Genomic DNA, 56,597 nt, shown 5'->3' with positions numbered 1-56,597 from the left:
ATCGTCGTCAACCGTGACGTCGCCGGCTTCGTGACCACCCGGCTGATCTCGGCGCTCGTCGTCGAGGCCACCAAGCTCTACGAGTCGGGCGTCGCCAGCGCCGAGGACATCGACCTCGCCTGCAAGCTGGGCTTCGGCCACGCCATGGGTCCGCTGGCCACCGCCGACCTCACCGGCGTCGACATCCTGCTGCACGCCACCGGCAACATCTACACCGAGACCCAGGACGAGAAGTTCGCTCCGCCGGAGCTGATGCGCCGGATGGTTGACGCCGGTGACATCGGCCGCAAGAGCGGGCAGGGCTTCTACAAGCACTGAGACACCGGGCGACCGAAACCGCACACCACTCAGGGGTGTCACGCCTCGGGGTGAATTCGGTATCGGTTCGCTTACGGACTGCAACCTCTGGCAGCGCGACGCCGTCAGAGGTTGCAACCGTGGCACGCAGAACGCGGCACCACACCCATCGCATCGCGGAGCACCAGACGCACGCACAGGAGCGCATATGCACATCAGGGGCGACCACGCCGAGGTGGTCGTCGGGGGCCGCCTCGACGTCCGCACCGCGGCGGACGCCCGTACGGTCCTGCACTCGGCCGTCGACGACGGAGCCGGCGATCTGATCCTGAACCTGTCCGAACTGGACTCGTGGGACGCCACCGGACTCGGCGTGATCATGGGCGCCCACCGACGGGCCGGCCGCTGCGGTCGCCGCCTGGTGCTGCGCGGCGTACCGCCGCAGATGCAGCGCCTGCTCGTGGCCACCCGGCTGCACCGGATCCTCGCCATCGAGGGCGGACTCGGCGTGGAGTCGCTGCCCCGCGTGTGAGCGCGCGTACGGCCGGTGACCAGGACCCGGACGTCAGGCGTCGAAACACCCGACGGGCCCAATCCTCACAAGACCGTGATGTCTCGGACGGACCGGCACCCCGGACTGTCGCGGATACCGAGCGAAGGTTTACGGTTCGCTTGCCCGCCGCCAGAAACCCACGAGCGGGTACCGGACCAGAAGCGACAGCGCAGTGTGCAGCAAGGCCGGGAGGGGCTCACGCCACACGACGCTTTTGGGGGCTAGACACCGATGGACCCGAACACCCGGGGCTCCGGGGCGGGCGGCCACGACAGCGCCGGCCAGCCGCCGCGCCAGCGCCCGCCCAGAGACCCCCTGACCAACGACCTCGGCCAGCACGGGCCCGGCCAGGCCCGGATGGTGCAGCTCGTCTCCGGCGAGTACCTGCTGACCGTCAACCCCGTCGACGGCAGCGAGATCGAGCTGTGCCCGCCTGACCGGCGGCCCGCCGCGCCCGAGAAGCGCACCGCCGCCGAACGCGCGGAGGCCGCCCGGGCCGCCGCCCCGCCGGTCCCGCCCGGACCGGCGCGCGCCGAACTGCCGCTGCTGGGCCGTGAGGACGAGCACGAACGGCTCGTCCGCCTCCTCGCCCGCGGCCGCTCCGTCCGCCTCACCGGGCCCGCCGGCTCCGGCCGCACCCGCCTCCTCGACGTCGTCGCCGCCGACTGCGCCGACCTCGCCCCCGACGGGGTCGTCCGGCTCAGCGGCTTCCGCCGCACCGCCGACGACCTGCTGCACGACCTCTTCCACGCCGTCCACCGCGCCCCCCTGCACCGGCTGGAACGCGCCGAACTGCTCGACCACGTCCGTGAGATCGGTGCCGTCGTCGTCCTGGACGACATCGAGTTCGGCGGCGCCGCCCTCGACGCGCTCCTCGACGCCACCCCCGAGTGCGCGTTCCTGATCGCCGCCACGCCGGACGTGCCCGCCCCGTCCGCCGACTCCGCGATCGAGGAGGTCTTCCTCGACGGCCTCGACCGCGCCGGCGGACTCCAGCTCCTCGAGCACGCCGTCGGCCGCACCCTCACCGAGGACGAGGCCAACTGGGCGGGCGACCTGTGGTTCGAGTCCGAGGGCCTGCCCCTGCGCTTCGTCCAGGCGGGCGCCCTGCTGCGGCAGCGCGACCGGCTGCGGGCGGGCGTCGACGCCCTCGACGAGTACGGCGTCTTCGAGCCCGAGGTCCCGCTGGAGGACGCCGTCCCCGGTGAGCCGCCGGCCGGCGAGGACATACCCCTGCCCTCCCTCGCCGAGGGCGCCGCGCCAGCCGCGCTGCTCGCCTCCCGGCTCAGCACCTCCGCCCGCGCCACCCTGCGCTTCGCCGTCGCCCTCGGCGGCGAGATCCCGCACCAGGCCCACCTGCCCGCCCTCATCGGCGACACCCACGCCGACGCGGCCCTCGGTGAACTCCTCGGCTGCGCCCTGGTCTCCCCGGTCGGCGGCCACTACCGCCTCGCCGCGGGCGTGCTGACCCAGCTGGAGGCCGCCGGCTACACCGACGACATCGACTCCTACGCCCTGACGGCCGCACAGCACTACACCTGGTGGGCGGGACACCCCTCGGTCACGCCGGAGCGGGTCTGCGCCGAGGCCGACGCCGTGCTCGCCGCACTGAGCGCGCTGGTGCCGCAGACCACCGTGCCCGCCGAGGACGAGGAGAGCCCGGCCGTCCAACTGGCCCGCACGGCCGCGCCCGCCTTCGCCGCCGGCCTGGGCTGGAGCGCCTGGGAACGCGCCCTGCGCTCCGGCGCGGAGGCCGCCCGGCTCGCCGGTGCCGTCTCCGAGCAGGCCTACTTCCACCACGAACTCGGCATCCTCGCCCTGTGCGGCGGACAGCTCGACCGCGCCCGCGCCGAACTGGAGGCGTCCATCGGCCTGCGCGGCGCCCTCGCCGACAAGCGCGGCACCGTCGCCGGCCGCCGCGCGCTGGCCCTGGTCGACGACCGCTCCGGTACGACACCGGGCCTCCTGGCGCCGGGCGGAGCGGGCACGGCCCCCGAGGAGGGGCCGGGCGCGGGGCTGTCCAAGAGCCGCCCGGGTCCGCTCGCCCCCGGCGCGTCCCCGGGGGGCCAGCCCGGCGGTCCTACCTCGACACCGGGCCGCGGCCTGCCCTACGGCGCCCTCGGCGGAGCCTCCGGCACACCGGCCGGCGGGCGTGGGGCCGACTCCGGCCCCGGCGCGGGAGAGCCGTCGTCCGGCGGCGTCCCGGCGGGCCTCGCGGCCTTCCCGCCGCTGCACCGGCCCGACGACGCCCCGGACCTGGTGACCGACCGGGCCACCGCCTCCGGGCCGCGCCGCGCCCTGCGCGGCGGGCTGCGCGGGCTGGCCCGGCGCAACCTCGCCGCCGCGGGTGCGGGCGCGCTGCTCGTCGCCGTGCTGGGCACGGTGGTGACCCTCGGCGCCACCTCCGACAACAACGACGTGGACGACCCCTCGAACCGGGTGGGCGTCAACCCGACCTCCCTCGACGGCGGGGGCGACGACGCCCCGGGCGCCGAGGAGACCGGCGAAGCCCCGGGCGGCGACACCGGGTCGGCCACCAGCCGGCCCACCGACACCGGCACCGGGGCCACCTCCGACGGCCAGGCGCCCCCCGAGACCACCGCCCCGCCGGAGCCGTCGGACACCCCGAGCGGCTCGCCCGAGCCGACGCCCGAGCCGTCGGTGAGCTCCACGTCGAAGAAGCCGCCGTCCGGGTCTCCGACGGGCCGTCCCACCATGACCCCGACGCCGACCGAGACGGGAAGCGGCAGCCCGTCGCCGACGCCCACGCCGACGGAGACGCAGACGCCCACCGAGACGCCGCCGCAGCCCCCCACCGACACCGCCGGCGGCACCGCCACCGCCTCCGCGAGCGCCTCGGAGTCCGGTGCCGCGAGCAGCCCGAGCAGCTCGGCCGACGTCATCTGACCGGCCCCGCGCACGCGTCAGGGCCGGGCTCCCGCGAGGAGACCCGGCCCTGGATGCCGTACGGCGAGGAGAAGCAGGTGGCGGTGTGGCTCAGAACAGCCGCAGCTTGTCGTCCTCGATGCCGCGCAGGGCGTCGTAGTCGAGGACCTGGCAGCCGATGCCGCGGTCCGTGGCGAGGACACGGGCCTGCGGCTTGATCTCCTGGGCCGCGAAGATGCCGCGCACCGGCGCGAGGTGCGGGTCGCGGTTCAACAGCTCCAGATAGCGGGTGAGTTGCTCGACACCGTCGATCTCGCCGCGCCGCTTGATCTCCACCGCGACGGTCTGCCCCTCGGCGTCCCGGCAGAGGATGTCGACCGGGCCGATGGCCGTCATGTACTCGCGGCGGATCAGGGTGTAACCCTCGCCGAGCGTCTCGATGCGGTCGGCGAGCAGTTCCTGCAGGTGCGCTTCCACGCCGTCCTTGATCAGACCGGGGTCCACGCCCAGTTCGTGCGAGGAGTCGTGGAGGACCTCCTCCATCGTGATGATCAGTTTCTCGCCCGCCTTGTTGACGACGGTCCACACACCGGCCTCGTCGCCCGCGCCCTCCTTCAGGGTGCAGGGCGGCGACATCCAGTTCAGGGGCTTGTAGGCCCGGTCGTCGGCGTGGATGGAGACGCTGCCGTCCGCCTTGACCAGGATCAGGCGGGGAGCCGAGGGCAGGTGGGCGGTGAGCCGGCCGGCGTAGTCGACGGAGCACCGGGCGATGACGAGACGCATGGTCCGCAACGCTACTCGACGGACGCGGGTGCACGCGATTCGCCCGCCCGCCGCCCGCGGCCACCCTGCCGGAAGCCCTGGAGACCGCCCCTTTTGATCCAGATAGCTCCTGTTCATCGATGGCCGATTGTGCGCACAACTGCCGTGTCCTATGTGCGCATTCTCCTGGTGCCGTCACCGTCGGTTGCCTACCGTATTAAACGGGAGGTTGCGATGTGTGTACGCAGCGTATCGATCGTCGCGGACTCCCTTATCTGTCCGGCAACCCCTGCTGGTGCGGGGGTGCGAGAGGAGAACCCATGTCGCTCGACGTCTCACCGGCCCTACTCGAACAGGCCGAGCGAGGCGAGGTCGACGAAGCAGCTTTCGTCGACTGCGTCCGGACCTCCCTGCCCTACGCATGGGAGATGATCAGCTCCCTGGTGGCCCAGCTGAAGGTGGACGGCGGACAGTTCGCCGACAACCAGACGCCTCCGCCGGACGAGCAGGCACGGGGTCAGCTGCTGCGTGCGCTCGCGAGTGACGCCATACGCGGGGCGCTGCAGCGGCACTTCGGGGTGCGGCTGGCCTTCCAGAACTGCCACCGGGTGGCGGTGTTCCCGCTGGACGCCTCCGCCGACGAGAGGCTCGCCCGCTTCACCTCGATCCGCGGTCAGCTGCTGAACCAGTCTCCGGAGCTTCGGGACTGCTGAGGCGGTTGAACAGCCCGCTTGCCGCTCCGTACACGGGAGGTGCAGCCTGTGTTGGGGCGGCAAGCATCCAGGGGGCACGGCGGTTCAGCGCAGCTGCGGGAGCACTTCGGCGCCCAGCCGCCGTACGTTCTCCTCCGTGGCCGTCAGATCGCCCGAGCCCTCGACGAGCAGCGCGAAGCGGGAGACACCGGTGCGCTCGGCGGTCGCGGCCAGCCGGTCCGCGCACAGCCGCGGGGTGCCCACGGGGTGCAGCCCGCAGAGCAGTTCGGTGTACGCCAGCGGATCGCGCATACGGCGTTCGCGGCCGTCCACCGTCATATGCGCGTCCAGGCCCTGCTTCAGCCAGCCCGGCATGGCCTTCAGCAGGGTCTCGGCCGCGTCCGTGCGCCGGTCCGCGATCTGGCAGACACCCGCCGACACATGGGGTGCCTCCCGGATCTCCTCCGGGGTGCGGCCGGCCGCCCGCGCGCACTGCCGCCACAGGGAGACCATCTCGGCCTTTTCCTCGTCCCCGACGTGCATGCCGAGCAGCATCGGCAACCCGCGCTCTGCGGCCAGCCGTACGCTCGCCGGGGAGGTGCAGGCGACCAGCACCTCGGGGCCCGCGGTGTCCGTCAGCGACTCCGACGGGCGCGGCACGACGGGGACTTCGCGGAAGGCGAAGCGCTCGCCGGAGGCCGCGACCGAGGGTTCGCGCAGCCAGCGCACCAGCAGATCGAGTGATTCCTGGAAGCCGTTCTCGTACGCGTCGAGACCCGCGCCGAACACCTCCAGGTCCACCCACGGCCCGCCGCGCCCGACGCCCAGCGAGAAGCGGCCGCCGCTCGTCAGGTGCAGCAGCGCGGCCTGCTCGCCGAGGGTCACGGGATGGGTGGTGGGCAGCACGCTCACCGCGGTGCCGACCCGGATCCGGCGGGTCCGCCCGAGCAGCAGCGCGGCCAGGGTGACCGCGGACGGGCAGGTGCCGTACGGCACGAAGTGGTGCTCGGCCAGCCAGACCGCGTCCAGCCCGGCCTCCTCCGCCACCTCGGCCGAGCGGACCGCCCGGTGCAGCGCCTCCCCCTGGCCCTGCCCCGGGAACTGGGCGGCCAGCACGAAACTTCCTACGCGCATCGCATTTCCTGCTTCCTTGGCTCCGACACGGAGCTCCCCCACCCGGCATAACCCCCCGACACGTGCCGAGGACACGGCCTGACGGAGTAATTTGCGGATTGTCTGCGGAATGGGCCGCCCGGCGGGGGACTCGACGGGCGCCCCGGCCCGCCGCGGCCCTCCGGGTGCCCCTGTGCGCGCCGCGTACGCTGGACGCGGACCGTCCTTCCTGTATAGCTCCGTGAGGTGTTCTGTGTCCCCGCGTCGCAACCGACCCAAGGGTGGCGATCTCGCGTCCGGCCGTGCCGCCGACGCCGACCGGCCGGGCCGCTACGGCGGCTGGGAGTCCTCGGTGGACTGGCACGGCGAGGACTGGACCGTGCGCCATGTGGCGGGCGCGAGCGCACAGGGGAAGACCTACCGCTGCCCCGGCTGCGACCAGATGATCCCCTCCGGTGTGCCGCATGTCGTGGCGTGGCCCGCGCACGCCGGCGTCGACGACCGGAGGCACTGGCACAAGGCGTGCTGGAACGCACGGGACCGCCGCACCACGCGGGTGCAGCGGTCCCGTAACGCGCCGAAGTTCTGAGGGAGTTGCCCCAGGGGCCTACACGTCCCGCTTCTCCAGCAGGGCGTAGGCGCCGGCGAAGGCCGCGGCGACCGCGACCAGCATGATCCACAGCGGGTCCCAGCCGGAAGGGCCGCTCTCGCTGAGGGAGTTGGAGTAGAACACGCTGAGCTGGTTCGGGATGGAGTACTCGAACAGCGCCTGGCGCAGGTCCTCCAGCGACGCCGAGAACATGAACAGCGCGATCACCAGCGGCGCCAGCACGGCGGCGATCATGATGGTGATGGCGCCCGCCGAGTGCCGGATGACCGAGCCGATCAGCAGCGACAGCAGCCCCAGCAGGGCGAGGTAGAGCGACACGCCGACCGTGCCCTTGAACCACTCCGCGCCGGTGGGCTCGCGGGCGTCGCTGAGCATGCCGATCTGGGCGACGGCGACCAGGCCGGAGGACAGCAGGGTCACCACGAACGCCAGCACGAAGAACACGATCGACTTCGCGGCGAGCACCCGGCCCCGGCTCGGGCACGCGGTCATGGTCGTGCGGATCATGCCGGTGCCGTACTCGGAGGCCGTGGTCAGCACGCCGAGCGTGATCACGCACATGGTGCCGAGCAGCAGCCCGAAGAAGCCGAGGCCCAGCGGGTTCTCGTCGCCGAGTCCGGCCTCCTCGGAGTTGGCCGCGACCACGCCGCCGGTCAGCAGGCCGATGCCGACGACCAGCAGCACGAACACGCCGAGCGTCCACATGGTCGACCGGATCGACTTGATCTTCGTCCACTCGGAGGCGAGCGCGTGCCCGAGGTGCGTGCGCACCACGGGGATGGGCGAGGTGTAACCGGCGTACGGCGAACCGGCCGCCGCCTGCGGCATCGGGGGCTGGGGCGTGCTCATCGGACGTCCTCGGACTTGGTCGTGTCTACGGAGGGGGTGGTGGGGGCGGCGGCAGGTGCCTGCGGCGCGGCCGCCGGGGGCTGGGGCGCGGGCGCGGCCGGCGGGGCGGGGGCCTGCGGCGGCTGGGCCGGGGCCCCCTGCGGAGTCTGCCGCAGGTACGGGTTCTCCGCCTGCGCCGTCCCGAACGGCTGCCCGCCCTGCTGGGGCGGCGGCGGGGCGTACCAGCCGGGCTGACCCTGGCCGGGGACCGGCATCGGCGGCTGGACACCGGGCGGCAGCGGCTGCTGGAGGCCCGCCTTCTGGTCGATGGTGGAGCGGTAGTCGACGGCGCCCTGGGTCATCCGCATGTACGCCTCCTCCAGGGATGCCTGGTGCGGCGACAGCTCCCACAGGCGTACGTCGGTGTCGTGGGCGATGTCGCTGATGCGGGGGAGCGGCAGCCCGGTCACCCGCAGGGCGCCGTCCTGCTCGGGCAGCACATGCGCGCCCGCCTCGGTCAGGGCGGAGCTCAGCTTCTCGCGCAGCTGCGGCTCGGTGTCGGGAGTGCGCACCCGGGCGAAGCCCGCCGAGTTCGCGGCGATGAAGTCCTGCACGCTCATGTCCGCGAGCAGCTGGCCCCGCCCGATCACGATGAGGTGGTCGGCGGTCAGCGCCATCTCGCTCATCAGGTGCGAGGAGACGAAGACGGTACGGCCCTCCGCCGCGAGCGCCTTCATCAGGTTGCGCACCCACAGGATGCCCTCGGGGTCGAGGCCGTTGACCGGCTCGTCGAAGAGCAGCACCTGCGGGTCGCCGAGCAGCGCGCCCGCGATGCCGAGGCGCTGGCCCATGCCGAGCGAGAAGCCCTTGGACCGCTTGCGGGCCACGTCCTGCAGACCGACCACGCCGAGCACCTCGTCGACCCGGCGGGCCGGGATGCCGGACAGCTGGGCCAGGCTGAGCAGGTGGTTGCGGGCCGAGCGGCCGCCGTGCACGGCCTTCGCGTCGAGCAGCGCGCCGACCTGGCGGGGCGCGTTCGGCAGCTTGCGGTACGGGTAGCCGCCGATCGTCACCTGCCCCGAGGTGGGGTTGTCCAGGCCGAGGATCATCCTCATCGTGGTCGACTTGCCCGAGCCGTTCGGCCCGAGAAAGCCGGTGACGGCGCCCGGCCGCACCTGGAAGGAAAGGTTGTGTACAGCGGTCTTGTCGCCGTAGCGCTTCGTCAGGCCGACTGCCTCGATCATGCTCCGCACCCATCGAAAGGTTCAGGACAGCGGGGCACACGCCCCCGTAAGGGTTAGGAGGATATCGGGGCGCTGACGGTTCCCTCCAAGAGCGGGTAAAGAACAGCCGCGAACACGCCACCGACTCAGGGCCTGTCGTTCGGATCAGCCCGGCGTCCGAACGACAGGCCCTAGGCGTCCCGGCGCTTCAGCAGCACGTAACCGCCGGCCAGCGCGGCGGCCACCCACAGCGCCATGATGCCGAGCCCGCCCCAGGGGCCGTACGGGGTGTCGTCGTCGACCGGGCGGACCACCTGCATGATCCTGCTGCCGGCCTGGTCGGGCAGATAACGGCCGATCTTCTTGGTCGCGCCGACGTTGCCGAGGATGTTGGAGATCAGGAAGAAGAACGGCATCAGGATGCCGAGGGAGAGCATCGGCGAGCGCAGCATCGCGGCGACGCCCATGGAGAACATCGCGATCAGCGCCATGTAGAGGCCGCCGCCGAGGACCGCGCGCAGCACGCCGGGGTCGCCGACGGACGCCTTCAGCGAGCCCAGCATCGACTGCCCGAGGAAGAACGCGGCGAAGCTGGTCGCCAAGCCCACCAGCAGCGCCAGCCCCGTCGCCACGGCGACCTTGCTGAAGAGGAACGTCGCCCGCTGCGGTACGGCGGACAGCGAGACGCGGATCATGCCGGTGCTGTACTCGTTGGACACCACCAGCACCCCGAAGACGATCATCGCGAGCTGGCCGAGACTCATCCCCGCGAAGCTGATGAAGGTGGGGTCGAAGGACAGTTGCTCGCGGGCGTCCAGGCGGGCGAACTCGTTCTTCGACAGCGCGGCGATCAGCATGCCCAGCGCGATGGTGACCACCACCGCCAGCGAGAGCGTCCACACCGTGGACGCCACCGACCGGATCTTGGTCCATTCGGAACGGATGACCTGGGTGGCCGCCATGCTCAGTCCCTCTTCCAGCCGTCGCCCCACGCCTGCTGCGGCGCAGGCGTTCCGGTGTGCGCGTGATACTCGACGGACTCGGCCGTCAGCTGCATGAACGCCTCCTCCAGGGAGGCCTGCTGCGGGCTCAGCTCGTGCAGCACGATCTGGTGCCGCGCGGCCAGCTCACCGATCAGCTCGGGCTTGCCGCCGTCCACCTCCAGCGCCCCGCTGCCGCTCTCCACCACCGTGATCCCGGCCTGGTGCAGCACATCGAGCAGCCGCTCGCGCTGCGGCGTACGGATCCGGACGTACGTCCGTGAATTGCGGGCGATGAAGTCGGCCATGGAGGTGTCGGCGAGCAGCCGCCCCTGGCCGATCACCACCAGATGGTCCGCGGTCAGCGCCATCTCGCTCATCAGGTGCGAGGAGACGAACACGGTCCGGCCCTGGGCGGCGAGCGATTTCATCAGGGTGCGGATCCAGTGGATGCCCTCGGGGTCGAGGCCGTTGACCGGCTCGTCGAACATCAGGATCCGCGGGTCGCCGAGCAGCGCGGCCGCGATCCCCAGCCGCTGCCCCATGCCGAGCGAGAACCCCTTGGCCTTCTTCCGGGCGACCGCCGTCAGGCCGACCGTGTCCAGCACCTCCTGCACCCGGGCCCTCGGGATGCCGTTGCTCTGCGCCAGGCACAGCAGATGGTTGAAGGCGCTGCGCCCGCCGTGCACCGCCTTGGCGTCCAGCAGCGCCCCGATGTACGTCAGCGGGTCCTTCAGCTGGTCGTAGCGCTTGCCGTCGATGCGGACGTCCCCGGCGGTGGGCCGGTCGAGGCCCAGCATCATCCGCATGGTGGTGGACTTGCCGGCGCCGTTCGGGCCGAGGAAGCCCGTGACGATGCCCGGTCTGACGGTGAAGGTCAGATGGTTGACCGCCACCTTCTCGCCGTACCGCTTGGTCAGCCCCTCGAGCTCGATCATGCGGCCACGCTAGAACGGGACAAAGCCCCCTGCCACTTCAGTGGCAGAGGGCTCGTCAGCCGTTCGGCGGAGCGTCGTCCGACGGTTACCGGGACTGCTGCGCCGGGACCCCGCGGGAGATCGGCTCGTCGTCGGCCGGGGTGCCGGCCGCGGCCACCGCGGCGCCGGTGAGCGTCGCGAGCATCTCGCGGACGTTCGTCAGCTGGGCGTTGATGGAGTCGCGGCGGTTGGTGAGGGCGGCCAGCTCACGCTCGGATTCCGAACGGATGCGGTCGGCCTTGGCGTTGGCGTCGGCCACGATGTCCTCGGCCTGGCGCTGCGCGGTCTCCACCGTCTGGCGGGCACGGCGCTCGGCGTCGGTGCGCAGCTTCTCCGCCTCCAGGCGCAGCTGCTCCGCGCGGTGCTCGATCTCCGCGAGGCGCTTCTCCGCCTTCTGCTGCCGGGACGCCAGGTCGCGCTCGGACTGCTCGCGGCGCTTGGCCAGGTTGGTCTCGAAGTCCGCGGCGGCCTGCGCGGCCTTGGCGCGGGTCTCCTCGAAGAGCGCGTCGGCCTCCTCGCGCTTGGACTGCGCGTCCTTCTGCGCCTCCGAGCGCAGCTGAGCGGCGTCGCTCTTGGCCTTCTCGACGATCCGGACGCCCTCGTCCTCGGCCTTGGCCTTGCGCTCGGCGGCGAACGACTCGGCGTCGTTGCGCACCTGCTGGGCGGCCGACTCGGCGAGCTCGCGGTGCTGCTCGGCCGCGCGGCGGGCCTCCTCGCGCAGGTCCTTGGCCTCTTCCTCGGCGAGGCGCAGGATCTTCTCGACGCGCGCACCGAGGCCGGCGTACGACGGCTCGGCGTCGCTCACCTGCGCCTGGGCGTTCTGCGTCTCGAGGTGGAGTTCCTCGATGCGCTTCTCCAGAGCGGTGATGCGGGCGAGAGCACTGTCACGGTCGGAGACGAGCTTGGAGATACGTTCGTCCACCTGAGCGCGGTCGTATCCACGCCGCACAAGCTCGAAGCCGTAGGGGGAAGTGTCGCTCATGGGGTTCCTGTCGAATGAGACCGGTGAGGTGATAGGTGGAATCCTAGGGGTCGGAACGGTGTGTCATCGAGCGGATGCGTGTTTGATCTGGAGAATGACACCTCTTTTGAGTGGCTGACCGGCGGATCGCTTGCCAAGTCCTGGGCAAAGCTCCCGGAACGTCTTGGGCAAAGGACCCAGAACACACCGGAACGCCCTGCCCTGACTAGCCGTCCGACGGCTTGCCACCCGAACGGGGGGCTCCCACCGTGGCGCCCGCCTTGACGCCCCCGTCCTTGGCCGGGGCCGGGGCCTCGAAGGACTCCAGCGCCTCCAGGACGTCCTGGACCCGGGAGATCTCGGCGTTGATGTCCTCGCGCCGGCGCACCAGGACCTCCAGCTCCCGCTTGCCCTCCTCGACCGTGCGCCGGGCCTCGCGGATCGCCTCGGCCTTGAGCTCCTCGGCCTCCTTGACCAGCTTGGCCTTCTTCTGCTCGGCCTCCTTCAGCAGGCCCTCGGCCTTCTTCACCGCGGCGATCCGCACCTTGCCGGCCTCGGAACTCGCCTCCGACACCAGCTCCTTGGCCTTCGCCTCGGCCTTGGCCAGCTGCTCCTCGGCGGCCTTGATCAGCGCGTCGCAGCGGTCGCCGGTCGACTTCATCGTCTCGGCGGCCTCCCGGCGGGCCCGCTCGTGCAGCTCCTCGATCTCGCTGGTGATGCGGTCGCGCAGCTCCTCCGCGCGCTCCCTTATCGCGGTCGCGTCCCGGCGCGCCCCGACCAGCAGCTCGTCGGCGTCCGTACGGGCCTTCTCCACCCGGGAGTTGCCCTCGATCGTCGCCTCGGCGACGATCCGCTCGGCCTCCTTGCGGGCCGCGCCCACCATGGTGTCGGCCTGCGTCTCGGCGTCCGCGGTGGTCTTCAGCGCCTGCTCCTGCGCCTCGCTGAGCAGCTTGTCGACCTCGGCCGTGGTCTCCGTGATGAGCGTGTCGACCTGCTCGGCAGCCTCCGAGCGCCGCTTGTTGGCGTCCTTGCGGGCCTCGTCGAGGGTGCGCTCGGCCTCCTCGCGGGCGGCCGCGGTGACCCGCTCGGCCTCCTCGGCCGCCTCCGCGCGCAGCCGCTCGGCCTCCGCCCGCAGCCGCTCGGCGTGCTGCTGCGCGGAGCCGACCGTCTCGGCGGCCTCGGCCCGCAGCCGCTCGGCGTCGCCGCTCGCGTCCGCGAGCATCTGCTCGGCGGCCGCCTTGGCCTCCGCGCGCACCCGCTCGCTCTCCGCCGCGGCATCGGTGGCGAGCAGCTCCGCCTCGGCCAGCGCCTCGGTCCGTACGCGGTCGGCCTCGGCCACCGTCTCGGACGTGAGCCGCTCGGCCTCCTCGCGCGCCTCGGTGCGCACCCGCTCCGCCTCGGCGGCCGTCTCGGTGGTCAGCTGCTCGGCGAAGGCCAGCGCCTCCGTGCGGACCCGCTCGGCTTCGGCGGCAGTCTGCGACGTCAGCTGCTCGGCGGCTGCCAGCGCCTCGGTGCGGACCCGCTCCGCCTCGGCGTTGGTCTCGTTCGTCAGGCGTTCGGCCTCGCTGCGGGCCTCGGAGATGAGGGTGTCCGCCTGCGTCGCCGCGTCCGAACGGATGCGGTTGGCGTCCTCGCGGGCGTCCGCCCGGGTCCGCGCCGCGTCCTGGTCGGCCTGAGCGATGGTGTCCGACGCCTCCGTACGCACCCGCTGGGCGTGCTCGGCGGCGTCCGAGCGCACCCGCTCGGACTCGGCCATCGCCTCGGCCATCGTGCGCTCGGCGAGCGCCTTGGCGGCCTCCGCCTCCTCGGACGCCTCCCGGCGCACCCGGGACGCGTCCTCACTGGCCCGCTCCCGCTCGGCGTAGGCGTCGGCGCGGACCCGGTCCGCCTCCTCCTCGGCCTCGCGGCGGGTGCGGTCCGCAGCGTGCTCGGCGGCCGAGCGCAGTCCGGCGATCTCCTCCTGCGCCTGCTCGTGCAGGCCCGCCACCGACTCGCGCACCTGCTGCGCGTGCTGCTCGGCGGCCGACACCATCTCGGTCGCGCGCCGGTCGGCCTCCTCGACCAGCCGGACCGCCTCGGCCTGCGCCTCCTCCACGCGCTTGCGCGCGCTCGCCAGCAGCTCCTCGCTCTGCTCGCGGGCCCGCTCGCGCTCCTGGTCGGCCTCCTGCCGGGCCGAGCCCAGCAGCTCCTCGGCCTCGCGGCGGCGCCGGGCGGCCTCCTCCTGTGCGGCGGCCAGCGTCTCCGACGCCTCCGTGCCCAGGCGCTCGGCGGCGGCCTGGGCCTCCGCGCGCACCCGGTCGGCGCTCTCCTGCGCCTCGGTCCGCAGCCGCTCCGCCTCGGTCGCGGCCTCGGTGCGCAGCCGTACGGCGACGGCCTCGCCCTCGGCGCGGGACGCCGACGCGTCGGCGGCGGCCTCGGTGCGCAGCCGCTCCGCCTCGGCCTCGGCCTGCTGCTGGAGCGTACGGATGCGCTCGGCGGCCTCGGCGCGCAGCCGCTCGGTCTCCTCGGCGGCCTCTCGGCGGATCCGCTCGGCCTCCTCGCGGGCCTCGGTCAGCGCCTGCTCGGCGGCGGCGAGGCGCTGCTCGGCCTCGCCGTGCAGCCGGGTCAGCTCCTCGGCGGCCTCCGCCTGCCGGGCCGCGACCGCGCGCTCGGTCTCCTCGCGCAGCTCCTGCGCGGCCCGCTCGGCGTCCGCGCGGATGCCGTCGGCCTGCTCCACGACCTCCTCGCGGTGGCGCTCGGCCTCCGCGCGGGTGCGCTCCAGGGTCTCCTCGGCCTGCCGGCGCAAGCTGGTCGCGCGCTCGATCGCCTCGGTGCGGACCTTCTCGCTGTCCGCGGTCGCGGTGCGGCGCAGCTCGTCGGCGTCGGCCTTCGCCTTCGCCAGCAGCTCCTCGGCCGACCTGGCGGCCTCCTCGATCTGCGCCACGGCCTCGCGCCGGGCCTCGGCGCGGATCTTCTCGCCCTCGTCGACCGCGTCGGCGCGGAGCTGCTCGGCCTCGCCGCGCAGCCGGCGTGCCTCCTCCTGCAGCTCGACCGTCTTGGCGCGGTATTCCTCGGTGTCGTCCTTCGCCGCGCCCTTGAGCTGCTCGGCGATGTCGTGCGCCTCGGCGCGCAGCCGGTCCGCCTCGGCCTCGGCCTCCCGGCGGATGCGCTCGGCCTCCTCGGCGGCGGCCCTGGTGGTCTGCTTGGCCTCCTCGGCCGCCTTGTTCAGGACGTCCTCGGCGGTCTTGGCCGCCTTCGACAGCTGGGTCGCGGACTCCTCGGCGGTGAGCGTCCGGGCCTTCTCGACGGCCTCGGCGATCAGCTTCTCGGCCTCCGCGCGGGCGTCGGCGAGCTGCTGCTCGGCCTCCGCCCTCGTGGTCTCGGCCTCCTTGGTGGCCTCGCCGACCAGCCGGGCGACCTGCTCCTTCGCGGTGCGGGTGCGGGTCTCGTTGGCGGCCTCGGCGCCGGCCAGCGCCTTGGCGGCGGCCTCCTTGGCCTCCGTGACGAGCTTCTCGGCCTCGGTCTGCGCCTTGCGCAGCGCCTCCTCGGCCTCGGCCATGCGCTGCTCGGCGGCGCGGGAGAGCTCGGCGGCCTGGCGGCGGGCCGCGTCGGACTCGCCGGCCGCGGACGAGCGCAGCTGCTCGGCGTGGTCGGTGGCCTCCTGGGCCTGGGTGGACGCCGCGTTCAGCAGCCGCTCGGCGTCCGCGCGGGCGCGGCGCAGCAGCTGCTCGGCCTCGGTGCGGGCGGTCTCGGCCTCGGACTGAAGCCGCTGGCGGGCCTCGGCGGTCAGCCGTTCGGCCTCCGCGCGGGCGGCGGCCATGGCCTGCTCGGCCTCGGCGCGGGACTCCTCGAGCAGCCGGCGGGCCTGGGCCTCGGTGCGGGCGCGCAGCTGCTCCGCCCAGGCCACGTTCTCGTTGACGTGCGACTCGACGGTCTGCCGGCGCTCGGCCAGCTCCTGGTCGAGCTGCTGGCGGCGCGTCACCGCCTCCTGGTGCAGCTCGGCCTGGAGCCGGGCCGCCTGTTCGGCGTGCTCCTGCAGGATGCGCTGGGTCTGCGCCCGGGCCTGGCTCAGCTCGCGCTCGGCGTCGGCGCGGATCTGGTCGGCCTGCATCTGCGCGTTGCGCAGCAACTGCTCGGCCTGGTAGCCGATGTCGGCGCTGTCGTAGGCGGGCCTGGTCATCAGGGTGCGGCGCGCCTCGTGCAGCTTGGCGCGCAGCACCTCGACCTGGTAGCCGAGGTCCTCGGCGTGCTGGATCGCCTTTTCCCGCTCGGTCCTCAGCCGCTTCATCTCGGCCTCGAACCGAGAGAGGTGGTCGACGTCAGCCGCCGGCTCTCGCTCCTGGCTCTCGTAGCCCCGCACTGCGCGGTCCCATCCGTCCCCTGGTCGCAAGTCTTTCCGAACGAGCTCCGTCCATCCGCCGAACGGGGCCCCCGGGGAATGGTGTCAGATCAACGGCGGAGCTTGGGCTGCTGCCCGGTGCTCGTCCCCCAAAACCGGACCCCGGCGTGCGGACGCCCGCGGAACAGGCGGGCGACCGCACCCAACCCTACCGGCCCTTATGTACGGGGGTCAGTGCTCAGGTGACTCAACGGCCGCCGAAGTCACCAGTTCCGTGAGGACGCCGTGGCAGTCCTTGGGGTGCAGGAAGGTGATCCGGGACCCCATGGAGCCGCGCCGGGGCTCGTCGTAGAGCACCCGGACGCCCTTGCCGCGGATGGCCTCGGCGTCCCCGTCGACGTCCGCCGTACCGAAGGCGATGTGGTGCACTCCCTCGCCGTTCTTGGCGAGCCACTTGCCGACCGCGGAGTCCTCGCGGGTCGGTTCGAGCAGCTGGAGGTAGGAAGCGCCTCCGTCGGACGTATCGTTGATCTTGAGCATGGCCTCGCGCACGCCCTGCTCCTCGTTGACCTCGGAGTGGAAGACTTCGAAGCCGTAGGTGGCCCGGTAGAACTCGACGGTCTTGTCGAGGTCGAAACAGGCGATCCCGATGTGGTCGATTCGCGTCAGCATGGAACTCAGTGGAGCGCTCCGGAGGTGGTTACGCAACGTGCGCGCGATCACACCGACCGCCCGATGACGGGCGGAGTACCGCTCAGTACATTCGAGTAAACCCTCGTTCACTCCTCGGCTGTGCAGCCGGTAAGGGGATCGCAGCTCATGTCTTCTGCAACGAACGGCACGACGTCCGTCATCGTCGCGGGCGCCCGCACCCCGATGGGGCGGCTGCTCGGCTCGCTGAAGTCCTTCTCCGGAGCCGACCTCGGCGGCTTCGCGATCAAGGCCGCCCTCGACCGTGCGGGGATCGGCGGCGACCAGGTGCAGTACGTCATCATGGGCCAGGTGCTCCAGGCCGGCGCGGGCCAGATCCCGGCGCGCCAGGCCGCCGTGAAGGCCGGCATCCCCATGAGCGTCCCGGCCCTCACCATCAACAAGGTGTGCCTCTCCGGCCTCGACGCCATCGCCCTCGCGGACCAGCTCATCCGCGCCGGTGAGTTCGACATCGTGGTCGCGGGCGGCCAGGAGTCGATGACCAACGCCCCGCACCTGCTGCCGAAGTCCCGCGAGGGCTTCAAGTACGGGGCGATCGAGATGCTCGACGCCATGGCGTACGACGGTCTGACCGACGCCTTCGAGGGCATCGCCATGGGCGAGTCCACCGAGAAGCACAACACCCGCCTGGGTATCCGGCGCCCCGAGCAGGACGAGATCGCCGCGCTGTCCCACCAGCGGGCCGCCGCCGCGCAGAAGAACGGGATCTTCGAGGCCGAGATCACCCCGGTCGAGATCCCGCAGCGCAAGGGGGAGCCGGTCGTCTTCAGCAAGGACGAGGGCATCCGCGCCGAGACCACCGTGGAGTCGCTCGGCAAGCTGCGCCCGGCGTTCGCCAAGGACGGCACCATCACCGCCGGCTCCTCCTCGCAGATCTCCGACGGCGCCGCCGCGGTGGTCGTGATGAGCAAGGCCAAGGCGCAGGAGCTGGGCCTGGAGTGGATCGCCGAGATCGGCGCCCACGGCAACGTGGCCGGCCCGGACAACTCTTTGCAGTCGCAGCCGTCGAACGCGATCCTGCACGCCCTCAAGAAGGAGGGCCTGGAGGTCTCCGACCTCGACCTGATCGAGATCAACGAGGCGTTCGCCGCCGTCGCCGTGCAGTCGATGAAGGACCTCGGCGTGTCCACGGAAAAGGTGAACGTCAACGGCGGCGCCATCGCGCTCGGCCACCCCATCGGCATGTCCGGCGCCCGTCTGGTGCTGCACCTGGCGCTGGAGCTCAAGCGGCGCGGCGGCGGTGTCGGCGCGGCCGCGCTGTGCGGCGGCGGCGGCCAGGGTGACGCGCTGATCGTCCGGGTACCCAAGGCCTGAGTTCGTTTCCCGTACGACCCCGAAGTCAAGAACGGAGCTGTGATGCAGGACGTCTCCTCGCTGGTGGCCCAGGCCAGGGAAGGCCGGCCGCGTGCCGTGGCCCGGCTGATCTCCCTGGTGGAGGGGGCGTCCCCGCAGCTCAGGGAGGTCATGGCGGCGCTCGCTCCGCTCACCGGCAACGCCTATGTGGTGGGCCTGACGGGCTCGCCGGGTGTCGGCAAGTCGACTTCCACCTCGGCGCTCGTCACCGCCTACCGCAAGCAGGGCAAGCGGGTCGGCGTCCTGGCCGTCGACCCCTCCTCCCCGTTCTCCGGGGGCGCCCTGCTCGGTGACCGGATCCGGATGTCGGACCACGCCTCCGACCCGGGCGTCTACATCCGCTCCATGGCGACGCGCGGCCACCTGGGCGGCCTCGCGTGGGCCGCGCCGCAGGCCATCCGCGTCCTGGACGCGGCCGGCTGCGACGTGGTCCTGGTGGAGACGGTCGGCGTGGGCCAGTCGGAGGTGGAGATCGCCTCCCAGGCCGACACCTCCGTGGTGCTGCTGGCCCCGGGCATGGGCGACGGCATCCAGGCCGCCAAGGCGGGCATCCTGGAGATCGGCGACGTCTACGTCGTCAACAAGGCCGACCGGGACGGCGCCGACGCCACCGCGCGCGAGCTGAACCACATGCTCGGCCTCGGCGAGTCCCGGGCCCCGGGCGACTGGCGGCCGCCGATCGTGAAGACGGTCGCCGCGCGCGGCGAGGGCGTCGACGAGGTCGTCGAGGCGCTGGAGAAGCACCGGGCGTGGATGGAGGAGCACGGCGTCCTCCAGCAGCGCCGGCTGGCCCGCGCCGCCCACGAGGTGGAGACCATCGCGGTCACGACCCTTCGCGAACGCATCGGTGATCTGCACGGCGACCGCCGGCTCAGCGCGCTGGCCGAGCGGATCGTCGCCGGCGAGCTGGACCCGTACCGGGCGGCGGACGATCTGGTGGCGGGTCTGACGCAGGCGTAGGGGGCGTCTCAGGAGACACGCGGCGGGCGGGGTTCCCCAGGGGAACCCCGCCCGCCGCGTGTTCACGGGCGGCCGCGCTGGCCGCGCAGGTGCTCCGCGATCGGCTTCAGGGACTTGTCGAGCTCGGTGAGCGCCTCGGGGGAGAGCAGGTCGATGAAGTGCCGGCGCACGGAGGCGACATGGTGGGGCGCGACCCGCTGCATGGTCTCCATGCCGAGCTCGGTGAGGACCGCGTACAGCCCGCGGCGGTCGGACTCGCAGTTCTCCCGTCGCACCAGGTCGGCGTTCTCCATACGGGTGATCTGGTGCGAGAGGCGGCTCTTGGACTGGAGGGTGGCGGAGGCGAGGTCGCTCATCCGCATCCGCCGGTCCTCCGACTCGGAGAGGTTCACCAGGATTTCGTAGTCGTTCATCGTCAGTCCGAACGGCTGCAGATCCTTTTCGAGCTGGTACGTCAACAGCCTGTTGACCTCCAGGTGGGTGCGCCAGGCGCACTGCTCCGCATCGGTCAGCCAGCGGGTGGCCGTTTCGGTCTCCATGAATGAAGTCTACCTAAAAAGTTGAAAGGCGTACTAATGGGGGGTGGCCGTGACGGCGCGCATGACTACGTGCACGCGTTCGATGTCACTCTCCGAAGACTACCGCTCACAGCCCGAAGCGACGCTGGAGGTCTCCCAGCTGTCCGGGAAGGCGCGGTACTCCCGCGGAGGCCGCGCCGCCCTGAGGCCCGCCGCCGGGCACCCCGGCCTGCTGCGGAACCGCCCCCGCGGCCTGCTCGGCCATCAGGGTCTCGGTCGACTGCAGCAGCACCGTCCCCGCCCCGACGAACTCGAACTGATGCTCCTCCCCGGAGGCCCCGCCGAGGCCCGTCAGCGCACGTAGACCGCCCATCACACCGGTCATGTAGCCATGGTCGTAGTGATGGCACGGAGACGGGCAGTCGGCCCATCCGACGAGCGCCTGCGGGTCCACCCGGATCGGGGGTTCCATGAACACCACCGGACCGTTGGACGCGGCCACGAACGTGCCGGTTCCGATGAGGGTCAGAAAACCCGGCACGATCGATTGCTTCAGCGACAGAGTTGGCTGAAAAGCAAGCAGGTTGCCCGAGCGAATGGTCAGGTTGCCGTCCTCGAGGTCATAGGAATTGACGTCGAAGGCCCGGTCGGCGAGCAGCATCTTGCCCGAGCCCTCCGCCACGACCCAGTCCGAGGCGTGCAGAGGCGAATGGAACGACGTACGGACAAGCCGGTCCAAACCGCCGTGCCCGATGCCGTTGAACTCGATCGAGCCGTAGTAGGCGACCATCTTCCCCTTCTGCAGGAACCACCGGCTCCCCTTGAGCTCCACGCAGAAGGTGTACGCGTTGACGTTGTCGTCGGCGGGCAGCGTCAGCGGGTCGTGCACGACGGGACCCGCGCCGGGGTGGGCGGTCACAGCTTCTCCTCCGAGGCCTGGACGTACACCGAGCCGCTGCCGCTGAGCTCCAGCTGGAACGCCTCACCGGACCCGCGCCCCACCATGTCGCGCCAGCCGAGCGCGGTCGACAGCTTGTTGCGGACGTCGCCGTGGTGGGCGACGTAGGCCTGGGGGTCGACGTGCACGGGCCGCTGCGGGGTGACGGGCACCTCGAACACACCCCCGTGGGCCATCACGGCCACGGCCCCGTGCCCGGTCAGCGATGTGGTGAACAGCCCCTGCCCGCTGACCTGGCCGCGCACCATGCCCATCACGCCGCCCTGTGCGCCGAGGAACACGGTCCGCTGCTCCAGCGTGCCCTCGAAGGCGAGCAGCCGGTCGGCCTCGACGTACAGGGTGTCACCGGTCAGCCGGATGACCTGCACATGGTGGCCGCCGTGCCCGAAGAACACGGTGCCGCTGCCCTCGACGGTCATCAGCGGGGTGTCCTCGTTCGCCACCCGGCGCCCGATCATCGACATGACGCCGCCCTGCCCGCCGCCGACGTTCGGGGTGAACGTCACCTCCCCCTTGTAGGCGAGCATCGCGCCGCGCTGGCTGAACAGCCGCTGCCCCGGCGCGACGGTGGCCTCGACCATCTTGGAGTTGATCTCCCGCAAGGTCATGTCACACGTCCCCCGCGATCGTGTTCCGCTCGCTCGGCTGTACGTACACGAGCCCGTCCCCCTCGAAGCGGATCTGGAAGGCCTCGCCGCCGCCCTCGCCGAGCAGCGTGCGGAAGGTCACACCCGACTGGAACGTCTGCCGGAGGTCGCCCTGGTGCGCGACGTAGGCGCCCGGGTCGACGTTCAGCGGGTACTGCGGAGTGACCCGCAGGACGACGGCGGGCCCGTCGGAGGTGATGGCGGCCTGTCCGTGCCCCTCGACGGTCGTCGTGAACAGCCCGTTGCCCTGCGAGGCGCCCCGCACCCCGGTGAAGCTGGTCCCCGTCCGCAGCCCCGCGTCCGTGGCCAGCAGGTTGCTGCTCTCCACGAACAGCTTGTCCCCCTGCAGGCCGACCAGGTTGATCTCGGACGCCCGGTCCGCGAACCAGCAGGTCCCCTGCCCCTTCACCTCCATCATCGTCATCTGCTCGCCGGTGAGCCGCCGGGTCACCATGCCCCGGATCCCCTCGCCGCCGCCGCTCAGCTTCTTGAAGGCCATCTGCCCGTCGTACGCGACCATCGAGCCGTTCTTCGCCCTCACGGCATCCCCGGTCATGTCGACGGCGAGCACCTTGCTTCCCTGAAGTCGGAACATCGCCACGCTGCGAAGGTAGCCGGGAGGGCCTGCCACCGACAGGGCACCCCGGCGGACCCGGCCGTCCCCCGGGGGCCCGGTCGCCGGGACCCCCGGCCGGTTTGCCACAATGGCGGGGACGTTTGTGCACCCGTTCACAAACTGCCGACGACTCTTCCACCGAAGGTGACCCGTGGACATCAAGACCGCCTCCGCCCTGCGCCGGCTCCGCCTGGTCTCGACCCCCGAGGCCGTGTCCTTCCTGCTGCTTCTCGTCTGCTCGGTGCTCAAGCGCACCACGGACTTCAACGCGGTGCCCGTGATGGGCGCGGTCCACGGCGTCCTCTTCGTCCTGTACGTGATCTTCTGGGCCGACGCCTGGAACCGCGCCAAGTGGTCCTTCGGGACCGCCGCCCTCTACTTCGTCCTCTCCGTCCTGCCGACCGGCGGCTTCTTCGCCGACCGCAGGCTGCGCCGTGAGTCCGAGGCCGCGGTGACCGCCTCCCGCGCCCGCAAGGAAGGAGTCGTCAGCGCATGATCGTCGCCTTCTCCGTGACGCCGCTCGGGGTCGGCGAGGACGTGGGGGAGTACGTCGCCGACGCCGTGCGGGTGGTCCGCGCATCCGGCCTGCCGAACCGTACGGACGCCATGTTCACGTCCATCGAGGGCGAGTGGGACGAGGTCATGGACGTGGTCAAGCGCGCGGTGGCCGCCGTGGAGGCGCGTGCGCCCCGGGTGTCCCTGGTCCTCAAGGCGGACGTCCGCCCCGGTGTGACGGACGGTCTGACGTCCAAGGTGGACACGGTCGAGCGATACCTGGATCAGTCGTAGCGCCCGAAAAGCGAGACGGAGCTGACCGCATAATGACCGGCCGGTAAGGTCTGGTGCCGTGCCGAAGCCGCTCAGTCTCCCGTTCGATCCCATCGCCCGCGCCGACGAGCTCTGGAAGCAGCGCTGGGGCGGAGTGCCGTCCATGGCCGCGATCACCTCGATCATGCGGGCCCACCAGATCCTGCTCGCCGAGGTGGACGCGGTGGTCAAGCCGTACGGGCTGACGTTCGCACGCTACGAGGCGCTCGTGCTCCTCACCTTCTCCAGGGCCGGCGAGCTGCCGATGTCCAAGATCGGCGAGCGCCTCATGGTGCACCCCACCTCCGTGACCAACACGGTCGACCGCCTGGTGCGCTCCGGCCTCGTCGCCAAGCGCCCCAACCCCAACGACGGCCGCGGCACCCTCGCCTCCATCACCGACAAGGGCCGCGAGGTCGTCGACGCCGCCACCCGCGACCTGATGTCCATGGACTTCGGCCTCGCGGCGTACGACGACGAGGAGTGCCGCGAGATCTTCGCGATGCTCAGACCGCTGCGGATCGCGGCGGGGGACTTCTCGGAGGAGTGAGGGGGCGGCCCGGGACCCCGGCCAAGATCTACCGGAACGGGCGGTTACGCTCGACGGCATGAAGAAATCCGTGCTGACCCGCTACCGCGTCATGGCCTACGTCACCGGTGTGCTGCTGGTCCTGCTGACCCTCGGCTGCATCGCGAAGTACGGGACCGACATGAGCGGGGCCGACAGCTTCGTCAAGGTCGTCGGCATCGCGCACGGCTGGCTGTACGTCCTGTACCTGGTGTTCGCCTTCGACCTGGGCTCCAAGGCCAAGTGGCCGGTCGGCAAGCAGCTGTGGGTGCTGATCGCGGGCACGATCCCGACGGCCGCCTTCTTCGTGGAGCGCAAGATCTCCCGCGAGGTGGAGCCGCTGGTCGCGGACGGTACCCCCACGGTCGCCAAGGCGTAAACCCCGAACCGCCGTGAGCATGCTCGCGGCGGTCTCCCATCGACATTTACTAGGACGTCCTAGTAAATTCGAAGCATGGACGCTGACGCCATCGAGGAGGGCCGCCGTCGCTGGCAGGCCCGGTACGACGCCGCGCGCACGCGCGACGCTGACTTCACCACGCTCTCCGGGGACCCCGTGGAGCCGGTGTACGGGCCGCGGCCGGGAGACACGTACGACGGGTTCGAACGGATCGGGTGGCCGGGGGAGTACCCCTTCACCCGGGGGCTGTACCCGACCGGCTACCGGGGGCGTACGTGGACCATCCGGCAGTTCGCCGGGTTCGGCAACGCCGAGCAGACCAATGAGCGCTACAAGATGATCCTCGGCAACGGCGGCGGCGGGCTCTCCGTCGCGTTCGACATGCCGACGCTCATGGGCCGCGACTCCGACGACCCGCGCTCGCTGGGCGAGGTCGGGCACTGCGGGGTCGCCATCGACTCCGCGGCCGACATGGAGGTGCTGTTCAAGGACATCCCGCTCGGGGACGTCACCACCTCCATGACCATCAGCGGGCCGGCCGTGCCGGTCTTCTGCATGTACCTCGTCGCCGCCGAGCGGCAGGGTGTCGACCCGGCGGTGCTCAACGGCACCCTGCAGACCGACATCTTCAAGGAGTACATCGCCCAGAAGGAGTGGCTCTTCCAGCCCGAGCCCCATCTGCGCCTCATCGGCGACCTGATGGAGTACACGAGCGCGAGGATCCCGGCGTACAAGCCGCTCTCCGTCTCCGGCTACCACATCCGCGAGGCGGGCGCGACGGCCGCGCAGGAGCTGGCGTACACGCTCGCCGACGGCTTCGGCTACGTCGAGCTGGGCCTCAGCCGCGGCCTCGACGTGGACGCGTTCGCGCCCGGGCTGTCCTTCTTCTTCGACGCGCACGTCGACTTCTTCGAGGAGATCGCCAAGTTCCGTGCCGCGCGCCGCATCTGGGCGCGCTGGATGCGCGACGTCTACGGCGCCCGGTCCGCCAAGTCCCAGTGGCTGCGCTTCCACACCCAGACCGCGGGCGTGTCGCTGACCGCGCAGCAGCCGTACAACAACGTCGTCCGTACGGCGGTGGAGGCCCTGGCCGCCGTCCTCGGCGGGACCAACTCGCTGCACACCAACGCCCTCGACGAGACCCTCGCCCTGCCGAGCGAGCAGGCCGCGGAGATCGCGCTGCGCACGCAGCAGGTGCTGATGGAGGAGACCGGCGTCGCCAACGTGGCCGACCCGCTGGGCGGTTCCTGGTACGTCGAGCAGCTCACCGACCGCATCGAGGCCGACGCCGAGAAGATCTTCGACCAGATCAAGGAGCGCGGCCTGCGGGCGCACCCCGACGGGCAGCACCCCATCGGGCCCGTCACCTCCGGCATCCTGCGCGGCATCGAGGACGGCTGGTTCACCGGCGAGATCGCCGAGTCCGCCTTCCGGTACCAGCAGGCGCTGGAGAAGGGTGACAAGAGGGTGGTGGGCGTCAACGTCCACACCGGCTCCGTCACCGGCGACCTGGAGATCCTGCGCGTCAGCCACGAGGTCGAGCGCGAGCAGGTGCGCGTGCTGGCCTCCCGCAGGGCCGACCGCGACGAGGCGGCCGTGCGCTCCGCCCTGGACGCCATGCTGGCCTCCGCCCGCGACGGCTCCAACATGATCGAGCCCATGCTGGACGCGGTCCGCGCGGAGGCGACCCTGGGCGAGATCTGCGGGGTGCTGCGGGACGAGTGGGGCGTCTACACGGAGCCGCCCGGCTTCTGACAGGGCGTCGCCGCCGGGGCACCCCGGTGCCATGGGGTGCCTCCCCCGAGGGGCACCCGGCCCGTCCGCGCCGCCCCGGACGGCACGCATGCTGCCCGCGGCGTGAGGCCGGCGGTGCGGATCAGCCCGCCCCCTCCGGCCCCGCCGCAAGCCCCAGCACCAGCACTCTCGTGAAGGCCCGCACCCACTCCTCGTCCGCCGGCTCGGCGCTCACCAGGGTGCGGTGCACCACCGCCCCGGCCACCATGTCGAAGATGAGGTCGGCCATGCGGGCGGCCTCGGCGGTGTCGTGCTCCCGGGGCAGCTCCCCGCGCGCCTGGGCCCGTTCGCGTCCCTCGGTCACCAGGACCTTCTGCCGCTCCACGATCGAGCAGCGGATGCGCTCCCGCAGGGCGTCGTCCCGCGTGGACTCGGCCACCACCGCCATCAGCCCGCTCCTGGCCTCGGGTCTGGCGAGGATCGCCGCGAACTGCAGGACCACGCCCTCGATGTCCGCCGCCAGGGAGCCGCGGTCCGGCAGACGCAGCTCGTCGAAGAGTTCCGCCACCGCGTCCACGACGAGTTCGTTCTTGCCCGCCCACCGGCGGTAGAGGGTCGTCTTGGCGACCCCCGCCCGCGTCGCCACGTCTCCCAGCGTGAGTTTCGACCAGCCCAGCTCCACCAGCGCGGCACGCGTCGCGGCGAGGATCGCCGTGTCGGCGGCGGCGCTGCGCGGACGGCCTCGGACGGCGGGGGTGCGGTGCTGCATGCCATGACCATAAACCGCCGTTCCCGGCCCGACACCGGACGCGGCAGTGAGGCAGATCACCGGATACGGGCTCCCCGGCGGGCCCCTTCCCTATTACGCTACGACTCGTATCGAAAGCTCGTGAGGGACGTACACGGGTGACGACGGCCGCACGGCGCGGGTGGGGACCCGGTGCCGCCGGACGGCTCTTTTTCATTACCGCGCGGGTACGGGGGAGGATAGACGCATGCAGCCACGGAACATGTCCATGAGCGGCGTCGTCGACCTCGCAGCGGTCAAGGCGGCCCAGGAGGCCAAGGCGAAGGCGGAGCAGGCGCGCGCCGAAGCGGCGCGGCGCGGCGGGAGCGGGGCCGTGTCCCCGGCCGACCTCGTCATCGACGTCGATGAGGCGGGGTTCGAGCAGGATGTCCTGCAGCGCTCCGCCGAGGTACCGGTCGTCATCGACTTCTGGGCCGAGTGGTGCGAGCCCTGCAAGCAGCTGAGCCCGGTCCTCGAGCGGCTCGCCGTCGAGTACGACGGGCGCTTCCTGCTCGCCAAGATCGACGTCGACGCCAACCAGATGCTGATGCAGCAGTTCGGGATCCAGGGGATCCCGGCCGTCTTCGCGGTCGTCGCGGGACAGGCGCTGCCGCTCTTCCAGGGCGCCGCGGGCGAAGCCCAGATCCGCCAGACCCTCGATCAGCTGGTGCAGGTCGCCGAGCAGCGCTTCGGCCTGACCGGCCTCACCGTCGACCCGGACGCCGAGCCCGGCGCCGCCCAGCCCGCCGCGCCCGCGGCCGGCCCCTACGACTCCCTGCTCAACGCCGCCGCCCGGGCCCTGGACGCCGGTGACCTGGCCGGCGCCGTCCAGGCGTACAAGAACGTACTGGCCGACGACCCGGTGCACCCCGAGGCCAAGCTCGGTCTGGCGCAGGCCGAGCTGCTCCAGCGGGTGCAGGACCTCGACCCGCAGCAGGTGCGCCGGGACGCCGCCGACCGGCCGGCCGATGTGCGGGCGCAGATCGCCGCCGCCGACCTCGACCTGGTGGGCGGTCATGTGGAGGACGCCTTCGGGCGGCTGATCGACACGGTGCAGCGCACGGTGGGTGACGACCGGGACACCGTACGGCTGCGGCTCCTCGAACTGTTCGAGGTGGTCGGCGCGGACGACCCGCGGGTGGCCGCGGCGCGCCGGGCCCTGGCCCGCGCCCTGTTCTGAGCCTCCGAACCCCTGCAGCGGCCGCGCTTTACCAAATCTTGGTAATCGCGGCCGCTGTTACTGCAAGTAAGTCCAGGGCATCGATCTGTCGGACTCTGTCCAGCGATCAATAGTTTTGTCCCGCACCTCTCTGCCACCGAGCGTCAACGACCGAGATCAGTGGGTCGTTGTTCGGTTATCCGGCCGTTACTAGCGAGTAACGAACCCCTTGTGCGGGCGGCGAAGATGCACCACGATCGGCCACGCTCGGTCCATTGACGTACCCCGGCAGCCGGTCGGGTCGCGACAGCTCCTGGGTCCCCACCGAGCAGAGACGGCAGCAGTGGAGCCGGCTCTAGGGCAGGGGGGTCTTCGCCGCTCGGCGAAGCCTGTCCAGCAAGGTTGTGCGTGATGTGTGTCAGGCGCGACCAGTGGTTGTCGCTCGGGGGTGATCGCCGGTGATTCGGGCGCGGTACGCGCCACCGAGCGCGGGCGCTCTCCTTACCGAGGACGTAGCACTTCTCCCATCCCTGCCCGGCTGAGCCGCCGTCAAGTGGCAGTCAGGGCCGGAGATGTACGTCCGAGAAGGAGGAAATCATGGGTTCCAAGCCTCGTGGCGGGACCAGATGGAAGCGGTTCGCTGTGGTCATGGTGCCCAGCGTCGCCGCGGCCGCAGCGGTCGGCGTGGGTCTGGCGCAGGGTGCGCTCGCCGCGTCGTTCGCCGTCTCCGGCCAGCAGTTCAAGGTGCGCGCCGGTCACCTCGAAGGTGACGGCTTCGCCCAGTACGGCGGTGTCGACGAGGGTTACACCGACATCAGTGGTTCCAAGACCACCAAGCGCCCCGTCGCGATCTCGACGTTCAAGCACGCCGAGATCAACAACATGTGCCAGTCGCTGAAGACGGACATCCCGCTCCTGGGCACCGTCTACATGCGCCTGGAGGCCGGTCACAAGGACCCGGTCGTCGCGGACAACCTGTACCTCGACATCGCCCAGCTCGACGCCGACGCCACCTTCAAGGGCATCGACATCGGCGTGGCCGTCAAGGACCAGAACAAGGGTCCGGCCGTCACCGACAAGGGTGTGCTGCCGGGCGGCTTCGCCCAGCAGGCGGACAAGGCGATCCTCGACGACGCCAAGCAGACGGCGTGGGCCACCACCGCCGGCACGTTCAAGCTGAGCGGACTGAGCCTGCGGCTCGGCACCGACTCCAAGATGGAGTGCTTCTGAGCCTCCGTCGCGCGGGTACCTGACGGTACTTGAGCTGACCGCCGGGCGGGGGAGCGACCGCTTCCCCGCCCGACCGGACTCCCCGCCAGGACCCCTCGTCCGGCGCGGGAGCACCGGGCACCGCTCGCTCTTCGCGCGCCGACCTCGAACTCTCCACGGCGACAGCGCCGGTACGTACTTCCCCCGGATCCAGGGAGCTGTTTTTCCATGAGTGCCGTGACTCCGGTCCAGAGCGCCGGGGCCTTCACCCGGACGCGACTGCGGTTCCGCGCCTGGCGGGGCGACCGGCCTTTCTGGGCGGGCCTGTTCACACTGCTCGGCGGTGTGCCGATCGCCTACTTCCCGTACGCCACCCTCAAGCTGGGCCACGTCTCCATCGCCATGGCGACGACGGCCGGTGCGGGCTCCCTGATCATCGGTGTCCTTCTGGTCACGCTCGGCCTGACCATGTGGTTCCAGCAGGCCACCCGCATCTTCGCGGGCGTCGCCTCGATCGTGCTGGCCCTGGTCTCGCTGGTGGTGTCCAACATCGGCGGCTTCGTGATCGGCTTCCTGCTCGCCCTGGTCGGCGGCGCGCTCGCGCTGTCCTGGGCGCCGGGCGAGGAGCCCGCGAAGGGCACCCCCGCGCAGGACGAGACCCCGGCCGGGGCCGCTCCCGCCGGGACCCTGCCGGAGGACCCCGGACCCGCGCCGCAGCCCGTCGAGGAGAGCGCGGGCGCCGTTCCCGGCCCCCGTGAGCACAGCGAGGACGTCGTGCCCGACAACGACAACGGGAGGCACCGTGCCGGCTGAGCCGCAGGGCGCGGACGACGTCGCGGCCGAGCCGCGCAGCAGAACAGGGCCGCGCCACGCAGCCCCGAAGAAGCCGCTCCTGACCCGACTGCACATGCCTACGGGCCGTGCCATCGCGCTCGCGGCGATGCCCACCGCCGTCCTGATGGGCGTCGGCATGGGCCCCCTCGCCCAGGCCGAGGGCCAGGACCCCAAGCGGCTGACGGCCGAGGAGTACCAGGCCTGCGTGGAGGCCCTGGAGGTCGCCCAGGACGGCGCGGACGGGGCCGACGAGAGTGCCGAGCCCTCCGCCACCCCGTCCCCGAGCGCCTCGGAGACCGCGGACGGCGGTCCCTCCGACGGCGGTTCGACCGACACCGGCTCCGACACGGGCACGGACACCGGCACCGGCGACACCGGCACGGACACGGACACCGGCTCCGGCACGGACACCCCCGCGCCGACCCCGACGACCGAGGCCCCCGAGCAGCCGGCCGGCTCGACGGACACGGACACCACCCCGCAGTCCGCCGAGCCCGCACCCTCCGAGACCGAGACCGGCAACCCGCTGGACCCGCTGGGCATCGGCGACGCACTCGGCGACCTGCTCACCGGCGGCCAGGAGGAGGAGGCCCCCGCCCCGGCGCCCTCCACCGCCACGCCCACGCCCACGGCCACGCCGAGCGCGCCCGACACCCAGGCCCCGGCCCCCGACCCGGTCGAGACGGCGAAGGACACCGTCGAGGACACCGGCGACACGGTCGGCGACACCGCGGGCGACACGGCCGGGGACGTCACGGACACCGTCGACGAGGCCGGCGACAAGGCCGAGGAGGCCGCCTCCGAGGCTCCGTCCGCCACGGCCACGCCCAGCCCGTCCGCCTCCGAGAGCGTGGACCCCGAGGACTGCCCGGTGGCCACCGACGCGGAGGGCGAGTACGCGAACGCGCCGCAGCTCCCCGACCGGCCCTGGCGCCTGGAGGCCAGCTCCCTGCTCCTCAAGGGCGCCGACTACCAGGGCATAGTCGAGGTGCGGACCGCGGGCGGCACGGTCAAGAAGGTGCTGAAGTACGTCATCAGCGACGGCACCGAGATCGGCGACCTGCACCAGCTCGTCAAGGACCAGGACGGCGGCAAGACCTACCACGTCCAGGCCGCCAAGGGGTCGAAGTCGACCATCACCAACGGCAAGACGACCATGTACACGGAGAAGATCTCGGGCAAGCTGTTCGGCCTGATCCCGGTCACCTTCAGCCCGGAGAACCCGCCGCCGCTGAACATCCCGCTGATCTACTTCACCGACGTCGAGGTCACCCAGGCCGGCCAGTTCGGCGGCGACCTGCACGTCCCCGGGCTGCACCAGTTCATCACCGACTGACAGCCCCGCAGAGCCCGTCCGGGAGCCGCAACACAGAGCCGTGGCCCGGTCCTCCAGTGGGAAGGACCGGGCCACGGCTCTTTCCCGAGAGGGCTGACACCCGGCGCGTACGACCGAGGGCGCCCCTCTCCATGAGAAGGGGCGCCCTCGGTGCCGTGCGGTGTCGCGGGCCCGGTCGGGCGTGTGCGTCAGGCGCGCTCGCCGCCGCCCAGGTGGTGGACGCGGACCATGTTGGTGGTGCCGGGGACGCCGGGGGGCGAGCCGGCCGTGATCACCACGGTGTCGCCCTGGTCGAACCGGCCCAGACGGACCATCTCCTGGTCCACCAGGTCGACCATCTCGTCGGTGCTGTTCACGAACGGCACCACGTGCGGCTCCACGCCCCAGCTGAGCGCCAGCTGGTTGCGGGTGCCCTCGTCCGTGGTGAACGCGATGATCGGCTGCGCGGCACGGTAGCGGGAGAGCCGGCGGGCGGTGTCTCCGGACTGCGTGAAGGCCACCAGGCCCTTGCCGCCGAGGAAGTCGGCGATCTCGCAGGCCGCACGGGCCACCGAACCGCCCTGCGTGCGCGGCTTCTTGCCCGGCACCAGCGGCTGCAGGCCCTTGCTCATCAGCTCCTGCTCGGCCGCGGTGACGATCTTCGACATCGTCTTCACGGTCTCGATCGGGTACGCGCCCACGCTCGACTCGGCGGACAGCATGACCGCGTCCGCGCCGTCCAGGATCGCGTTGGCCACGTCGGAGGCCTCGGCGCGGGTCGGCCGGGAGTTGGTGATCATCGACTCCATCATCTGGGTCGCCACGATCACCGGCTTGGCGTTGCGGCGGCACAGCTCGATGAGGCGCTTCTGCACCATGGGGACCCGCTCCAGCGGGTACTCGACGGCGAGGTCGCCACGCGCGACCATCACACCGTCGAACGCCATGACGACGTCCTCCATGTTCTCCACCGCCTGCGGCTTCTCCACCTTGGCGATGACGGGGACCCGGCGGCCCTCCTCGTCCATGACGCGGTGGACGTCGGCGACGTCCTTGGCGTCCCGGACGAAGGACAGCGCGACCAGGTCGCAGCCCATGCGGAGCGCGAAGCGGAGGTCCTCGATGTCCTTCTCGCTGAGCGCGGGCACGTTGACGGCCGCGCCGGGCAGGTTGATGCCCTTGTGGTCGGAGATGACGCCGCCCTCGATGACGATCGTCCGCACCCGCGCGCCCTCGACGTCCAGGACCTTCAGCTCGACGTTGCCGTCGTTGATCAGGATCTGGTCGCCGCGCGAGACGTCACCGGGCAGGCCCTTGTAGGTGGTGCCGCAGATCGTCCGGTCGCCCGGGACGTCCTCCGTGGTGATGGTGAACTCGTCACCGCGCACCAGCTCGACGGGGCCCTCGGCGAAGGTCTCGAGACGGATCTTGGGGCCCTGGAGGTCGGCGAGGACACCGATGGCCCGGCCGGTCTCCTTGGCGGCACCCCGGAGCCGGTCGTACCGGCCCTGGTGCTCGGCGTGCGTGCCATGGCTGAAGTTGAAGCGGGCCACGTTCATGCCGGCCTCGATCAGCGACACGAGCTGTTCGTGGGAGTCGACCGCGGGGCCGAGAGTACAGACGATTTTCGAACGGCGCATGGGGCGATCCTATCCGTTTGTTTCGCTCCGGAATATTCCGTCTGGTGGAAGATACAAATGAGTGCCCTTTTGCTCAGGTGGGCTCACTTGTCTTTTCTCACCAGTGCGTAGGTCTGCGTCGCTATCTCCAGTTCTTCATCCGTCGGCACCACCGCGACGGCCACGCGCGCGAAGTCGGGCGAAATCAGCCGCGGCTCGTCCCCGCGCACGGCGTTCAGCCCGGCGTCGACCGCGAGCCCCAGCTCCTCCAGGCCCGCGACGGCGGCCTCCCGCACCTCCGCCGCGTTCTCCCCGACCCCGGCGGTGAACGCGACCGCGTCCACCCGGCCGAGAACGGCGTAATAGGCGCCGATGTACTTCTTCAACCGGTGAATGTAGATGTCGAAGGCGAGGCGCGCCTGTTCGTCGCCCTCGTCGATGCGCCGGCGGATCTCCCGCATGTCGTTGTCCCCGCACAGCCCGATCAACCCGCTCTTCTTGTTGAGAAGAGTGTCGATCTCGTCGGCGGACATTCCACCGACACGCATCAAATGGAAGATGACGGCCGGATCGACATCTCCGGAGCGTGTACCCATCACCAGCCCCTCCAAGGGCGTCAGCCCCATGGAGGTGTCCACGCACATCCCGCCCCGCACGGCGGAGGCGGACGCGCCGTTGCCGAGGTGCAGCACGATCACGTTGACGTCCTCCGGCGCCCGGCCCAGCAGCTTCGCCGTCGCCCGGGAGACATAGGCGTGCGAGGTGCCGTGGAAGCCGTAGCGGCGGACGCGGTGCTCGTCGGCCGTCTTCACGTCGATGGCGTAGCGGGCGGCCGACTCCGGCATGGTCGTGTGGAACGCGGTGTCGAACACCGCGACCTGCGGCAGGTCCGGGCGCAGGTGCCGGGCCGTGCGGATGCCGGTGAGGTTGGCCGGGTTGTGCAGCGGGGCGACCGGGATGAGCCGCTCGATCTCGGCGAGGACGGTGTCGTCGACGACGGTCGGCCGCGTGAAGTGCTTCCCGCCGTGCACCACCCGGTGGCCGATCGCGGCCAGCTCGGGCGAGTCCAGTCCGAGCCCGTCCTTGGCGAGCTCGGCGGCCACCGCCTTCAGCGCGGCGTCGTGGTCGGCTATCGGGCCGGTCCGCTCGCGGGACTCCCCGCCCGCCGGCGTGTGCTTGAGCCGGGAGGTCTGCTCGCCGATGCGCTCGACGAGGCCCGTCGCCGGCCGGCTGCTGTCGCGCATGTCGAGCAGCTGGTACTTCAGCGACGAGGAGCCGGAGTTGAGGACGAGGACGCGCGTGGAGCTCACAGGAGGGATGCCTTCTCGCTCGGGTTCTGGGCCTGGATCGCCGTGATGGCGACGGTGTTGACGATGTCCTGGACGAGCGCGCCCCGGGACAGGTCGTTGACGGGCTTGCGCAGACCCTGCAGCACCGGCCCGACGGCGATCGCGCCGGCCGAGCGCTGCACGGCCTTGTAGGTGTTGTTACCTGTATTGAGGTCCGGGAAGATCAGAACCGTTGCCTGCCCGGCCACGTCGGACTCCGGCAGCTTGGTCGCGGCGACGGTCGGCTCCACGGCCGCGTCGTACTGGATCGGCCCCTCGATCTGCAGGTCGGGGCGCCGGGAGCGCACCAGCCCGGTCGCCTCGCGCACCTTGTCCACGTCCGCGCCCGAGCCCGACGTACCCGTCGAGTACGACAGCATCGCGATCCGCGGCTCCACCCCGAACTGCGCGGCCGTCGCCGCCGACTGGACGGCGATGTCGGCGAGCTGCTCGGCGTCCGGGTCGGGGTTGACCGCGCAGTCGCCGTAGACGAGGACCTTGTCGGCCAGGCACATGAAGAACACCGACGACACGATCGAGGCGTCCGGCTTGGTCTTGATGATCTCGAAGGCGGGCCGGATGGTCGCGGCGGTGGAGTGCACCGAACCGGACACCATGCCGTCGGCGAGGCCCTCCTGGACCATCAGCGTGCCGAAGTAGTTCACGTCCGAGACGACGTCGTACGCCAGCTCGACCGTGACGCCCTTGTGGGCGCGGAACCCGGCGTACTTCTCGGCGAACCGGTCGCGCAGCTCGCTGGTGGAGGGGTCGATCAACTGGCAGTCACCGAGGTCGATGCCCAGGTCGGCGGCCTTCTTGCGGATCTGGTCGACCGGGCCGAGCAGCGTCAGATCGCAGACGTTGCGGCGCAGCAGCACCTCCGCCGCGTGCAGCACCCGCACCTCGGTGCCCTCCGGCAGCACGACCCGGCGCCGGTCGGAGCGGGCCTGCTCCAGCAGCTTGTGCTCGAACATCATCGGGGTGACCCGGTCGGAGCTGGGCGCCGAGACCCGCCGGGCGAGGTCGGCGGTGTCGACGTACCGCTCGAACAGGCCGAGCGCGGTCTCCGCCTTGCGCGGGGTGGCCGCGTTGAGCTTGCCCTCCAGGGAGAACAGCTGCTCGGCGGTGGGGAAGCTGTTGCCGGACACCGACAGCACCGGCGTGCCCGGGGCGAGACGGGCGGCGAGGGTGAGGACCTCGTCGCTGGGCACCTCGTCCAGGGTGAGGAGCATGCCGGCTATCGGCGGGGTGCCCGCGCTGTGCGCGGCGAGCGCGCCGATGACCAGGTCGGCCCGGTCCCCGGGGGTGACGACCATGCAGCCGGGGGTCAGGGCGCCCAGGAAGTTCGGCAGCATCGCGCCGCCGAACACGAAGCCGAGCGCGTCCCGGGCCAGCCCCGAGTCGTCGCCGAGCAGCACCTTCGCGCCGAGGGTCTGGGCGATCTGGGAGACCGTCGGCGCGGACAGCGCGGGCTCGTCGGGGACGACGTAACAGGGGACGGGCAGCCGGGAGGCCAGCTTGTCGGCGATCAGCTCGCGGTCCTCGCGCTCGACCCGGTTGGCGACCATCGCCAGCACGTCGCAGCCGAGGGTGTCGTAGGCGCGGTAGGCGTTGCGGGTCTCGGCCCGCACCGCTTCGGCGGTCTGCTTGCGGCCGCCCACCACCGGGATCACCGACGCGCCGAACTCGTTGGCCAGGCGCGCGTTGAGGGCCAGCTCGTCCGGCAGCTGGGTGTCGGCGAAGTCCGTGCCGAGCACCAGCACCACGTCGTAGTCGCGGGCCACCGCATGGAAGCGGTCCACCAGCACCGACACCAGCTCGTCCGTGCCCTGCTCGGCCTGGAGCGCGGACGCCTCGTGGTAGTCCATGCCATAGACCGTCGCCGGGTCCTGCGAGAGCCGGTAGCGGGCGCGCAGCAGCTCGAAGAGCCGGTCCGGGCCGTCGTGGACGAGGGGGCGGAAGACACCCACCCGGTCGACCTGGCGGGTCAGCAGTTCCATGACCCCCAGCTCGACGACCTGGCGGCCGTCGCCGCGGTCGATACCGGTCACGTACACGCTGCGCGTCACGCGTGCTCTCCGTTTCATGGGTGGTGGTGTCGGTGCCCTGGGCCTGCCCGCCGGGCTGTCATAAAAATCGCCCACCGAGGTGAGCTGAACCCTCTTGACAATACCTCCCCCTATAGATAAGGCGCCCGTCAAGTCGGGAGGCGGCAGCGCGCTGTGGGACGTGGAACAATCGGAACCGGCTCACCGGAACCACAGCGAGCAGGAGACACAGCACGATGCGTATCGGAGTTCTCACCGCAGGCGGCGACTGCCCCGGCCTGAACGCAGTGATCCGGTCGGTCGTGCACCGAGCGGTCACGAACTACGGTGACGAGGTCATCGGCTTCGAGGACGGTTACGCGGGCCTGCTGGACGGCCGCTACCGCCCGCTCGACCTCAACGCGGTCAGCGGCATCCTCGCCCGTGGCGGCACCATCCTCGGTTCCTCCCGGCTGGAGCGCGACCGCTTCCGCGCGGCCTGCGACAACGCCAAGGAACTCATCGAGAAGAGCGGCTTCGACGCCCTCATCCCGATCGGCGGCGAGGGCACCCTGACCGCCGCCCGCATGCTGTCCGACGCGGGCGTGCCGGTGGTCGGCGTGCCCAAGACCATCGACAACGACATCTCCTCCACCGACCGCACCTTCGGTTTCGACACCGCCGTCGGCGTGGCGACCGAGGCCATGGACCGCCTGAAGACCACGGCCGAGTCCCACCAGCGGGTGATGGTCGTCGAGGTGATGGGCCGCCACGCCGGCTGGATCGCCCTGGAGTCCGGCATGGCCGGCGGCGCCCACGGCATCTGCCTGCCCGAGCGCCCCTTCGACCCGGCCGACCTGGTGAAGATGGTCGAGGAGCGCTTCGCCCGCGGCAAGAAGTTCGCCGTCATCTGCGTCGCCGAGGGCGCCCACCCCGCCGACGGCACCATGGACTACGGCAAGGGCGCCATCGACCAGTTCGGCCACGAGCGCTTCCAGGGCATCGGCACCGCCCTCGCCCACGAGCTGGAGCGCCGCCTCGGCAAGGAGGCCAAGCCGGTCATCCTCGGCCACGTCCAGCGCGGCGGCACCCCGACCGCGTACGACCGCGTCCTCGCCACCCGCTTCGGCTGGCACGCCGTCGAGGCCGCACACCGGGGCGAGTTCGGCCGGATGACCGCGCTGCGGGGCACCGACATCGTGATGGTGCCGCTGGCGGAGGCGGTCACCGAGCTGAAGACCGTACCCAAGGACCGGATGGACGAGGCGGAGTCGGTCTTCTAGAGCCGGCTCGGCGGCAAGCGCCCCGGCCGCGGGCATCTCGCCAGGAGGCGTCCCGGTCGGCGGCGTACCGGTCGCATTCCGGCTCGCCCGGAGGTGTCTCAGTAGGCGGCGCTCTCCTCCAGGGCCGTCCAGAAGCGCTCGACGATCCGGTCGAGGAAGTCGCGGCCGGCGTCCCGTGAGTCGTCGGCCGCGTTGCCGCCCGCCCAGCTGAGGCTGGCGACCATCTGCCCCTGGTACTCCTGGTGCAGCGCCTGGAGCGTGTGCTCCAGCTGTCGCCGCTCCAGCGGAACGATCTTCCCCACGGGCCGCACATACGCCTGCCAGCGCGTGGCGACCGCGCTGCGCAGCAGCTCGGCGAGCTTGGCCTCGCGCCCGGTGACGGTCACCAGGTCGGGCAGGGACAGCTCCAGCACCTCGGCCAGAGCGGCGGCCTGCCGCTCCGAGCCACGCCACTGGCCGGTCTCCTCCATCCGCAGATACGCGTCGAGCTCGTGCCCGACGGCCCGCGCGACGTCCTCCGGGGCCAGTGCCCGGGCGATGCGGTGCTCCCGCAGGGTCCGGGCCCGCCCGATGAGCTCGCCCGGCGAGCACCACAGCACCCCCGCGAGCGCGGTGAGCTCCGGGTTGCTCGGGCTGAGGGTCCCGCGCTCCCAGGCGATGACGAGGTCGGGCGTGACATAGGGCAGGCCGTAGGAGGCACGCAGCCCGTAGGCGACGTGTTCGGGCCCCATGCCGAGCGCGGCACGGAGCCTGCGGGCGGCGGGGGCGTTGAAGGGCGGACCGGTGTGGTTCGGCTGAGCTGAGGGTTGGCGCACGGGACCTCAAGCTAGAGGTGCGACCACCGTGGTGACTACGGTCTGTTCGGCCACAATCACGCATTGTATGAACGTACGGTTTTTCCCGCCACGGAGTGTTACTTACGGGTCACCCCTTGACAGCCCCGGGAGCGCCGTCGGGACCACGACCGCCGAGTGCCGGGGCGGCCCGCGAGTGGCTGTGCGGCACCCCCCTCTAAGGTACTGCCCAAGTGGTCCGGGGGAAGGGGGCGTCGGCGATGGCCGAGCACGAACGGGGAGTCGGCGTCGGGCAGTTGCTGCTCGCCGAGTACCAGACGGTCAAGGACGAGCAGAAGACCCGCATCGGCTTCCGTGACAACCTGCTCTACGTCACCCTCGCCGCGGCGGCCGCCGTCATCGCCGCCGCGGCCCAGGCCGAGCAGCCGGGGATGCTGCTCGCCCTGCCGCCGGTGTGCGTCGTGCTCGGCTGGACGTACCTCGTCAACGACGAGAAGATCTCGGCGATAGGGCTCTACGTGCGGGACGAGCTGGGGCCCCGGCTGGCCGCCCAGCTCACCGACCCCGGCAGCGGCTTCACCACCTTCGGCTGGGAGGCGTACCACCGGCGTGACGCGCGGCGCAGGTCCCGCAAGGCGATCCAGTGCGTCGTGGACCTGGTCGCCTTCTGCGCGGTGCCGCTGGCGGCGCTGGTCGTGTTCTGGGCGAGCGGGGAGGGCGGCGGCCTGCTGGTCGGGATGTCCGTGCTGGAGGCCCTGGCGCTGCTCGGGCTCGGCGTGCAGGTCGTGCGGTACACGCGGCCGGCCGGACCGGCGCTGACCCCGCCGTGACGCCGTACCGCCGGCGCGCGCCCGAAGACTGCCGCCGGCCCGCCGGGGTGCGCAACGCCCTGCCCCTTTCGGGCCGGCCGTCTCACCGCCCCCACCGGTACACCAGCTCCGGCCTCCCGACCTGCCCGTACAGCGGACTCCGCCCCGCCCGCCCCGTCTCCACCAGGTGTTCCAGATAGCGCCGGGCGGTGATCCGCGAGATCCCCACCGCCCCGGCGACCCCCGCAGCCGTGAGCCCCTCCGCGGCCTCCCGCAGAGCGGTGGTCACCCGCTCCAGGGTCGGCGCGCTCAGACCCTTGGGCAGGGCGGCGGGCCCCGGTGCGCGCAGCGCGGCCAGCGCCCGGTCGACCTCGTCCTGGCCGCTCGCCTCACCGGCGGCCCCGCGGAACTCGGCGTACCGCACCAGCCGGTCCCGTAGCGTCGCGAAGGTGAAGGGTTTCAGGACGTACTGGACGACTCCGAGCGACACCCCTTCGCGGACCACGGCGAGGTCCCGCGCGGAGGTCACCGCGATCACATCCGCGTGATGGCCCGCAGCCCTCAGGGAACGGGCCAGTTGGAGCCCGTGCACGTCCGGCAGGTGCAGGTCCAGCAGCAGGAGGTCCACCGGGGTGCGCTCCAGCGCCCGCCGGGCCTCCGCCCCCGTGTGCGCCTTCCCGACCGCGACGAACCCGGGCACCCGGCCGACGTACAGCACATGCGCGTCGGCGGCCACGGGGTCGTCCTCCACGACCAGCACTCTGATGGGAGCCGTGCCCGTCACGCCGGGCCTCCCCCCACCGGCGCCGGGCGAAGCGGCAGCCGCACCTCGAACGACGCCCCGCCGCCGACGGCCTCCGTCACCGTCAGTGTCCCCTCGTGCCGGTGCACGGCCTGCCGTACCAGGGCGAGCCCCAGGCCCCGGCCGCCCGGCCCCGCCGGCTTGGTCGAGTAGCCGCGCTGGAACACCAGCTCGGCCTGTGCGGGGTCCACGCCCGCCCCCGTGTCCGACACGCGCAGCACCAGCTCCGAGCCGCCCTCCGTGTAGGCCGCCACCGTCACACGGGCGGGCACGCCGCCCTGGGCCGCGTCGACGGCGTTGTCGATCAGGTTGCCGAGGATGGTCACCAGATCACGCGGGGGCAGGGACGCGGGCAGGAGGCCGTCGTCCAGGAAGCTGTCCGGCGACACCACCAGCTCCACTCCGCGCTCGTTGGCCTGTGCGGTCTTGCCCAGGAGCAGGGCCGCCAGCACCGGTTCGCCGACCGCGGCGACCACCTGGTCGGTCAGCGCCTGGGCCAGCTCCAGCTCGGCCGTCGCGAAGTCCACTGCCTCCTCGGCCCGGCCGAGTTCGATCAGCGACACGACCGTGTGCAGCCGGTTCGCCGCCTCGTGGGCCTGGGAGCGCAGGGCCTGGGTGAAGCCGCGTTCGGAGTCCAGCTCGCCCATCAGGGACTGGAGTTCCGTCACGTCCCGCAGGGTCACGACCGTGCCCCGGCGTTCTCCGCCCGACACCGGCGAGGTGTTCACCACCAGCACCCGGTCCGCCGTCAGATGCACCTCGTCCACGCGCGGCTCGGACGACAGCAGCGCGCCCGTCAGCGGTGCGGGCAGGCCGAGGCCGGCCACCGAGCGGCCGACCACCTCGCCGGACACCCCGAGCAGCTCACGACCGCCGTCGTTGATCAGCGCCACCCGGTACTGCCCGTCGAGCATGAGCAGCCCCTCGCGTACGGCGTGCAGCGCGGCCTGGTGGTAGTCGTGCATCCGGCTCAGCTCGGCGGCGTTCATGCCGTGCGTGTGGCGGCGGAGCCGGGCGTTGACGACGTACGTGCCGATCGCGCCCAGGGCGAGGGCGCCGGCCGCGACCCCGACCAGGGCGGTGACCTGGCCGGAGACCCGCCTGCTGATCGCCTCGACCTTGATGCCGGCGCTGACCAGGCCGATGACGCGGCCGTCGTCCAGGACCGGGGTGACCGCGCGCACGGACGGGCCGAGGGTGCCGGTGTAGGTCTCGGTGAAGGCGCGGCCGCGCTGTGCGGGGGCGATATGGCCGAGGAACCGTTTCCCTATCTGCCGCTCGTCGGGGTGGGTCCAGCGGATGCCCTCCGGGTTCATGATCGTGACGAAGTCGACGTCGGCGTCCCGCATCACCGCCACGGCGTACGGCTGGAGCAGCGCGGTCGGGTCGGAGGTGCGGATCGCCGCGTGCACCGAGGGGGCGTCGGCGACCGCGCGGGCCACCGCCATGGCCTGCCGGCCCGCGGCCTCCTCGGCCTGGCTGCGGTCGCCGGCGTACGTGAACAGCGCGTATCCCGCGACGACGACCGCGAGCAGCACGGCCTGCACGGCGAACAGCTGACCGGCCAGACTGCGGGGCCGGGGGAGGCGGGGGCGCATGCCGTCAGTGTGCCCCCGTGCCCCGCCGGGGGGTAAAGGGCGTCGCGTGTGAACTCAATGAACGCAAGCGTGACCGCCCTCACACGCCGGGAGATAGTCACGGCATTCCCCATTCGCCCGGACGTGAGCCGCACGCCGGTGATGCCGACGAAGACGTCAAGGAGGGCAGCCGTGGCCGCCAGTACCCCCGAAACGGCACCCGCAGTGAGACGGGACCGCACGCACTACCTCTACCTCGCGGTGATCGTCGCGGTCGCCCTCGGTATCGCCGTGGGTCTGATCGCCCCGGACTTCGCGGTCGAGCTGAAGCCCATCGGCACCGGTTTCGTGAACCTGATCAAGATGATGATCTCGCCGATCATCTTCTGCACGATCGTGCTGGGCATCGGGTCGGTGCGCAAGGCGGCCAAGGTCGGCGCGGTCGGCGGGATCGCGCTCGTCTACTTCCTCGCCATGTCGCTGGTGGCGCTCGCCATCGGTCTGGTGGTCGGCAACATCCTGGAGCCGGGCACCGGCCTCGCCGTGACGGACGCCGTCAAGGAGACCGGCCAGGCGCAGGTGTCGCCGGAGGCGAAGGACACCACCGAGTTCCTGCTCGGCATCATCCCGACGACGATCGTGTCCGCCTTCACCGCGGGCGAGGTGCTGCAGACCCTGCTGGTCGCGCTGCTGGTGGGCTTCGCGCTGCAGGCCATGGGTGCCGCCGGGCAGCCGATCCTGCGCGGGGTCGAGCACATCCAGCGGCTGGTCTTCCGGGTCCTGGCGATGGTGATGTGGGCCGCCCCGATCGGCGCGTTCGGCGCGATCGCCGCCGTCACCGGCTCGGCGGGGCTCGACGCGCTGAAGAGCCTGGCCGTGCTGATGCTCGGCTTCTACGTCACCTGCTTCCTGTTCGTCTTCGTCGTGCTCGGCGCGCTGGTGCGGGTGGTCGCCGGGCTGAACATCCTCACCCTGTTCAAGTACCTCGGCCGGGAGTTCCTGCTGATCCTGTCGACGTCGTCGTCGGAGTCCGCGCTGCCGCGCCTCATCGCCAAGATGGAGCACCTCGGCGTCAGCAAGCCGGTGGTCGGCATCACCGTCCCGACCGGCTACTCCTTCAACCTCGACGGCACCATGATCTACATGACCATGGCCTCGCTGTTCATCGCCGACGCCATGGGCACGCCGATGTCCCTCGGCGAGCAGATCCCGCTGCTGCTGTTCCTGCTGGTCGCCTCCAAGGGCGCGGCCGGTGTCACCGGCGCGGGCCTGGCCACGCTGGCCGGCGGTCTGCAGTCGCACAAGCCCGCCCTGGTGGACGGCATCGGCCTGATCGTCGGCATCGACCGCTTCATGAGCGAGGCCCGCGCCCTGACGAACTTCGCGGGCAACGCGGTCGCCACCGTGCTGGTCGGCACCTGGACCAGGGAGATCGACAAGGAGCGCGTCTCGGAGGTGCTCGCGGGCCGGCTGCCCTTCGACGAGAAGACGCTGCTGGACGACCACGCCGCGGCCCCCGCCGAGGTGCCGGACCGGCGCGAGGAGCTGGCCAAGGCCTGAACAGCCCCTGATACCGCCGACGCCCGGCCCCTGATACCGCCGACGCCCGGCCCTTGAGACCGCCGGACGCCCGGCCCCGCCTGAACGGGGGCCGGGCGTCCGGTCGTACCCCCCCCGCGCCGGCCGCCGCCCGGTCCCTCGGTCCGCCGGTCCGTCCGCTCAGGCGGTCAGTTCCGCCACCAGCCCGGCGGCGCGGGTGGCCGGCACGCCCGCCGAGGTCAGCATGGTGACCGCCGCCGAGCGGCCGGCCTCCTCGGCGGGCAGCAGCCCGTCGTTGACGGCCTCCATGAGCGCGAAGACGGTCTGTTCCTGCACGTACGCCAGGGCGGGGGCCGGCAGCGGTGAGACGAAGACGCCCTGTTCCAGGCCGTTGCGCAGATGGGCGACGGCGATGCGCCGCAGGGGCGCGAGCCGCTCGCGGATGCCCTGCATGGTGACCGTGCGCTGGGCGAGCGCGGTCAGCAGGCGGTAGCGGTCGGCGATGTCCCAGATGGCGAGGACGGACCGGGCCACCGCCTCGGCCGGGTCGACGACCCCGTCCAGGGCCGCCGTGTGCACGGCCTCCACGGCCTCGACCGCCTCGTCGACCAGCGTCGCGATCAGCGCCTCCCGGCTCGGGAAGTGCCCGTACACCGTGCGCCGTACGACTCCCGCGGCGCGCGCGATCTGGTCCATGGACGCGTCGGGGTCGCGCAGCAGCTCCGCGAGGGCGACGTCGAGGATGCGCCGCCGGTTGGCGTCGGCGCGGCTGGTGTTACCCGTGGTCATGGCAGTCATTCTGCACGCCTTCCGATTTGCACACCGTTGTGCAGCGGCCGTACATTGCACAGTGTTGAGCAATTGCACATCGCTGTGCAACTTCACCGCTGTACGACCCCAGGAAGGCCACCTCCGCCATGCCACTCGTCCTCAACGAACCGGTCGAACGGATGGAAGGTCCCTACCGCCGCCGCTGGTGGGCCCTGCTGGTGCTCTGTCTGAGCCTGCTGATCATCGTGATGGCGAACACCGCCCTCACCGTCGCCGCACCCGCCATGACCCGCGACCTCGGGCTGTCCAGCGCCGACCTGCAGTGGGTCATCGACGGCTACACCGTCCCCTACGCGGCGCTGATGCTGCTGCTCGGCGCGATCGGCGACAAGTACAGCCGCCGCGGCGCGCTCGCCCTCGGCCTCGTCGTGTTCGGCGGCGGCGCCGTCTTCGGCTACCTCGCCGACAGCGCCACGACCGTCATAGCCGCCCGCGCGATCATGGGCGTCGGCGCCGCGCTGATCATGCCGGCCACGCTCTCGCTGCTCGCCGCGACCTTCCCGCGCGCAGAGCGCGCCAAGGCGATCGTGCTGTGGACCGCGACGGCCGGCCTCGCCATCGCCGCGGGCCCGCTGGTGGCGGGAGCGCTCCTGGAGCACCACGGCTGGTCGTCGACGTTCCTGATCAACGTGCCCGTGGCCGCGGTCGCGCTGGTCGCCGCCTTCGTCCTCGTGCCGCCGTCCAAGGCCGGGCACCACGGCCGTATCGACTACGTCGGCGGACTGCTGTCGGTCATCTGGATCGCCGCGCTGGTCTACATGATCATCGAGGGGCCGCACTTCGGCTGGGGCGCGAAGGCGGTCACCGCGGCGGCCGTGGCGGCGGTGGGCCTGCTCGCGTTCGTCCTGTGGGAGCTGCGCCACCCGCGCCCTGTCCTGGACGTCCGCCGCTTCACCGACCGCCGCTTCTCCGGCTCCAACCTCGCCGTCGCCCTGTTCTTCCTGGCCGTCTTCGGCGCCTTCTACTACCTCACCCAGCATCTGCAGTTCGTCCTCGGGTACGACGCCTTCGACACCGGCCTGCGCATGCTGCCGCTGGCGGGCGCGGTGTTCGTCGGCTCGGCCCTGACCGGCGTGCTGACCCCGCGGACCGGCATGAAGCTCACCGTCACCGCGGGAATGGTCGGCGGCACGGCCGCGCTCGCGCTGCTCACCCAGGTCGACGCCGGATCGTCGTACGGCGACCTGGTCGCGCCCCTGGTCGTCCTCGGCCTCGCCATCGGCCTCGCGCTCTCGCCCTGCACGGACGCGATCATGGGCGCCTTCCCCGAGTCCGAGCTGGGCGTCGGCGGCGCGGTGAACGACACCTCGCTCGAACTCGGCGGCTCCCTCGGCATCGCGATCCTCGGCTCCCTGCTCGGCACGTCGTACGCCGACCACCTCGCGGACGCGACCCGCGGCAGCGAGCTCCCCGCGGACGCGCTCACCACCGCCCAGGACTCCGTCGGCGCCGGCTACGCCGTGGCCCAGGGCATCGGCGACCAGGCCCGCGCCCTCGCGGGGCGCGCCGCCCGGGCCACCGACCCGCAGCAGGCCGCCCAGCTGAAGGAACAGGCCGCTCAACTCGCCTCGGGCGCCCGGCAGATGGCCGACGCGGTCGGCGCGTCCTTCTCCGACGCGGTCGCCCGTACGAGCCTGGTGGGCGCGGTGATCCTGGGCGTGGGCACGGTGCTGGTGGCGGTGCTGCTGCCGAGGAAGTCGGCGGCGGAGGCCGAGTCGGAGATGGAGGGGGCCGAGGCCCAGGAGGCCGCCACGGAAAAGGTCACGTCCCCGGCCCGGTGACAGCCGCCCTCCGGCGCGGGCCCGCGGTCCGGCGCCCGCGCGGAGGGCCCGATCAGGAGCTGCGCACCGCGGCGTCCAGGCGCGCCAGCTCCCGCGCCGACAGCTCCAGGTCGGCCGCCGCGGCCGAGTCCCGGATCGTCTCCGGCCGGCTCGCGCCCGGGATGGGGACCACCGTCGGGGACTGCGCGAGCAGCCAGGCCAGGCACACCCGCTGCGGGCTGACCCCGCGCTCGGCGGCCACGGCGTGGAACGCCGCGAACCGGGGCTCGCGCTCCTGCCGGGACGGCCCGTCCAGGGAGCTGCGGGAGATGCCGCCGAGGGGGCTCCAGGGCAGGAAGCCGAGACCGAGCCCGGCGCACAGGCGCAGCTCGGGGTCGCTGTCCCGGACGGCCGGGGAGTACTGGTTCTGCACGCAGACGAGCCGGCCGCCGAGGATCGCGCGGGCCGTGCGGATCTGCCCGGCGTCGGCGTTGGAGAGGCCGGCCAGCCGGATCGTGCCCGCGTCGAGCAGTTCACGCAGGGCGCCCACGGACTCCTCGAACGGCACGGACGGGTCGGGCTTGTGCAGCTGGTAGAGGCCGATCGCGTCGACGCCGAGCCGCTTCAGCGAGCGCTCGGCGGCGGCCTTCAGATGCGCGGGGTCGCCGTTCACCGTCCAGGTCCCGTCCGCCGGCCTGCCCCGGCCGCCCTTCGTCGCGACGAGCACCCGCGACGTGTCACCGCCGTACGTCGCGAGGGCGCGGGCCAGCAGGAGTTCGTTGTGGCCCGGCTCCGCGCCGGGCAGGTGGTAGGAGTCGGCCGTGTCCAGCAGGGTCACGCCCGCGTCGAGGGCGGCGTGCACGGTGGCCAGGGCGCGGGCCTCGTCGGGGCGGCCCTCCAGGGACAGCGGCATGGCGCCGAGCCCGATCGCGCCGACCCGCAGGTCACCGAGGGTGCGGTAGCGCATGTCAGCGGTCCTCTCCGGGGGTTCCCGCGGCGGCGAGGGTCTCCGTGACGGCTCTCGGGAGCCATTGCCGTGCGGTGCCGAATCGGAAACCGAGCGCCACGGCACGGGAGTTGTCCATCGCGTACGAGCGGCGGAAGGAGAACGGGGACACCTCGCCCACCTCCACCTCCTGGAAGACGGCCCTGCCGCCGGGCAGCCGCACGGCCAGCTCCGCGCACAGGTCCTCGGTGGTCAGCCGCCCGTGGGAGGCGGCGTTGACCGGGCCGGTGAAGTCCTGGCCGGCCGCCCAGAGGAGGAAGTCGGCGATCTCCTCGACATGGATGTACGTCGCCGGATGGTTCACGGCCGGCACGGCGATCGGCTCACCGGTGCGCACGCGGTCGGCGTAGTGGGCGAGCCGGCCGGTGAAGTCGTCGGCCCCGCCCAGCACATGGGCCACCCGTACGGCCACGTACGGGAAGTCCGGCGCGGCCGCGAACACCGCCTCCGCCTGCCGCTTGCCCTCACCGTAGTGGGAGGCGAGGAATTCCGGGTCCTGCCAAGGGAGTTCGAGGTCCACGGCGACCGTGCGCGGGTCGAGGTCGCTCTCGCGCACCGGGGCGATGGAGTCCTCGTACTCGTACACCTCCACCGTGGAGGTCATGACGTAACGGCGCACCCGGCCCGACAGCACCCGGACCGCCAGGTCCGCCTGGCGCGGGGTGTAGCAGACCTGGTCGACGACGACGTCGAAGGCCCGCTCGCCGAGCGCGGCACGCAGCGCGTCCTCGTCGTCCCGGTCGGCTGTCAGACGGTCCGCGCCGGGCGGAGGCGGGGCCGAGCCGCGGTTGAGGACCGTGACGTGGTCTCCCGCGGCGAGCAGCCGCTCGATGAGCCGCCTGCCGAAATAGCGGTTGCCTCCGATGACCAGTACCTCGCGTGCCTTTTCCATGGCCATAATTCTCCTGGCCGGACAGCACGTCCTGAAGGGAGAACATGGGAGATCAGGCGGCCGTACCAAAAGAACCACGGCATCTGCGGCCGGCGGCCAACGAAACGTCAGTGGCCTTCGACGCGCTGGACCGGCAGATCCTCCAGCTGCTCCAGACCGACGGCCGGATCAAGCTGAGCGAGCTGGGACGGCGGGTCCGGCTGAGCCCGGCCGCGGTCACCGAGCGGGTGCGCCGGCTGGAGGCGGCGGGCGTGATCAGCGGCTACGGCGCCCACGTCGTCCCGGCCCGCCTCGGCTACGGCATCCAGGCGTTCATCCGGGTCGACCCGCACGGCGGCTACACGCTCAAGCACCCGCGGACCCTGGAGCTGATCGAACGGCCCGAGATCACCGAGGTGCACCATGTGGTCGGGGAGGACTGCTGGATCCTGAAGGCCGCCGTGCGCGACACCGTCCATCTGGAGGGTGTCCTGGAGGAGATCTCGGCCCTCGGCCGCACGACGACCTCGATCGTGCTCACATCCCCGGTGGAGCGCAAACCGCTGCTGCCGTGAGCACCGCGTTGCCGGGAGAAGGGCACAGAAAATCCCCCGGGCAAATTGCGCTCGGGGGATTGCTTTGCGTATATTCGATGATTCGCGACTTCAAGATGCCGAGAAGGATATCGAGTCGCAAAGAAGTTCAGTGAGCACAGTATATCTGCGCGGGAGTGGCATTGTCAAACAGGGTTGAAAACAGCGGTGAAATTCTTGCCGAGCAGGAATTCATCGACGGTCTGTACGCCCGCGTGGACCTGCTGCGCGGCGAAACCGAGACGTCCGTCGAGGACGCGCTCGGACAGGGCGACACGCCCATGCAGGCCCGGCTGGAGCGGGACATCCTCGTCGCCGAGCGCTCCGGACTGCTGGCCGCGCTGAACGCCGTGGACGGCTCCCTGTGCTTCGGCCGGATCGACCTCGCCGACGGCGACAGCCACCACATCGGCCGGATCGGCCTGCGCCGCGACGACGCCGAGCGCACGCCGGTGCTCATCGACTGGCGCGCCGATGTCGCCCGCCCCTTCTACCTGGCCACCGGCCACACCCCGATGGGCCTGCGCCGGCGCCGCCACATCTCCACCGACGGCCGCCGGGTCACCGCCCTGCACGACGAGTTCCTCGACGTCGGCGACCGGGAGCGCACCGGCTTCGAGGACCCGTCGGGCGACGCCGTCCTGCTCGCCGCGCTGAACTCCGCGCGCACCGGCCGGATGGGCGACATCGTGCAGACCATCCAGGCCGAGCAGGACGAGATCATCCGCGCGCCCCACCGCGGCGTGCTGGTCGTCGAGGGCGGCCCCGGCACCGGAAAGACCGCGGTCGCCCTGCACCGCGCGGCCTATCTGCTGTACGAGCACCGGGAGCTGCTCGCCCGCCGGGCCGTGCTGATCGTCGGCCCCAACCCCGCCTTCCTCGGCTACATCGGCGAGGTGCTGCCCTCCCTCGGCGAGACCGGGGTGCTCCTCGCGACCGTCGGCGAACTCTTCCCCGGCGTGCGGGCGACCGCCACGGACACGCCCGAGGCCGCCGCGGTGAAGGGCCGCGCCGACATGGCCGACGTGCTCGCCGCCGTCGTACGCGACCGGCAGGCGCTGCCCGACCCGGTCATCGCCGTCGAGCACGACCGCGAGGTGCTGATGCTCGACGACGGGCTGGTCAGTGTCGCCCGCGAGCGGACCCGCGCGGCCAGGCTGCCGCACAACGCCTCCCGCGAGTACTTCGAGGGCCACATCCTCAACACCCTCACCGAGCTGTACGCCGAGCGCGTGGGCACCGACCCCTACGACGGCTCGAACCTGCTCGACGCCAGTGACATCACCCAGATCCGCGACGACATCGCCGAGAACCCCGAAGTGTGGGACGCCGTCGACCGGTTGTGGCCGCGCCTGACCCCGCAGCAGGTGGTGGCGGACTTCCTCGCCGAGCCGGAAGGCTACCTCCCGGCCGAGGACGCCGCCGCGATCCGCCGCCCGGTCACCCGGGCCTGGACGGTCGCGGACGTGCCGCTGCTGGACGAGGCGGCCGAACTCCTCGGCGAGGACGACCGGTTGGCGCGGGCCCGCGCGGAACGCGAGCGCGAGACGCAGATCGCGTACGCGCAGGGCGTGCTGGACGTGTCGTACGCGTCGCGCACCTACGAGTTCGAGGACAAGGAGGAGGACGACCCCGAGGCGTCGGAAGTCCTGTCCGCACACGACATCATCGACGCCGAGCGGTTCGCCGAGCGGCACGAGGAGGCCGACCACCGCAGCGCCGCCCAGCGCGCCGCGGCCGACCGCACCTGGGCCTTCGGGCACATCATCGTCGACGAGGCGCAGGAACTGTCCCCGATGGCCTGGCGGCTGCTGATGCGCCGCAGCCCGACCCGCTCGATGACCCTGGTGGGCGACCCGGCGCAGACCGCCGAGGCGGCCGGCGTCGGCTCCTGGGAGAAGATCCTCGCGCCCTACGTCGAGGACCGCTGGCAGCACACCCGTCTCGGCGTCAACTACCGCACCCCGGCCGAGATCATGGACCTGGCCGCGGCGGTCGTACGCGCCGGACAGCCGGACTTCGAGCCGCCCCGCTCGGTCCGCTCCACCGGCGTGCACCCCTGGATCCGCGCCACGCACGACCTCCCCGCCGCGGTCGCCGAGGCGGTCGCCGAGCTGACCCCCGAGGAGGGCCGCCTGGCCGTCATCGCCCCGCGCGACCTGCACCGCAGGCTGGCCGCCCGGCTGGACGGCGTCACGGCGGGCGCCGAGCCGGACCTGACCCGCACGGTCGTCCTCCTCGACCCCCGCCAGGCCAAGGGCCTCGAATTCGACTCCGTCCTGGTCGTCGAGCCCGCCCGCTACGGCACGAGCGACCTCTACGTGGCCCTGACCCGGGCCACGCAGAGGCTCGGCGTGCTGCACACGGGCGAGCTGCCGAAGGGGCTGACGGACGCGGCCTAGGCCGGCCGCAGCCAGACCGTCGCCAGGGGTGGCAGGGTCAGCCGGATGCTCGCCGGGCGGCCGTGCCGGCCCTGGGGCTCGGGCTTGACCGGGCCGGCGAGGGTGACGTCGCTGCCGCCGTAGCGGGCGGCGTCGGTGTTGAGGGCCTCGTGCCAGGCGGGCACGTCGTCGGGGACGCCCAGGCGGTAGTCCTCGCGGAGCACCGGGGCGAAGTTGCTGACGGCCAGCAGGGGCGTGCCGTCGGCGTCGTGGCGCAGGAAGGCGAGGACGTTGTCGTCGGCGGCGTCGGCGGTGACCCACTCGAAGCCGTCGGGGTGGCTGTCGCGCTCCCACAGGGCGGGAACGGCCCGGTAGACGCCGTTCAGGTCGCGGACCAGTTCGCGCACGCCCCGGTGATCGGGCTCCGCCCCGTACGCCGGGTCCAGCAGCCACCAGTCCGGGCCGTGCGCCTCCGACCACTCCGCGCCCTGCGCGAACTCCTGGCCCATGAACAGCAGCTGCTTGCCCGGATGGGCCCACATGTAGCCCAGGTACGCGCGGTGGTTGGCGCGCTGCTGCCACCAGTCGCCCGGCATCTTCGACACCAGCGACCGCTTGCCGTGCACGACCTCGTCGTGGGAGATCGGCAGCACGTAGTTCTCGCTGTACGCGTACACCATCGAGAACGTCATCTCGTGGTGGTGGTACTTGCGGTGCACCGGCTCCTTGCTCATGTAGTCCAGCGTGTCGTGCATCCAGCCCATGTTCCACTTCAGGCCGAAGCCGAGCCCGCCGAAGCCGCTCGGCCCCTTGTGGTGGGTGGCGCGGGTGACGCCGTCCCAGGCCGTCGACTCCTCCGCGATCGTCACCACACCCGGCACCCGCCGGTACACCGTCGCGTTCATCTCCTGCAGGAACGCCACCGCGTCCAGGTTCTCCCGGCCGCCGAACTCGTTCGGCACCCACTGGCCCGGCTCGCGCGAGTAGTCCAGGTACAGCATCGAGGCGACCGCGTCGACGCGCAGCCCGTCGATGTGGAACTCCTCGCACCAGTACACCGCGTTCGCCACCAGGAAGTTGCGCACCTCACGGCGGCCGAAGTCGAACTCCAGCGTGCCCCAGTCCGGGTGCGCCGACTTCAGCGGGTTCTCGTGTTCGTACAGCGGACGCCCGTCGAACTCCGCGAGCGCCCAGTCGTCCCGCGGGAAGTGCGCCGGCACCCAGTCCATCAGCACGCCGATGCCCGCCTGGTGCAGCCTGTCCACCAGGTGCTTGAAGTCGTCCGGGGTGCCGAGCCGGGCCGTCGGCGCGTAGAAGCCGGTGACCTGATAGCCCCACGACCCGCCGAACGGATGCTCGGCCACCGGCATCAGCTCCACATGCGTGAAGCCCAGGTCCTTGACGTACGCCGGGAGCTGCTCGGCCAGCTGACGGTACGTCAGCCCAGGTCGCCAGGACGGCAGGTGAACCTCGTACACGGAGAACGGCGCCTCGTGCGCGGGCCGTTCCGCCCGCCGCGCGAGCCACTCCTCGTCGCCCCACTCGTAGTGCGAGGCGTACACGACCGACGACGTGGCGGGCGGTTCCTCCGTGTGCCGCGCCAGCGGGTCCGCGCGGAGCGTGCGCGAGCCGTCGGGCCGGGTGATCTCGAACTTGTACAGCTCGCCCTCGCCGATCTCCGGCACGAACAGCTCCCACACCCCCGAGGAGCCCAGCGAGCGCATCGGGTAGCCGGTGCCGTCCCAGTAGTTGAAGGTGCCGGCCACCCGCACACCCCGCGCGTTGGGCGCCCACACCGCGAACCGGGTGCCGGTCACCCCCTGGTGGGTCATCGGGTGCGCGCCCAGCGCCTTCCACAGCTCCTCGTGCCGGCCCTCACCGATCAGATACAGGTCCAGCTCACCGAGCGTGGGCAGGAAGCCGTACGCGTCCGCCACCTCCAGCTCGCTCCCCTCGTACGTCACCCGCAGCCGGTAGTCGGGGACGTCCCGCAGCGGCAGCAGGCCCGAGAAGAAGCCGTCCCCGTCGTCGTTCAGGTCGGCCCGCAGATCGCCGGCCACGACCGTGACCGACCGGGCGTACGGCCGCAGGGCCCGGAAGACGACGCCCTCCGGGTGCGGGTGCGCGCCGAGCAGGGTGTGCGGGTCGTGATGCGTGCCCGAGAGCAGCCGCTCGCGGTCCACGGCGTCCAGGGCGGGGGAGGGGGCCGGGGTGACCGGGGTGACCTGTACGACCGGCCTCACCGGGGCGGTCTTCTCGGCGGCGCGAGGCTTCCTGGCGGAGGGGGCCTTTGTGGCCGGGGTGGCCTTCTTGGCCGCGGTCGCCTTCTTCGCCGTGGTGGTCTTCTTGGCCGTGGTGGTCTTCTTGGCCGTGGTGGTTTTCCTGGCCGGAGTGGTCTTCTCCGCCACGCTCTTCTTCCTGGTGCTCTTCTCGGCGGCGGTCGTCGCCTTCTTCGCGGCGGTCGTCGTGGTCTTCTTCGCGGCGGCCGTGGTGGTCGCCTTCTTCGCCACCGCTGCCGTCTTCTTCGCCACCGCTGCCGCCTTCTCGGCCACCGCGGTCTTCTTGGCGGTCGCCGCCTTCTTGGCGGTCACCGTCGTCTCGGCCGCCGCCTTCTCGGCCGTCGCCGCCTTCTTCGCCACCGCCTTCTTCGCGGGAGCCTCCTTCTTCGCGGGAGCGTCCTGCTTCGCGGGCGTGGTCCTCTGGGCCGGGGCCTTCTTCGCCGGGGTGGCCTTCTTCGCCGTAGGAGTCCTCTTGGCGGCAGCCTTCTTCTGTGCCGGAATGCGCGTCTCCTCGGCCGTCGCTTCGGCCGTGTTCTCCTGGCGCGGGCCGCTGGACGGGGAACTGGGGGTCACGGGACGAAGCCTCCTGGGCGCGGGTTCGGTCGAGATGGTCAGGACAGGTCGGGTGACGCGAGCCGGTGCACCGCGGAGAGCGGGACCGGAAGCCAGTCGGGGCGGTGCCGGGCCTCGTAGACCACTTCGTAAACCGCCTTGTCGGTCTCGTAGGCACGCAGCAGCACCGGATCGGTCCGGGGGTCGCGTCCGCCGGCCTCCGCGTAGCCGGCGCAGTAGGCGGACCGGCAGGCGTGCGCCCAGTCCGGCGCGGGCGGGTTCACGGAGTGGGCCGCGTAGTCGAAGGAGCGCAGCATCCCGGCGACGTCCCGGACCGTCGGCTGGGGCATCCGGCGCTCGGCGAGCGGCTTGGCGGGCTCGCCCTCGAAGTCGATCAGGGACCACCGGCCCGACGGGGAGCGAAGGCACTGCCCGAGGTGCAGGTCCCCGTGGATGCGCTGGGCGGTCCAGGTCTGGCCCTCGGCGGCGAGGCCGGCCAGCGCGTCGAAGGCGGTGCGCAGGCCGGGGGCGTAGGGCCGCAGCGCGGGAACCGCCTGGGCGGCCGCGTCCAGCCGCTCGCGCATCCCGGCCACCAGGGGTTCCAGCTGGGCGTGGCCGAGGGTGACGGTCGGCAGGGCGGCGGCGAGGGCCGTGTGCACCTCGGCGGTGGCCCGGCCCAGCGCGCGGGCCTCGGCGGTGAAGTCCTCGCCCTTGGCCAGCTCGCTCAGCGCCAGCTCCCAGCCGTCGGCGGCGCCCTGCACGAACGGCTGCAGCACACCGAGGACGTACGGCTCGGGGGCGGCCCCGTCGACCTCCGCCCGTATCCAGGCCGTCGGCTCCGGCACCCGCGCGCACCCCTCCCGGGCCAGCGCCAGCGGCAGCTCCAGATCGGGGTTGACGCCCGGCACGACCCGGCGCAACAACTTCAGGATGAACGTATCTCCGTAGACGACGGACGAGTTGGACTGCTCGGACGTCACCAGCCGCGGGACGAGGCCGGAGCGGATCTCCCGCCCCGGTTCGCCGTCGAAGCGCAGGACGCCGACGCGGGCGCGGTTGCGCAGCGCCTCCAGGAGCAGCTCCGCGGGGCGTGTGTCGTACAGGGCGTCGTAGACGGTGCGCCCGGCGAGCGGGCCCTCCTGCACATGGCCGATCAGCGCGGGCGCGAGATGCGGCGGCAGGGCCTCACGCGCCCCGATCAGTAACTGGTAGCAGTCGCCGGGGTGCGTGGGGGCGCCCAGCGTCGAGGGCTGGTGGGCGCGGACGAGCAGATGGTGCAGGCTCAACCGCCCCGTCGGCGGGACCAGTTCCGTCTCGGCGACCAGGGACAGCCCGGTGACCGGGCGGCCCTTCCCGGCGAACCAGCGCTGCCGCGGAAGCCATTCGCGCAGCAGGGGTTCGAGCGACGGGAGCAGGCCGGTGCGGATCGTTGCGGGGCGGGTGACGGCTTCCGACATGGCATGCGTCCTTTCCCCCGGCAGGGTGACTACTGTTGCGTGCCCCGGGCGGGACGGTGAAAACCGCCCCGCCCCGGGTTGTGGACGACGTCTTCCGGTCCTATACGGCGTCCTTGCGGAGCCGGAACCAGTAGAAGCCGTGCCCCGCCAGGGTCAGCAGATACGGCAGTTCGCCGATCGCCGGGAACCGCACCCCGCCGATCAGCTCGACCGGGTGGCGTCCGCTGAACTCCCGCAGGTCCAGCTCGGTGGGCTGGGCGAAGCGGGAGAAGTTGTTGACGCAGAGCACCAGGTCGTCGCCGTGTTCCCGGAGGAACGCGAGGACCGCCGGGTTGGAGGAGTGCAGTTCCGTGTACGAGCCGAGGCCGAACGCGTGGTTCTGCTTGCGGATCTCGATCATCCGGCGGGTCCAGTGCAGCAGCGACGAGGGCGACGACATGGACGCCTCGACGTTGGTGACCTGGTAGCCGTACACGGGGTCCATGATGGTCGGCAGGTACAGCCTGCCGGGGTCGCAGGAGGAAAAACCTGCGTTGCGATCAGGTGTCCACTGCATCGGCGTCCGTACGGCGTCCCGGTCGCCGAGCCAGATGTTGTCGCCCATGCCGATCTCGTCGCCGTAGTACAGGATCGGCGAGCCCGGCAGCGACAGCAGCAGGGCCGTGAACAGCTCGATCTGGTTGCGGTCGTTGTCCAGCAGGGGCGCGAGCCGGCGGCGGATGCCGATGTTGGCCCGCATCCGCGGGTCCTTGGCGTACTCCGCGTACATGTAGTCGCGTTCTTCGTCGGTGACCATCTCGAGCGTGAGCTCGTCGTGGTTGCGCAGGAAGATGCCCCACTGGCAGCCCGAGGGGATCGCCGGGGTCTTGGCGAGGATCTCGGAGACCGGGTAGCGGGATTCCCGCCGTACGGCCATGAAGATGCGCGGCATCACCGGGAAGTGGAACGCCATGTGGCACTCGTCGCCGCCCGAGCGGTAGTCGCCGAAGTAGTCGACGACGTCCTCCGGCCACTGGTTGGCCTCCGCCAGCAGCACCGTGTCCGGGTAGTGGGCGTCGATCTCCTTCCGCACCCGCTTCAGGAAGTCATGGGTGGCCGGAAGGTTTTCGCAGTTCGTGCCCTCCTCCGCGTACAGGTAGGGCACGGCGTCGAGCCGGAAGCCGTCGATGCCGAGGTCCAGCCAGAACTTCAGCGCCGACAGGATCTCGTCCTGCACCAGCGGGTTCTCGTAGTTGAGGTCCGGCTGGTGGGAGAAGAACCGGTGGAAGAAGTACTGCTTGCGCACCGGGTCGAAGGTCCAGTTGGAGACCTCGGTGTCGACGAAGATGATGCGGGCGTCCTGGTACTGCTTGTCGTCGTCGGCCCACATGTAGTAGTCGCCGTAGGGCCCGTCGGGGTCCTTCCTCGACTCCTGGAACCACGGGTGCTGGTCGCTGGTGTGGTTCATGACGAAGTCGATGATGACCCGCATGCCGCGCTGGTGGGCGGCGTCCACGAACTCCACGAAGTCGGCCAGGTCACCGAACTCCGGCAGTACGGCGGTGTAGTCGGAGACGTCGTAGCCCCCGTCCCGCAGCGGGGACTGGAAGAACGGGGGCAGCCAGAGGCAGTCGACGCCGAGCCACTGCAGATAGTCGAGCTTGGCGGTCAGGCCCTTCAGGTCGCCGACGCCGTCGCCGTTGCTGTCCTGGAAGGAACGCACCAGGACCTCGTAGAAGACCGCGCGCTTGAACCAGTCAGGATCCCGGTCCTTGGCCGGGGTGTCCTCGAAGGTGTCCGGGACGGGCTCGTTGACGCTCATTTTATGGGTGACCCTCCGATCTGCGGGTTGGACGGTCGCAGGACGGTCAGCACGTGCGCGGGCGTGCGGCCCGGTTCGAGACGTACGTAGTTGGCCCTGCCCCAGTGGTAGGTCTCGCCGGTGAGCTCGTCGCGCACCGGCACCGACTCGTGCCATTCCAGGCCGAGTTGCGGCATGTCCAACGAGACGGTTGCCTCCTGGGTGTGGTGAGGGTCGAGGTTGGCCACCACCAGAACCGTGTTCGATCCGCTCGTCTTGGAATACACGATCACCTCCTCCTTGTCCGCGTGGTGGAAGTGGAGATCGCGCAACTGGCGCAGGGCCGGGTTGTCCCTGCGGATCTCGTTGAGGCGGGTGATGAGGGGGGCGATGGTGTCGGCGGTGTCCCAGTCGCGGGGGCGCAGCTGGTACTTCTCGGAGTCGAGGTACTCCTCGCTGCCCTCGCGCACGGGGGTGTTCTCGCACAGTTCGTAGCCGGAGTAGATGCCCCAGGCGGGGGAGAGGGTGGCGGC

General features: G+C 71.8%; 48 protein-coding genes and 1 pseudogene (1 of these 49 running past the window's edge). 22 read left to right on the top strand and 27 right to left on the bottom strand.

The window, feature by feature from the left end; genetic code table 11:
• The 3 genes from ACIGXJ_RS15615 to ACIGXJ_RS15605 form a co-directional block, all read left to right on the top strand.
• A protein-coding gene (locus ACIGXJ_RS15615) for a 3-hydroxyacyl-CoA dehydrogenase family protein (protein ID WP_399644969.1) crosses the window boundary here: on the top strand, positions 1-318 show its final stretch. 531 nt of this gene lie to the left of the window's left edge; the window shows 318 of its 849 coding nt (coding positions 532-849); the start codon falls outside the window, past its left edge; the stop codon is at positions 316-318.
• 187 nt (positions 319-505) lie between these two features.
• The gene (locus tag ACIGXJ_RS15610) at positions 506-829 is read left to right on the top strand and encodes an STAS domain-containing protein (RefSeq protein WP_399644967.1); all 324 of its coding nucleotides are present in this window, start codon (positions 506-508) and stop codon (positions 827-829) included.
• A 252-nt stretch (positions 830-1,081) separates the two neighbouring features.
• Entirely contained in the window at positions 1,082-3,757 is a 2,676-nt protein-coding gene (locus tag ACIGXJ_RS15605; protein WP_399644965.1) for an ATP-binding protein, read from the top strand.
• Positions 3,758-3,847: 90 nt separating this feature from the next.
• On the opposite strand, the gene nucS is transcribed toward ACIGXJ_RS15605, so the two are convergent.
• A complete protein-coding gene (nucS, locus tag ACIGXJ_RS15600) occupies positions 3,848-4,519 on the bottom strand; it encodes an endonuclease NucS (RefSeq protein WP_399644963.1) in 672 nt (223 codons plus the stop codon).
• A gap of 299 nt (positions 4,520-4,818) precedes the next feature.
• Between nucS and ACIGXJ_RS15595 the strand changes: the two genes are divergently transcribed.
• Entirely contained in the window at positions 4,819-5,211 is a 393-nt protein-coding gene (locus tag ACIGXJ_RS15595) for an SCO5389 family protein (protein WP_399644961.1), read from the top strand.
• An 84-nt stretch (positions 5,212-5,295) separates the two neighbouring features.
• On the opposite strand, the gene ACIGXJ_RS15590 is transcribed toward ACIGXJ_RS15595, so the two are convergent.
• Positions 5,296-6,324, bottom strand: coding sequence for an LLM class flavin-dependent oxidoreductase (locus tag ACIGXJ_RS15590; RefSeq protein WP_399644959.1), 1,029 nt, complete (start codon positions 6,322-6,324; stop codon positions 5,296-5,298).
• A gap of 232 nt (positions 6,325-6,556) precedes the next feature.
• Between ACIGXJ_RS15590 and ACIGXJ_RS15585 the strand changes: the two genes are divergently transcribed.
• On the top strand, positions 6,557-6,892 hold the full coding sequence (locus ACIGXJ_RS15585) for an ATP/GTP-binding protein (protein WP_399644957.1): 336 nt from the start codon (positions 6,557-6,559) through the stop codon (positions 6,890-6,892).
• Between the two features lie 18 nt (positions 6,893-6,910).
• On the opposite strand, the gene ACIGXJ_RS15580 is transcribed toward ACIGXJ_RS15585, so the two are convergent.
• The 7 genes from ACIGXJ_RS15580 to mce all read right to left on the bottom strand — a co-directional run bounded on the left by ACIGXJ_RS15580 (position 6,911) and on the right by mce (position 16,872).
• Positions 6,911-7,762, bottom strand: a complete 852-nt coding sequence (locus ACIGXJ_RS15580; protein ID WP_399644955.1) for an ABC transporter permease — start codon at positions 7,760-7,762, stop codon at positions 6,911-6,913.
• Positions 7,759-8,985, bottom strand: coding sequence for an ABC transporter ATP-binding protein (locus ACIGXJ_RS15575; protein WP_399644953.1), 1,227 nt, complete (start codon positions 8,983-8,985; stop codon positions 7,759-7,761). Before ACIGXJ_RS15575 ends, ACIGXJ_RS15580 begins: the two co-directional genes overlap by 4 nt.
• A 170-nt stretch (positions 8,986-9,155) precedes the next feature.
• Positions 9,156-9,926 (bottom strand): ABC transporter permease, encoded by a 771-nt coding sequence (locus ACIGXJ_RS15570; protein ID WP_399644951.1) that lies wholly within the window; start codon positions 9,924-9,926, stop codon positions 9,156-9,158.
• 2 nt (positions 9,927-9,928) lie between these two features.
• Entirely contained in the window at positions 9,929-10,882 is a 954-nt protein-coding gene (locus tag ACIGXJ_RS15565) for an ABC transporter ATP-binding protein (RefSeq protein WP_399644949.1), read from the bottom strand.
• An 85-nt stretch (positions 10,883-10,967) separates the two neighbouring features.
• A complete protein-coding gene (locus ACIGXJ_RS15560) occupies positions 10,968-11,903 on the bottom strand; it encodes a cellulose-binding protein (RefSeq protein ID WP_399644947.1) in 936 nt (311 codons plus the stop codon).
• Positions 11,904-12,108: 205 nt separating this feature from the next.
• Entirely contained in the window at positions 12,109-16,221 is a 4,113-nt protein-coding gene (gene scy / locus ACIGXJ_RS15555; protein WP_399644945.1) for a polarized growth protein Scy, read from the bottom strand.
• Positions 16,222-16,431: 210 nt separating this feature from the next.
• Positions 16,432-16,872 carry a methylmalonyl-CoA epimerase gene (gene mce / locus ACIGXJ_RS15550; protein WP_399644943.1) on the bottom strand — a complete coding sequence of 147 codons (441 nt, stop codon included), beginning with the start codon at positions 16,870-16,872 and terminating at the stop codon, positions 16,432-16,434.
• 147 nt (positions 16,873-17,019) lie between these two features.
• On the opposite strand from mce, the gene ACIGXJ_RS15545 reads away from it, so the two are divergent.
• Both ACIGXJ_RS15545 and meaB read left to right on the top strand, forming a co-directional pair.
• On the top strand, positions 17,020-18,225 hold the full coding sequence (locus ACIGXJ_RS15545) for an acetyl-CoA C-acetyltransferase (protein WP_399644941.1): 1,206 nt from the start codon (positions 17,020-17,022) through the stop codon (positions 18,223-18,225).
• A 42-nt stretch (positions 18,226-18,267) separates the two neighbouring features.
• Positions 18,268-19,224, top strand: a complete 957-nt coding sequence (gene meaB, locus ACIGXJ_RS15540) for a methylmalonyl Co-A mutase-associated GTPase MeaB (protein ID WP_399644939.1) — start codon at positions 18,268-18,270, stop codon at positions 19,222-19,224.
• Between the two features lie 62 nt (positions 19,225-19,286).
• Here the strand turns inward: meaB and ACIGXJ_RS15535 are convergent, their stop codons facing one another.
• The 4 genes from ACIGXJ_RS15535 to ACIGXJ_RS15520 form a co-directional block, all read right to left on the bottom strand.
• Positions 19,287-19,763, bottom strand: a complete 477-nt coding sequence (locus ACIGXJ_RS15535; protein WP_399644937.1) for a MarR family winged helix-turn-helix transcriptional regulator — start codon at positions 19,761-19,763, stop codon at positions 19,287-19,289.
• Between the two features lie 106 nt (positions 19,764-19,869).
• Positions 19,870-20,661, bottom strand: a complete 792-nt coding sequence (locus tag ACIGXJ_RS15530) for an AIM24 family protein (RefSeq protein WP_399644935.1) — start codon at positions 20,659-20,661, stop codon at positions 19,870-19,872.
• Positions 20,658-21,308 carry an AIM24 family protein gene (locus tag ACIGXJ_RS15525; RefSeq protein ID WP_399644933.1) on the bottom strand — a complete coding sequence of 217 codons (651 nt, stop codon included), beginning with the start codon at positions 21,306-21,308 and terminating at the stop codon, positions 20,658-20,660. The genes ACIGXJ_RS15530 and ACIGXJ_RS15525 overlap by 4 nt, the downstream gene beginning before the upstream one ends.
• A gap of 1 nt (position 21,309) precedes the next feature.
• Positions 21,310-21,942, bottom strand: a complete 633-nt coding sequence (locus tag ACIGXJ_RS15520) for an AIM24 family protein (protein WP_399645964.1) — start codon at positions 21,940-21,942, stop codon at positions 21,310-21,312.
• Positions 21,943-22,114: 172 nt separating this feature from the next.
• Between ACIGXJ_RS15520 and ACIGXJ_RS15515 the strand changes: the two genes are divergently transcribed.
• The 5 genes from ACIGXJ_RS15515 to ACIGXJ_RS15495 all read left to right on the top strand — a co-directional run bounded on the left by ACIGXJ_RS15515 (position 22,115) and on the right by ACIGXJ_RS15495 (position 25,493).
• Positions 22,115-22,459, top strand: a complete 345-nt coding sequence (locus tag ACIGXJ_RS15515) for a DUF3817 domain-containing protein (RefSeq protein WP_399644931.1) — start codon at positions 22,115-22,117, stop codon at positions 22,457-22,459.
• The gene (locus ACIGXJ_RS15510) at positions 22,456-22,752 is read left to right on the top strand and encodes an MTH1187 family thiamine-binding protein (protein WP_399644929.1); all 297 of its coding nucleotides are present in this window, start codon (positions 22,456-22,458) and stop codon (positions 22,750-22,752) included. Before ACIGXJ_RS15515 ends, ACIGXJ_RS15510 begins: the two co-directional genes overlap by 4 nt.
• A gap of 58 nt (positions 22,753-22,810) precedes the next feature.
• Positions 22,811-23,320, top strand: coding sequence for a MarR family winged helix-turn-helix transcriptional regulator (locus tag ACIGXJ_RS15505; protein ID WP_399644927.1), 510 nt, complete (start codon positions 22,811-22,813; stop codon positions 23,318-23,320).
• 58 nt (positions 23,321-23,378) lie between these two features.
• The gene (locus ACIGXJ_RS15500; RefSeq protein ID WP_399644925.1) at positions 23,379-23,717 is read left to right on the top strand and encodes a DUF3817 domain-containing protein; all 339 of its coding nucleotides are present in this window, start codon (positions 23,379-23,381) and stop codon (positions 23,715-23,717) included.
• A gap of 75 nt (positions 23,718-23,792) precedes the next feature.
• Entirely contained in the window at positions 23,793-25,493 is a 1,701-nt protein-coding gene (locus tag ACIGXJ_RS15495; RefSeq protein WP_399644923.1) for a methylmalonyl-CoA mutase, read from the top strand.
• A 121-nt stretch (positions 25,494-25,614) separates the two neighbouring features.
• Here the strand turns inward: ACIGXJ_RS15495 and ACIGXJ_RS15490 are convergent, their stop codons facing one another.
• The gene (locus tag ACIGXJ_RS15490; RefSeq protein WP_399644921.1) at positions 25,615-26,241 is read right to left on the bottom strand and encodes a TetR/AcrR family transcriptional regulator; all 627 of its coding nucleotides are present in this window, start codon (positions 26,239-26,241) and stop codon (positions 25,615-25,617) included.
• A 226-nt stretch (positions 26,242-26,467) separates the two neighbouring features.
• Here ACIGXJ_RS15490 and ACIGXJ_RS15485 point away from each other — a divergent pair, with 226 nt between their 5' ends.
• From ACIGXJ_RS15485 to ACIGXJ_RS15470, 4 genes are all read left to right on the top strand, one after another.
• Positions 26,468-27,439, top strand: coding sequence for a tetratricopeptide repeat protein (locus ACIGXJ_RS15485; RefSeq protein WP_399644919.1), 972 nt, complete (start codon positions 26,468-26,470; stop codon positions 27,437-27,439).
• A gap of 576 nt (positions 27,440-28,015) precedes the next feature.
• Complete coding sequence (locus ACIGXJ_RS15480) at positions 28,016-28,648, top strand: DUF6230 family protein (RefSeq protein ID WP_399644917.1); 633 nt, start codon at positions 28,016-28,018, stop codon at positions 28,646-28,648.
• Between the two features lie 207 nt (positions 28,649-28,855).
• Entirely contained in the window at positions 28,856-29,440 is a 585-nt protein-coding gene (locus ACIGXJ_RS15475; RefSeq protein WP_399644915.1) for a DUF6114 domain-containing protein, read from the top strand.
• On the top strand, positions 29,430-30,797 hold the full coding sequence (locus ACIGXJ_RS15470; RefSeq protein WP_399644912.1) for a hypothetical protein: 1,368 nt from the start codon (positions 29,430-29,432) through the stop codon (positions 30,795-30,797). The genes ACIGXJ_RS15475 and ACIGXJ_RS15470 overlap by 11 nt, the downstream gene beginning before the upstream one ends.
• Positions 30,798-30,985: 188 nt before the next feature.
• On the opposite strand, the gene pyk is transcribed toward ACIGXJ_RS15470, so the two are convergent.
• The 3 genes from pyk to pta all read right to left on the bottom strand — a co-directional run bounded on the left by pyk (position 30,986) and on the right by pta (position 35,792).
• Positions 30,986-32,416 (bottom strand): pyruvate kinase, encoded by a 1,431-nt coding sequence (pyk, locus tag ACIGXJ_RS15465; RefSeq protein ID WP_399644910.1) that lies wholly within the window; start codon positions 32,414-32,416, stop codon positions 30,986-30,988.
• Positions 32,417-32,499: 83 nt separating this feature from the next.
• Positions 32,500-33,705, bottom strand: a complete 1,206-nt coding sequence (locus ACIGXJ_RS15460; protein ID WP_399644908.1) for an acetate kinase — start codon at positions 33,703-33,705, stop codon at positions 32,500-32,502.
• Entirely contained in the window at positions 33,702-35,792 is a 2,091-nt protein-coding gene (pta, locus tag ACIGXJ_RS15455; RefSeq protein WP_399644906.1) for a phosphate acetyltransferase, read from the bottom strand. Before pta ends, ACIGXJ_RS15460 begins: the two co-directional genes overlap by 4 nt.
• A gap of 215 nt (positions 35,793-36,007) precedes the next feature.
• Between pta and ACIGXJ_RS15450 the strand changes: the two genes are divergently transcribed.
• Positions 36,008-37,033: an ATP-dependent 6-phosphofructokinase gene (locus tag ACIGXJ_RS15450; RefSeq protein ID WP_399644904.1), complete on the top strand. Its 1,026-nt coding sequence runs from the start codon at positions 36,008-36,010 to the stop codon at positions 37,031-37,033.
• Between the two features lie 98 nt (positions 37,034-37,131).
• Here ACIGXJ_RS15450 and ACIGXJ_RS15445 read toward each other — a convergent pair whose 3' ends face one another.
• Positions 37,132-37,848 (bottom strand): helix-turn-helix domain-containing protein, encoded by a 717-nt coding sequence (locus ACIGXJ_RS15445; RefSeq protein ID WP_399644902.1) that lies wholly within the window; start codon positions 37,846-37,848, stop codon positions 37,132-37,134.
• 239 nt (positions 37,849-38,087) lie between these two features.
• Between ACIGXJ_RS15445 and ACIGXJ_RS15440 the strand changes: the two genes are divergently transcribed.
• Positions 38,088-38,657, top strand: coding sequence for a hypothetical protein (locus ACIGXJ_RS15440; protein WP_399644900.1), 570 nt, complete (start codon positions 38,088-38,090; stop codon positions 38,655-38,657).
• Positions 38,658-38,739: 82 nt separating this feature from the next.
• On the opposite strand, the gene ACIGXJ_RS15435 is transcribed toward ACIGXJ_RS15440, so the two are convergent.
• Both ACIGXJ_RS15435 and ACIGXJ_RS15430 read right to left on the bottom strand, forming a co-directional pair.
• Complete coding sequence (locus ACIGXJ_RS15435; protein WP_399644898.1) at positions 38,740-39,420, bottom strand: response regulator; 681 nt, start codon at positions 39,418-39,420, stop codon at positions 38,740-38,742.
• Complete coding sequence (locus ACIGXJ_RS15430) at positions 39,417-41,036, bottom strand: ATP-binding protein (RefSeq protein WP_399644896.1); 1,620 nt, start codon at positions 41,034-41,036, stop codon at positions 39,417-39,419. The genes ACIGXJ_RS15435 and ACIGXJ_RS15430 overlap by 4 nt, the downstream gene beginning before the upstream one ends.
• 141 nt (positions 41,037-41,177) lie before the next feature.
• On the opposite strand from ACIGXJ_RS15430, the gene ACIGXJ_RS15425 reads away from it, so the two are divergent.
• The gene (locus tag ACIGXJ_RS15425; RefSeq protein WP_399645962.1) at positions 41,178-42,575 is read left to right on the top strand and encodes a cation:dicarboxylate symporter family transporter; all 1,398 of its coding nucleotides are present in this window, start codon (positions 41,178-41,180) and stop codon (positions 42,573-42,575) included.
• A 159-nt stretch (positions 42,576-42,734) separates the two neighbouring features.
• On the opposite strand, the gene ACIGXJ_RS15420 is transcribed toward ACIGXJ_RS15425, so the two are convergent.
• Positions 42,735-43,352 (bottom strand): TetR/AcrR family transcriptional regulator, encoded by a 618-nt coding sequence (locus tag ACIGXJ_RS15420; protein ID WP_399644894.1) that lies wholly within the window; start codon positions 43,350-43,352, stop codon positions 42,735-42,737.
• Between the two features lie 119 nt (positions 43,353-43,471).
• On the opposite strand from ACIGXJ_RS15420, the gene ACIGXJ_RS15415 reads away from it, so the two are divergent.
• On the top strand, positions 43,472-45,166 hold the full coding sequence (locus ACIGXJ_RS15415; RefSeq protein ID WP_399644892.1) for an MFS transporter: 1,695 nt from the start codon (positions 43,472-43,474) through the stop codon (positions 45,164-45,166).
• A 52-nt stretch (positions 45,167-45,218) separates the two neighbouring features.
• Here ACIGXJ_RS15415 and ACIGXJ_RS15410 read toward each other — a convergent pair whose 3' ends face one another.
• The gene (locus ACIGXJ_RS15410; protein ID WP_399644890.1) at positions 45,219-46,112 is read right to left on the bottom strand and encodes an aldo/keto reductase; all 894 of its coding nucleotides are present in this window, start codon (positions 46,110-46,112) and stop codon (positions 45,219-45,221) included.
• 1 nt (position 46,113) lies between these two features.
• Positions 46,114-47,043 carry an NAD-dependent epimerase/dehydratase family protein gene (locus tag ACIGXJ_RS15405; RefSeq protein WP_399644888.1) on the bottom strand — a complete coding sequence of 310 codons (930 nt, stop codon included), beginning with the start codon at positions 47,041-47,043 and terminating at the stop codon, positions 46,114-46,116.
• 44 nt (positions 47,044-47,087) lie between these two features.
• On the opposite strand from ACIGXJ_RS15405, the gene ACIGXJ_RS15400 reads away from it, so the two are divergent.
• Together ACIGXJ_RS15400 and ACIGXJ_RS15395 are read left to right on the top strand one after the other, a co-directional pair.
• On the top strand, positions 47,088-47,597 hold the full coding sequence (locus ACIGXJ_RS15400; RefSeq protein WP_399644886.1) for an Lrp/AsnC family transcriptional regulator: 510 nt from the start codon (positions 47,088-47,090) through the stop codon (positions 47,595-47,597).
• Between the two features lie 191 nt (positions 47,598-47,788).
• Entirely contained in the window at positions 47,789-50,017 is a 2,229-nt protein-coding gene (locus tag ACIGXJ_RS15395; protein ID WP_399645960.1) for a HelD family protein, read from the top strand.
• Here ACIGXJ_RS15395 and glgB read toward each other — a convergent pair.
• The 4 genes and pseudogenes from glgB to ACIGXJ_RS15375 all read right to left on the bottom strand — a co-directional run.
• Positions 50,014-52,848 carry a 1,4-alpha-glucan branching enzyme gene (gene glgB / locus ACIGXJ_RS15390; protein WP_399644884.1) on the bottom strand — a complete coding sequence of 945 codons (2,835 nt, stop codon included), beginning with the start codon at positions 52,846-52,848 and terminating at the stop codon, positions 50,014-50,016. The genes ACIGXJ_RS15395 and glgB overlap by 4 nt on opposite strands.
• Before the next feature lie 38 nt (positions 52,849-52,886).
• Complete coding sequence (locus tag ACIGXJ_RS15385; protein ID WP_399644882.1) at positions 52,887-54,284, bottom strand: maltokinase; 1,398 nt, start codon at positions 54,282-54,284, stop codon at positions 52,887-52,889.
• Between the two features lie 100 nt (positions 54,285-54,384).
• On the bottom strand, positions 54,385-56,085 hold the full coding sequence (gene treS / locus ACIGXJ_RS15380) for a maltose alpha-D-glucosyltransferase (RefSeq protein WP_399644880.1): 1,701 nt from the start codon (positions 56,083-56,085) through the stop codon (positions 54,385-54,387).
• Positions 56,082-56,597 (bottom strand): annotated as a pseudogene (locus tag ACIGXJ_RS15375) (alpha-1,4-glucan--maltose-1-phosphate maltosyltransferase); the annotation flags it as partial. The pseudogene ACIGXJ_RS15375 and the gene treS, both read right to left, overlap by 4 nt.

This window comes from Streptomyces sp. NPDC053367 (assembly GCF_044545925.1).
Taxonomy (GTDB): domain Bacteria; phylum Actinomycetota; class Actinomycetes; order Streptomycetales; family Streptomycetaceae; genus Streptomyces.
This window is presented reverse-complemented; position numbering and strand designations above follow the sequence as displayed.

Bases quoted from the DNA above. Each gene is read 5' to 3' on its own strand.
- ACIGXJ_RS15610 (WP_399644967.1), top strand. From the start codon at position 506: ATGCACATCAGGGGCGACCACGCCGAGGTGGTCGTCGGGGGCCGCCTC.
- ACIGXJ_RS15605 (WP_399644965.1), top strand. From the start codon at position 1,082: ATGGACCCGAACACCCGGGGCTCCGGGGCGGGCGGCCACGACAGCGCC.
- nucS (WP_399644963.1), bottom strand. From the start codon at position 4,519: ATGCGTCTCGTCATCGCCCGGTGCTCCGTCGACTACGCCGGCCGGCTC.
- ACIGXJ_RS15595 (WP_399644961.1), top strand. From the start codon at position 4,819: ATGTCGCTCGACGTCTCACCGGCCCTACTCGAACAGGCCGAGCGAGGC.
- ACIGXJ_RS15590 (WP_399644959.1), bottom strand. From the start codon at position 6,324: ATGCGCGTAGGAAGTTTCGTGCTGGCCGCCCAGTTCCCGGGGCAGGGC.
- ACIGXJ_RS15580 (WP_399644955.1), bottom strand. From the start codon at position 7,762: ATGAGCACGCCCCAGCCCCCGATGCCGCAGGCGGCGGCCGGTTCGCCG.
- ACIGXJ_RS15575 (WP_399644953.1), bottom strand. From the start codon at position 8,985: ATGATCGAGGCAGTCGGCCTGACGAAGCGCTACGGCGACAAGACCGCT.
- ACIGXJ_RS15570 (WP_399644951.1), bottom strand. From the start codon at position 9,926: ATGGCGGCCACCCAGGTCATCCGTTCCGAATGGACCAAGATCCGGTCG.
- ACIGXJ_RS15565 (WP_399644949.1), bottom strand. From the start codon at position 10,882: ATGATCGAGCTCGAGGGGCTGACCAAGCGGTACGGCGAGAAGGTGGCG.
- ACIGXJ_RS15560 (WP_399644947.1), bottom strand. From the start codon at position 11,903: ATGAGCGACACTTCCCCCTACGGCTTCGAGCTTGTGCGGCGTGGATAC.
- mce (WP_399644943.1), bottom strand. From the start codon at position 16,872: ATGCTGACGCGAATCGACCACATCGGGATCGCCTGTTTCGACCTCGAC.
- ACIGXJ_RS15545 (WP_399644941.1), top strand. From the start codon at position 17,020: ATGTCTTCTGCAACGAACGGCACGACGTCCGTCATCGTCGCGGGCGCC.
- meaB (WP_399644939.1), top strand. From the start codon at position 18,268: ATGCAGGACGTCTCCTCGCTGGTGGCCCAGGCCAGGGAAGGCCGGCCG.
- ACIGXJ_RS15535 (WP_399644937.1), bottom strand. From the start codon at position 19,763: ATGGAGACCGAAACGGCCACCCGCTGGCTGACCGATGCGGAGCAGTGC.
- ACIGXJ_RS15525 (WP_399644933.1), bottom strand. From the start codon at position 21,308: ATGACCTTGCGGGAGATCAACTCCAAGATGGTCGAGGCCACCGTCGCG.
- ACIGXJ_RS15520 (WP_399645964.1), bottom strand. From the start codon at position 21,942: ATGTTCCGACTTCAGGGAAGCAAGGTGCTCGCCGTCGACATGACCGGG.
- ACIGXJ_RS15510 (WP_399644929.1), top strand. From the start codon at position 22,456: ATGATCGTCGCCTTCTCCGTGACGCCGCTCGGGGTCGGCGAGGACGTG.
- ACIGXJ_RS15500 (WP_399644925.1), top strand. From the start codon at position 23,379: ATGAAGAAATCCGTGCTGACCCGCTACCGCGTCATGGCCTACGTCACC.
- ACIGXJ_RS15495 (WP_399644923.1), top strand. From the start codon at position 23,793: ATGGACGCTGACGCCATCGAGGAGGGCCGCCGTCGCTGGCAGGCCCGG.
- ACIGXJ_RS15490 (WP_399644921.1), bottom strand. From the start codon at position 26,241: ATGCAGCACCGCACCCCCGCCGTCCGAGGCCGTCCGCGCAGCGCCGCC.
- ACIGXJ_RS15485 (WP_399644919.1), top strand. From the start codon at position 26,468: ATGCAGCCACGGAACATGTCCATGAGCGGCGTCGTCGACCTCGCAGCG.
- ACIGXJ_RS15480 (WP_399644917.1), top strand. From the start codon at position 28,016: ATGGGTTCCAAGCCTCGTGGCGGGACCAGATGGAAGCGGTTCGCTGTG.
- ACIGXJ_RS15475 (WP_399644915.1), top strand. From the start codon at position 28,856: ATGAGTGCCGTGACTCCGGTCCAGAGCGCCGGGGCCTTCACCCGGACG.
- pyk (WP_399644910.1), bottom strand. From the start codon at position 32,416: ATGCGCCGTTCGAAAATCGTCTGTACTCTCGGCCCCGCGGTCGACTCC.
- ACIGXJ_RS15450 (WP_399644904.1), top strand. From the start codon at position 36,008: ATGCGTATCGGAGTTCTCACCGCAGGCGGCGACTGCCCCGGCCTGAAC.
- ACIGXJ_RS15440 (WP_399644900.1), top strand. From the start codon at position 38,088: ATGGCCGAGCACGAACGGGGAGTCGGCGTCGGGCAGTTGCTGCTCGCC.
- ACIGXJ_RS15430 (WP_399644896.1), bottom strand. From the start codon at position 41,036: ATGCGCCCCCGCCTCCCCCGGCCCCGCAGTCTGGCCGGTCAGCTGTTC.
- ACIGXJ_RS15425 (WP_399645962.1), top strand. From the start codon at position 41,178: ATGCCGACGAAGACGTCAAGGAGGGCAGCCGTGGCCGCCAGTACCCCC.
- ACIGXJ_RS15420 (WP_399644894.1), bottom strand. From the start codon at position 43,352: ATGACTGCCATGACCACGGGTAACACCAGCCGCGCCGACGCCAACCGG.
- ACIGXJ_RS15415 (WP_399644892.1), top strand. From the start codon at position 43,472: ATGCCACTCGTCCTCAACGAACCGGTCGAACGGATGGAAGGTCCCTAC.
- ACIGXJ_RS15410 (WP_399644890.1), bottom strand. From the start codon at position 46,112: ATGCGCTACCGCACCCTCGGTGACCTGCGGGTCGGCGCGATCGGGCTC.
- ACIGXJ_RS15405 (WP_399644888.1), bottom strand. From the start codon at position 47,043: ATGGAAAAGGCACGCGAGGTACTGGTCATCGGAGGCAACCGCTATTTC.
- ACIGXJ_RS15400 (WP_399644886.1), top strand. From the start codon at position 47,088: ATGGGAGATCAGGCGGCCGTACCAAAAGAACCACGGCATCTGCGGCCG.
- ACIGXJ_RS15385 (WP_399644882.1), bottom strand. From the start codon at position 54,284: ATGTCGGAAGCCGTCACCCGCCCCGCAACGATCCGCACCGGCCTGCTC.
- treS (WP_399644880.1), bottom strand. From the start codon at position 56,085: ATGAGCGTCAACGAGCCCGTCCCGGACACCTTCGAGGACACCCCGGCC.